The organism is Luteolibacter arcticus, from assembly GCF_025950235.1.
In the GTDB taxonomy this organism is placed as follows: Bacteria; Verrucomicrobiota; Verrucomicrobiia; order Verrucomicrobiales; family Akkermansiaceae; genus Haloferula; species Haloferula arctica.
The window spans coordinates 1-57671 of sequence record NZ_JAPDDT010000015.1 but is presented as its reverse complement, the minus strand read 5'-3'; the positions used below and the strand labels follow the sequence as shown (position 1 = coordinate 57671).

General features: G+C 63.6%; 47 protein-coding genes (1 of these 47 running past the window's edge). 25 read left to right on the top strand and 22 right to left on the bottom strand.

Annotation, left to right across the window (positions count from 1 at the left end; all coding sequences use genetic code 11):
• A protein-coding gene (locus OKA05_RS23660) for an alpha-2-macroglobulin family protein (RefSeq protein ID WP_264489680.1) crosses the window boundary here: on the bottom strand, window positions 1–191 show its 5' end (the start). It extends 5773 nt beyond the left edge of the window; 191 of the gene's 5964 nt are visible here — the first part of the coding sequence; its start codon is at window positions 189–191; its stop codon lies off the left edge, out of view.
• Window positions 192–352: 161 nt separating this feature from the next.
• Between OKA05_RS23660 and OKA05_RS23655 the strand changes: the two genes are divergently transcribed.
• Window positions 353–1177: a DUF2321 domain-containing protein gene (locus OKA05_RS23655; RefSeq protein WP_264489679.1), complete on the top strand. Its 825-nt coding sequence runs from the start codon at window positions 353–355 to the stop codon at window positions 1175–1177.
• Window positions 1178–1186: 9 nt separating this feature from the next.
• On the opposite strand, the gene OKA05_RS23650 is transcribed toward OKA05_RS23655, so the two are convergent.
• The 3 genes from OKA05_RS23650 to OKA05_RS23640 form a co-directional block, all read right to left on the bottom strand.
• Window positions 1187–2521, bottom strand: coding sequence for a dicarboxylate/amino acid:cation symporter (locus OKA05_RS23650; RefSeq protein WP_264489678.1), 1335 nt, complete (start codon window positions 2519–2521; stop codon window positions 1187–1189).
• A gap of 178 nt (window positions 2522–2699) precedes the next feature.
• On the bottom strand, window positions 2700–3152 hold the full coding sequence (locus OKA05_RS23645) for a PIN domain-containing protein (RefSeq protein WP_264489677.1): 453 nt from the start codon (window positions 3150–3152) through the stop codon (window positions 2700–2702).
• Window positions 3149–3403, bottom strand: a complete 255-nt coding sequence (locus OKA05_RS23640) for a type II toxin-antitoxin system Phd/YefM family antitoxin (RefSeq protein WP_264489676.1) — start codon at window positions 3401–3403, stop codon at window positions 3149–3151. The genes OKA05_RS23645 and OKA05_RS23640 overlap by 4 nt, the downstream gene beginning before the upstream one ends.
• On the opposite strand from OKA05_RS23640, the gene dusB reads away from it, so the two are divergent.
• Both dusB and OKA05_RS23630 read left to right on the top strand, forming a co-directional pair.
• The gene (gene dusB / locus OKA05_RS23635; RefSeq protein ID WP_264489675.1) at window positions 3402–4502 is read left to right on the top strand and encodes a tRNA dihydrouridine synthase DusB; all 1101 of its coding nucleotides are present in this window, start codon (window positions 3402–3404) and stop codon (window positions 4500–4502) included. The two genes, OKA05_RS23640 and dusB, sit on opposite strands and share 2 nt — an antisense overlap.
• Before the next feature lie 51 nt (window positions 4503–4553).
• Window positions 4554–5054, top strand: a complete 501-nt coding sequence (locus OKA05_RS23630) for a phage regulatory CII family protein (RefSeq protein ID WP_264489674.1) — start codon at window positions 4554–4556, stop codon at window positions 5052–5054.
• Window positions 5055–5175: 121 nt separating this feature from the next.
• On the opposite strand, the gene queC is transcribed toward OKA05_RS23630, so the two are convergent.
• The 6 genes from queC to OKA05_RS23600 all read right to left on the bottom strand — a co-directional run bounded on the left by queC (window position 5176) and on the right by OKA05_RS23600 (window position 18473).
• Complete coding sequence (gene queC, locus OKA05_RS23625; RefSeq protein WP_264489673.1) at window positions 5176–5859, bottom strand: 7-cyano-7-deazaguanine synthase QueC; 684 nt, start codon at window positions 5857–5859, stop codon at window positions 5176–5178.
• Between the two features lie 28 nt (window positions 5860–5887).
• Window positions 5888–6247: a preQ(1) synthase gene (queF, locus tag OKA05_RS23620; RefSeq protein ID WP_439331384.1), complete on the bottom strand. Its 360-nt coding sequence runs from the start codon at window positions 6245–6247 to the stop codon at window positions 5888–5890.
• A 214-nt stretch (window positions 6248–6461) separates the two neighbouring features.
• Window positions 6462–12425: a beta strand repeat-containing protein gene (locus OKA05_RS23615; protein WP_264489671.1), complete on the bottom strand. Its 5964-nt coding sequence runs from the start codon at window positions 12423–12425 to the stop codon at window positions 6462–6464.
• 276 nt (window positions 12426–12701) lie between these two features.
• The gene (locus tag OKA05_RS23610; protein ID WP_264489670.1) at window positions 12702–14918 is read right to left on the bottom strand and encodes a serine/threonine protein kinase; all 2217 of its coding nucleotides are present in this window, start codon (window positions 14916–14918) and stop codon (window positions 12702–12704) included.
• Window positions 14896–15477, bottom strand: coding sequence for an ECF-type sigma factor (locus OKA05_RS23605; RefSeq protein ID WP_264489669.1), 582 nt, complete (start codon window positions 15475–15477; stop codon window positions 14896–14898). Before OKA05_RS23605 ends, OKA05_RS23610 begins: the two co-directional genes overlap by 23 nt.
• A gap of 65 nt (window positions 15478–15542) precedes the next feature.
• Complete coding sequence (locus OKA05_RS23600) at window positions 15543–18473, bottom strand: BNR-4 repeat-containing protein (RefSeq protein WP_264489668.1); 2931 nt, start codon at window positions 18471–18473, stop codon at window positions 15543–15545.
• A 123-nt stretch (window positions 18474–18596) separates the two neighbouring features.
• Between OKA05_RS23600 and OKA05_RS23595 the strand changes: the two genes are divergently transcribed.
• On the top strand, window positions 18597–19706 hold the full coding sequence (locus tag OKA05_RS23595; RefSeq protein WP_264489667.1) for a DUF6607 family protein: 1110 nt from the start codon (window positions 18597–18599) through the stop codon (window positions 19704–19706).
• Between the two features lie 849 nt (window positions 19707–20555).
• Here the strand turns inward: OKA05_RS23595 and OKA05_RS23590 are convergent.
• A complete protein-coding gene (locus tag OKA05_RS23590; RefSeq protein WP_264489666.1) occupies window positions 20556–20825 on the bottom strand; it encodes a type B 50S ribosomal protein L31 in 270 nt (89 codons plus the stop codon).
• Between the two features lie 373 nt (window positions 20826–21198).
• Between OKA05_RS23590 and OKA05_RS23585 the strand changes: the two genes are divergently transcribed.
• The 3 genes from OKA05_RS23585 to OKA05_RS23575 are packed head-to-tail and all read left to right on the top strand — an operon-like array spanning window position 21199 to window position 23099.
• Entirely contained in the window at window positions 21199–21660 is a 462-nt protein-coding gene (locus OKA05_RS23585; RefSeq protein ID WP_264489665.1) for a bifunctional nuclease family protein, read from the top strand.
• Window positions 21661–21675: 15 nt separating this feature from the next.
• Window positions 21676–21822, top strand: a complete 147-nt coding sequence (locus OKA05_RS23580; protein ID WP_264489664.1) for a hypothetical protein — start codon at window positions 21676–21678, stop codon at window positions 21820–21822.
• 32 nt (window positions 21823–21854) lie between these two features.
• Window positions 21855–23099: a GNAT family N-acetyltransferase gene (locus tag OKA05_RS23575; protein ID WP_264489663.1), complete on the top strand. Its 1245-nt coding sequence runs from the start codon at window positions 21855–21857 to the stop codon at window positions 23097–23099.
• 21 nt (window positions 23100–23120) lie between these two features.
• Here OKA05_RS23575 and OKA05_RS23570 read toward each other — a convergent pair whose 3' ends face one another.
• On the bottom strand, window positions 23121–23843 hold the full coding sequence (locus OKA05_RS23570) for a hypothetical protein (RefSeq protein WP_264489662.1): 723 nt from the start codon (window positions 23841–23843) through the stop codon (window positions 23121–23123).
• A gap of 326 nt (window positions 23844–24169) precedes the next feature.
• Between OKA05_RS23570 and OKA05_RS23565 the strand changes: the two genes are divergently transcribed.
• The 6 genes from OKA05_RS23565 (at window position 24170) to OKA05_RS23540 (ending at window position 31782) form a co-directional block, all read left to right on the top strand.
• Complete coding sequence (locus OKA05_RS23565) at window positions 24170–25381, top strand: M29 family metallopeptidase (protein ID WP_264489661.1); 1212 nt, start codon at window positions 24170–24172, stop codon at window positions 25379–25381.
• 68 nt (window positions 25382–25449) lie between these two features.
• Window positions 25450–26310, top strand: coding sequence for a S1 family peptidase (locus tag OKA05_RS23560; RefSeq protein WP_264489660.1), 861 nt, complete (start codon window positions 25450–25452; stop codon window positions 26308–26310).
• A 244-nt stretch (window positions 26311–26554) separates the two neighbouring features.
• Complete coding sequence (locus tag OKA05_RS23555; RefSeq protein WP_264489659.1) at window positions 26555–27241, top strand: response regulator transcription factor; 687 nt, start codon at window positions 26555–26557, stop codon at window positions 27239–27241.
• Window positions 27238–28953, top strand: a complete 1716-nt coding sequence (locus OKA05_RS23550; protein WP_264489658.1) for a sensor histidine kinase — start codon at window positions 27238–27240, stop codon at window positions 28951–28953. The genes OKA05_RS23555 and OKA05_RS23550 overlap by 4 nt, the downstream gene beginning before the upstream one ends.
• 58 nt (window positions 28954–29011) lie before the next feature.
• Window positions 29012–30739, top strand: a complete 1728-nt coding sequence (locus tag OKA05_RS23545) for an ABC transporter ATP-binding protein/permease (protein WP_264489657.1) — start codon at window positions 29012–29014, stop codon at window positions 30737–30739.
• Window positions 30740–30783: 44 nt separating this feature from the next.
• The gene (locus OKA05_RS23540; protein WP_264489656.1) at window positions 30784–31782 is read left to right on the top strand and encodes a D-2-hydroxyacid dehydrogenase; all 999 of its coding nucleotides are present in this window, start codon (window positions 30784–30786) and stop codon (window positions 31780–31782) included.
• Between the two features lie 7 nt (window positions 31783–31789).
• On the opposite strand, the gene OKA05_RS23535 is transcribed toward OKA05_RS23540, so the two are convergent.
• A complete protein-coding gene (locus tag OKA05_RS23535) occupies window positions 31790–32311 on the bottom strand; it encodes a helix-turn-helix transcriptional regulator (protein WP_264489655.1) in 522 nt (173 codons plus the stop codon).
• A 194-nt stretch (window positions 32312–32505) separates the two neighbouring features.
• Here OKA05_RS23535 and OKA05_RS23530 point away from each other — a divergent pair, with 194 nt between their 5' ends.
• Genes OKA05_RS23530 through OKA05_RS23520 form a run of 3 tightly spaced genes read left to right on the top strand, consistent with a single transcriptional unit; the run spans window position 32506 to window position 35143 of the window.
• On the top strand, window positions 32506–33573 hold the full coding sequence (locus OKA05_RS23530; RefSeq protein ID WP_264489654.1) for an ABC transporter substrate-binding protein: 1068 nt from the start codon (window positions 32506–32508) through the stop codon (window positions 33571–33573).
• Window positions 33570–34325, top strand: a complete 756-nt coding sequence (locus tag OKA05_RS23525; protein WP_264489653.1) for an ABC transporter permease — start codon at window positions 33570–33572, stop codon at window positions 34323–34325. Before OKA05_RS23530 ends, OKA05_RS23525 begins: the two co-directional genes overlap by 4 nt.
• Complete coding sequence (locus OKA05_RS23520; RefSeq protein WP_264489652.1) at window positions 34322–35143, top strand: ABC transporter ATP-binding protein; 822 nt, start codon at window positions 34322–34324, stop codon at window positions 35141–35143. Before OKA05_RS23525 ends, OKA05_RS23520 begins: the two co-directional genes overlap by 4 nt.
• Before the next feature lie 84 nt (window positions 35144–35227).
• Here OKA05_RS23520 and OKA05_RS23515 read toward each other — a convergent pair whose 3' ends face one another.
• Window positions 35228–35689 carry a hypothetical protein gene (locus OKA05_RS23515; RefSeq protein WP_264489651.1) on the bottom strand — a complete coding sequence of 154 codons (462 nt, stop codon included), beginning with the start codon at window positions 35687–35689 and terminating at the stop codon, window positions 35228–35230.
• 219 nt (window positions 35690–35908) lie between these two features.
• On the opposite strand from OKA05_RS23515, the gene OKA05_RS23510 reads away from it, so the two are divergent.
• A complete protein-coding gene (locus tag OKA05_RS23510; RefSeq protein ID WP_264489650.1) occupies window positions 35909–36352 on the top strand; it encodes a pyridoxamine 5'-phosphate oxidase family protein in 444 nt (147 codons plus the stop codon).
• A 695-nt stretch (window positions 36353–37047) separates the two neighbouring features.
• Here the strand turns inward: OKA05_RS23510 and OKA05_RS23505 are convergent.
• A complete protein-coding gene (locus tag OKA05_RS23505) occupies window positions 37048–38772 on the bottom strand; it encodes a hypothetical protein (protein WP_264489649.1) in 1725 nt (574 codons plus the stop codon).
• A 138-nt stretch (window positions 38773–38910) separates the two neighbouring features.
• On the opposite strand from OKA05_RS23505, the gene OKA05_RS23500 reads away from it, so the two are divergent.
• Genes OKA05_RS23500 through OKA05_RS23490 form a run of 3 tightly spaced genes read left to right on the top strand, consistent with a single transcriptional unit; the run spans window position 38911 to window position 42022 of the window.
• Window positions 38911–39726 (top strand): hypothetical protein, encoded by an 816-nt coding sequence (locus OKA05_RS23500; RefSeq protein WP_264489648.1) that lies wholly within the window; start codon window positions 38911–38913, stop codon window positions 39724–39726.
• Entirely contained in the window at window positions 39726–41294 is a 1569-nt protein-coding gene (locus tag OKA05_RS23495) for a sensor histidine kinase (RefSeq protein WP_264489647.1), read from the top strand. Before OKA05_RS23500 ends, OKA05_RS23495 begins: the two co-directional genes overlap by 1 nt.
• The gene (locus OKA05_RS23490) at window positions 41291–42022 is read left to right on the top strand and encodes a response regulator transcription factor (RefSeq protein ID WP_264489646.1); all 732 of its coding nucleotides are present in this window, start codon (window positions 41291–41293) and stop codon (window positions 42020–42022) included. Before OKA05_RS23495 ends, OKA05_RS23490 begins: the two co-directional genes overlap by 4 nt.
• A 192-nt stretch (window positions 42023–42214) precedes the next feature.
• Here OKA05_RS23490 and OKA05_RS23485 read toward each other — a convergent pair whose 3' ends face one another.
• The 5 genes from OKA05_RS23485 to OKA05_RS23465 form a co-directional block, all read right to left on the bottom strand.
• Window positions 42215–44188 carry a hypothetical protein gene (locus OKA05_RS23485; protein ID WP_264489645.1) on the bottom strand — a complete coding sequence of 658 codons (1974 nt, stop codon included), beginning with the start codon at window positions 44186–44188 and terminating at the stop codon, window positions 42215–42217.
• Window positions 44189–44197: 9 nt separating this feature from the next.
• Window positions 44198–44599: a hypothetical protein gene (locus OKA05_RS23480; protein ID WP_264489644.1), complete on the bottom strand. Its 402-nt coding sequence runs from the start codon at window positions 44597–44599 to the stop codon at window positions 44198–44200.
• Window positions 44600–44716: 117 nt separating this feature from the next.
• Window positions 44717–46519 (bottom strand): ABC transporter ATP-binding protein/permease, encoded by a 1803-nt coding sequence (locus tag OKA05_RS23475; RefSeq protein ID WP_264489643.1) that lies wholly within the window; start codon window positions 46517–46519, stop codon window positions 44717–44719.
• 81 nt (window positions 46520–46600) lie between these two features.
• Complete coding sequence (locus tag OKA05_RS23470; protein ID WP_264489642.1) at window positions 46601–47266, bottom strand: hypothetical protein; 666 nt, start codon at window positions 47264–47266, stop codon at window positions 46601–46603.
• Window positions 47267–47320: 54 nt separating this feature from the next.
• On the bottom strand, window positions 47321–47779 hold the full coding sequence (locus tag OKA05_RS23465; protein WP_264489641.1) for an iron-sulfur cluster assembly scaffold protein: 459 nt from the start codon (window positions 47777–47779) through the stop codon (window positions 47321–47323).
• Between the two features lie 236 nt (window positions 47780–48015).
• Between OKA05_RS23465 and OKA05_RS23460 the strand changes: the two genes are divergently transcribed.
• From OKA05_RS23460 to folD, 3 genes are read left to right on the top strand one after another with little or no spacing between them, the layout of a single operon-like run.
• Complete coding sequence (locus OKA05_RS23460; protein ID WP_264489640.1) at window positions 48016–49509, top strand: FGGY family carbohydrate kinase; 1494 nt, start codon at window positions 48016–48018, stop codon at window positions 49507–49509.
• Window positions 49509–50189, top strand: coding sequence for a lysophospholipid acyltransferase family protein (locus OKA05_RS23455; RefSeq protein ID WP_264489639.1), 681 nt, complete (start codon window positions 49509–49511; stop codon window positions 50187–50189). Before OKA05_RS23460 ends, OKA05_RS23455 begins: the two co-directional genes overlap by 1 nt.
• Window positions 50186–51058 (top strand): bifunctional methylenetetrahydrofolate dehydrogenase/methenyltetrahydrofolate cyclohydrolase FolD, encoded by an 873-nt coding sequence (gene folD, locus OKA05_RS23450; protein ID WP_264489638.1) that lies wholly within the window; start codon window positions 50186–50188, stop codon window positions 51056–51058. Before OKA05_RS23455 ends, folD begins: the two co-directional genes overlap by 4 nt.
• Before the next feature lie 57 nt (window positions 51059–51115).
• Here folD and OKA05_RS23445 read toward each other — a convergent pair whose 3' ends face one another.
• Together OKA05_RS23445 and OKA05_RS23440 are read right to left on the bottom strand one after the other, a co-directional pair.
• Complete coding sequence (locus tag OKA05_RS23445; protein ID WP_264489637.1) at window positions 51116–52189, bottom strand: efflux RND transporter periplasmic adaptor subunit; 1074 nt, start codon at window positions 52187–52189, stop codon at window positions 51116–51118.
• Window positions 52186–55383 carry an efflux RND transporter permease subunit gene (locus tag OKA05_RS23440; RefSeq protein ID WP_264489636.1) on the bottom strand — a complete coding sequence of 1066 codons (3198 nt, stop codon included), beginning with the start codon at window positions 55381–55383 and terminating at the stop codon, window positions 52186–52188. The genes OKA05_RS23445 and OKA05_RS23440 overlap by 4 nt, the downstream gene beginning before the upstream one ends.
• A gap of 220 nt (window positions 55384–55603) precedes the next feature.
• Here OKA05_RS23440 and OKA05_RS23435 point away from each other — a divergent pair, with 220 nt between their 5' ends.
• Together OKA05_RS23435 and OKA05_RS23430 are read left to right on the top strand one after the other, a co-directional pair.
• Window positions 55604–56275, top strand: a complete 672-nt coding sequence (locus OKA05_RS23435; protein WP_264489635.1) for a 3-keto-disaccharide hydrolase — start codon at window positions 55604–55606, stop codon at window positions 56273–56275.
• A gap of 57 nt (window positions 56276–56332) precedes the next feature.
• Complete coding sequence (locus tag OKA05_RS23430; protein ID WP_264489634.1) at window positions 56333–57598, top strand: tetratricopeptide repeat protein; 1266 nt, start codon at window positions 56333–56335, stop codon at window positions 57596–57598.
• Window positions 57599–57671: the final 73 nt, after the last annotated feature.

Below are 57671 nucleotides of genomic sequence, written 5' to 3'. Positions count from 1 at the left end.
TCCGCCCACGACCCGTCGGCAAACGCAGCCTTCTCAATCGCCGTCAGCAGCTCGATCACCGTCTTCGGCTGATCCTTCTCGCGAGCCTCCTCGACTTTCTTCCAATCGGCATCGCGTGGTCCGGCCATGGCCATGGTCAGGGTAAGGAAGCAGATTCCCGCAGCCCGGAATAGCGTTCGAATGGATTTCATAATCGTAAGGGGTTCCCTCCACCTTGAAGCGGGCGGCGCTTAATGTGACACCCGAAATCGGAAAATCTTGGGTTTTTCCGGTTTTAGAAAGGTCACGGAACCCGGCGACTTGCATTCATCTGCTGCATCTGCTATGGGCCGACCCTTCCAAAAGGTCCCCCATGACTGCGCTGACAATCACGACTTGCCCGCACTGCGGCGCGGAGGCGGAGGCCTTTCACCATACCCGGTGGGACAGCCTGGAATCGCACAGCGGTGCCGGTCCGGAGTTTTGCCCGGGGTGCGGCAAGCCGCTCGATCCAGAGCGCGCCGCTTGGAAAGACGCCGCAAGCTCGGGCGAACTATTCGAGGAAACCCGGCATTTGCTCGGTGCCATCGCGACGGGCTCGGTCACGGTGGTGATCCTGTGCTTCACCGCCAGCTTTCTCGCCCGTGGCAATGAACTCCATGGGCTGATCGCGCTGGTCCTGCTGGCGGGTTTTGCGATCATCCTCGCCTGGCGCCGCGCGGCGCGACCGGAAAAGGAGACGCCGTTGGTGGCGTTCGAACTCCTGCCCCATACGGGATCCACTTCCGCCCCACCCTTGTGGGACACTACCATCAAGGAAGGAATCCGTGCAAACGTACCCCAGCGACGCGAAAAGCAGCACTCTGCCGACGCCTCCGCTCCCTCCCCGCCTCAGGACAAAACCTTCTCCCCGGATGAGATCGCGCGACGCATCGCCGTCGCTTGGCTGGAGCCTGAAGTGGATCACCCGATTCGCCGCCAAGTCCGCGTGCTTTCCGAACGGACCACCCAATGGCCCGCCATGCGCCCGGCCGAAGCCGACCGACGGCTCGGAACGCCGGCAGCCATCGGCAGCGACGGCACCCGCGCGTATGTGACCGTCCGTCGCGACGGCCGCGGCATACTCAGCCTGCTTCAGCGCAATGGCATCGAGCGCGTGCTGCGACTCGAAGTGAAATGGCGCACGCGGCGCGCCTGACGCGCCGCCTCATTTCACCAAGGTCGCTTCACCTTCGCTGCGAGCCACCAGCACCGCCACACAGGTGTCACCGAAGACATTCACCGCGGTCCGGCTCATGTCGAGGAAACGGTCGACCGCCAGCAGCACACCGACCGCTGCCTCGGCGCCCGCAATGCCGGAGTTCTTCAAGATGAGCAAGATCGCCACCAGACTCGCATGCGGCACGCCGGCGATGCCGACGCTGGTGAGCAGCGCTGCCACGACGACGAAGAACATTTCCCCTGGCCCCATCTGCACCCCCATCACCTGCGCCACGAACATCACCGCCACGCATTCATAGAGCGCCGTGCCGTCGGTATTGATCGAAGTCCCGATCGGCAATGTGAAGGAGGTCACGCGCGGCGAGACACCGCATCGGTCGCGCACGCACTCCATCGTCAGCGGCAGCGTCGCCGACGATGAGGCGGTCGAGAATGCCATGATCAGCGCCTGTTTCACCGCTGCGAAATGGCGGCGCGGACTGACGCGGGCCACCAGCATCAGCACCAGCGGCATGGTCACACACAGGTGCAGGCCGAGCGCGAAAATGACAGTGACCACATATTTCCCGAGATTCGCGAACAGCCCGAAGCCCGTGGAATACACGACTGGCAGGATGAGCGCATACACCCCGATCGGCGCGAAGGCCATGATCCAGTGGACAATGGTGCCGACGGCTTCCGAGGCGGCGATGAAGAACTCACGCAGGCTTTTCCCCTGCTCCTCCGGCAAGCGCGTGACCGCCACGGCGAAAAGCATGCTGAAGATCAGCACGCCCAGCACCGACTCGTTCGAAGCCGCCGCCGCAAAGATGTTCTCGGGCAGCATCGAGCGGAAGATCCCTGAAATGCTGACCCAGATGCCCTTGCCCTCGGGCACGTTGCCGGAGGCGGCCTCGACCTTTTTCATGTCGTCCTCGCTCGTACCGGTGCCCTGTTCAAAGGCCTCGCGGATCGATTGATTCGGTTGCCCGTCGGTCAGGCCCGGCTGAATCGTGCTGACCAGAAACAGCCCGAGCAGAATCGCGAGCAGCCCGGTGGTCATGTAGAAGCCGATCGTCTTCAGCCCGAGGCGGCCGAAGCCCTGCGCATCCTTCAGCCCCGCGATGCCCCCGACCACCGAGGTCACGATCAGCGGGATGATGATCATCTTCAGCGCGCGCAGGAACAGGTCGCCGACCAGCTTGCAGCCCTCGATCGCCGCCGTGACAAAGGTCGCGTCCGACTTCTCACCAAACAGCCCGCGGAAGGCCGCAGCGGTGAGCGTGGCGAGCAGCAGCGCGGCAAGAATCTGCCAGTGGAGGGCGAGGCGGCGTTTTTTCATGCGAAGGATGGCGGACTTCGCGAGCACGCCGGGTACCCGTTAGACAAGGGATTGCCAACGCCCGCCGCAAGCTCCAACGGCCGGCATTCAAGCTGTAAGTAGTCCCGCCTTCAGGCGGACTCGAATGGTCCTTCAAGTCCGCCTAGAGGCAGGACCACTTACAGATATGCCAAGCTTCTCACAGCGGCACAGCCATCCCCTCCGCCTCCGCGAGCTTCTTCTGGTTCGCATCAAACGTCAGAAATTCCGCCGCTCCCAGATGCAGCGCGGTGGCGACATGGAGGATGTCATTCAAGCGATGACCGCCAGCCTCGGTGTGCTTCGCGCTGAGCGACTGCGCAATGCGATGCACATCCGCCCAATCAGCAGAGGTCACCTGAAGGATCCCCGCAGCAAGGTCCGACTGAAGATCGCGCAGCATCCGCGTGCCCTCGGCCGCCGGGTAGCCCTTCTTCCGATCCAGCGAAAACAAGCGCGTCTGAAAACGGACGGACTGCCGGAACTCCAACAGCAGGAGCGAGGAGACGGGCAGCGGGTCTGAGCGAGCCAACATCCAAATGTCCGCTCGGGACGAGTTATCCTGAGTGCGGTAAACCGCGTAAAGGAATGAAGTGTCGGGAAAAGCACTCATCCGCGGTCACCCAGCTCTTCCTCGCGCATCGCTTTCACTTCCTCTTCGCTGAAAACCCGGTCGCCCCAAATGGCACGGCGCCTCGCTTCAAAGTCCGGTATCTTGATCTTCTCCCCCTCGGCTACCTTCAACGGCGTGAGCATCGCGATCGGCTCGCCGCGGCGTTCGATGCGGATTTCCTCCCCCTCCCCCAGCCAGGCTTCGAGCTTGGCGAAGTCGTTCCGGAGGTCCCGCACGGTGGCCGTCTTCATGGGGACAAAATATGTCCACATCGGCGAAACGGCAAGCCTGCCGCTTCCGGCCGTCGTTCTTGGCACTTGGCACTTCTCCCTTGGAACTTACCTTCCCCGCGTGCTCCCTTGGTTCCAAAACGGCGCGTTCCCCCTCTATCTGGCCCCCATGGCCGGGGTGACGGACCTGGTCTTCCGCCAGATCTGCAAGGAACTCGGCGCGGACGTGATGGTCACCGAGTTCGTCTCGGCGGAGGGCATCATGCAGGCCGATGAGCGGACGCGGAAATACACCGAATTCACCGATGAACAGCGGCCGGTGGGCGTGCAGCTTTTCGGCGGCGACGGCGAGCGCATGGGCGAGGCCGCGAAAAAGATCATCGGCTGGAAGCAACCCGACTTCATCGACATCAACTTCGGCTGCCCGGTCAACAAGGTGGTCGCCAAGAACGGCGGCTCCTCGCTTTTGAAGGACTGCCCGACCCTCGCCTCGGTCGCCGCGGGCGTGAAAAAAGGCGTCGGCGGCGAAGTGCCGGTGACCGCCAAGATGCGGATCGGCTGGGATGACAAGACCGTCAACGCGGTGGAAGTCTGCCGCATCCTCGAGGACTGCGGGATGGAGGCCATCGCCGTCCACGGCCGCACCCGCTCGCAGGGCTACTCGGGAGAGGCGAATTGGGAAGTCATCGACGCCTGCGCCCAGGCGGTGAAAATCCCGGTCATCGGCAATGGCGACATTTCCACCGGCGCGGACCTCGCACGGCGCAAGCGCGAAACCGCGGTCTCCGGCGTCATGATTGGCCGCGCCGCGATGCAGAACCCCTGGGTATTCCGCGAGGCGAAACATTTCCTGGAGACCGGCGAAACGCTGCCTCCGGTGCCGCTCGAGGACCGCTGGTCGCTGGTCCTGCGCCACTGCCGGCTCGCGGTGAACAGCGCACGGTACGGCGCGGAAAAGCACGCGATGATGTCCATGCGCGCCCGCCTGATGGCCTACTGCAAGGGCTTTCCGGGGGCCAAGGAGCTGCGCCAGCGGCTGGCACAAGTTCAGTCAGTTGCGGAGGTGGAAGACATCGCAGCCCTGTCACTGGCGACGGCGGCAGATATGGCGGAGGTTTGACGGTTATAATTTCGCATTTGCAGCGCCCGCGCACCTGCTAGGGTCGCGCGCATGGAAAGCCATGAAGTGCTGCGCAACGCGTTCGCCAAAACCAGCCCCAAAGCCGTGGCCTCGGACTTGGGCATCTCGCTCTCGCTCGTCTACAAGTGGGCGGAGAAGCAAAGCGATGACGGCAGCGGCAGCCGCAACCCCCTCGACCGGCTGATGAAAATCATCGAGCTGAGCAGCGACCTGCGGATCGTAGAGTGGCTCTGCCAACAGACCGGCGGCTACTTCGTGCGGAACCCGAAGAGTTCCTGCGAAAAGGGCTTCCAAGTGCTGCCGGCGACCAACGAGATCGTCGGCCAGTTCTCCGTGCTCCTCCAACAGATCTCCACCGCCGCGCTCGACCACTCCATCAGCAAGAAAGAGGCGAAGGAAATCCGCGAGTGCTGGGACAAGCTGAAGAGCTATGCCGAAGGCTTCGTGCGCTGCTGCGAGGAAGGCGACTACGACCAGATGATGGAGATTCCAAAGCCCTCGGAAGGCCCCTCGCGTTACACGGTGAAATGAAATGTAGCGTCGGTCTATGACCGTCGCACTTCAGCGGCACAGGCCGCAACATTGTGCCCACGTGTCGCCCGTCTGTCTCCGATGCGGCCGACCCCCAGCTTCCAGCGGTCACGCACCGCCTCTACCTCGGAGCCTCCGGAATCTCCGGCGTCGCCAGATAGACCGTCGGATCGGGAAGTCCGGCTAACAGGAACGCCTCCCGCCTCTCCACACAGGTCCCGCAGGTCCCGCAATGAATCTCGCCGCCCTTGTAGCAGGACCACGTCTCGGCAAAGTCGATCCCCAGCTCCACGCCACGCCGGGCAATGCCCGTCTTGTCCATCGCGATGAACGGCCGCAGCAGTTGGATGCGTGCATAAGTGCCCGCCTCCATCGCAGCGGCCATGCCCTGCATAAAGGGCTCCCGGCAGTCCGGATAAATCGCATGATCGCCCGAGTGAGCCGCGATCGCCAAAGCATCCGCCTCGACGCTCTCAGCAAAGCCACAAGCAACAGCGAGCATGATGCCATTGCGGAACGGCACCACCGTCCGCTTCATGTTCTCCTCGGCATAGTGGCCGTCAGGAATATCGCCGCCGCTCTTCAGCAGGTCGGAGGCGAAGCACTCGTTCATGAACCCGAGATCGATCGTCCGATGCGGCACACCGGCTCGTTCCGCATGCAGCTTCGCGAAGGGAATCTCACAAGCGTTGTGCTTCGAGCCATAGTCGAACGACAGCGCCGCGACCACATCATGCTCGCGGAGCACTTGGTAAAAGGCAGTGACGGAATCCATCCCGCCACTCAGCAAGACCACAGTCTTCATTGGCACTTGGAACTTCTTACTTGGAACTTCAACTCTCCGGGTGACTCGCCTCGCACGTAAGCTGGATCCCGCCGCGGGCGCCGAACTTGCCGCTCACCGTGATCTCGACTGGCTGCATCGCCTCGACCAGATCATCGAGCACGCGGTTGACGATCTCCTCGTTGAAGGCCGGCAGGTTGCGGAACGAGGCCATGTAGAACTTGAGCGACTTCGTTTCCACGCAGCGCTCGCCGGGAACGTAGCGGATCACGATGTGCGCGGTGTCGGGCTGGCCGGTGACGGGACACAGTGAGGAAAACTCCGGGCAATCGAGCGTGATCCAGAACTTCCGGCCGGGCCGGCAATTCGGAAACGTCTCCAGCGTCGCCTCGTCCGGGCTCGCCGGCAGGCGGTTCTCGGAGTGGCCGAGCAGGGTGAGGTCAGTTGGCTTCACGGGCGGGACCATGGAGCGAAGCCACGCCCGTGTCGATTCCCGGAAAAGAAGGGGCCGCCGTGGGGCCCCATGCTTCCGCGGTAGTCTATCCCGAGGGCAAAAAAAGGCCGGGAACCGTTCCCACGGTTCCCGGCAACCCATTAACCCAAGAGAAGGGTGGTCAGATCGATCATGGCGCTGGATTCGTCACGATCACCTGCAGGAAGCCCTTGCCGGTGGTGCCGTTCGATCCGCCGAGACTGAAGGAGCGGTATTCGTAAGTGATGCCGCCTTGAACCAGCGGATTGGTTGCTCCGGCCGGGATGACCGCAGCCACCGGATTCACCGTCACCGGGTAGGTGGCGAGGTCGGTGGAGCCGCGGACCGTGATGCCGAAGCCCTCGAAGGTGACCGTCGAGGTCGGCGATCCCGCCGGGAAGGCCGGTGTGCCCTGCGGCACCGCGATCGTCATGATCAGCTCCTTCTCGCTGCCAGCGTCGTCACTGTCGGCGATCAGGGAGTAGATCTTCGGATTGTTGCTGCCGTTGAGCGGGTGGCCGCCGAGGATGTATTCGGTGCCGTTCTCGAAGCCGTCGTTGTCCGGGCTCTGGGCGACACCGTCGTTCACACCGGCGGTGAGGCCGAGTGCGGTTCCCCACGAGCCGAAGCCGCTGACTGCCACGCCATTCGTCGCGAACAGGATCCCGGAGCCGGTAATGCGGGCGGTCTTGTTGGTGGCCGAGGAAGTCAGGCTACCCCAGGTGCCAGAGGCTTGCTCGGCCCCGCCGATGAAGAAGCGGTCCACCGTGTCGGTCGCACCATGCGTCAGGTTGAGCACCGCCGTGGTGCCCACGGTGACGGCAGCGGTGTTCGAGAGCGTGGCCTGGGCAATGCTCAGGGTGCCATCGGTGACCGTGGTGGTTCCCGTATAAATGTTGGTCCCGGTCAGCGTCCAGGTGCCGGTGCCTTCCTTGGTCAGGTTGAGGGTGCCGGTGCCGTTGGAAATGGCGTTACTCGCCAAGCCATTGCCCGCCCCGCCGAGGTAGAGGTTACGCGTGTTAGCGGTGGTGGTCAGAATCGGCCCGGACAGCGTCAGCAGGTCGGCATCCGATTGGATATTGGCCCGGTTACCGCCGATATTGAGGTCGATGGCACCGCTGAGCGTGTTGTTGCCGCTGACGTTGAGGATAGCCGCGCTGGCGTTGTTGCGCTGGTTGAGCGTGATCGCGTTCGCAAGCGTGATCCCGTTCGAGAGCTCCAACCGGCTGGTAGGGCCGCCTGGGGCAGCGCCGCCGGAACCGTCGAAGGAGATGGTGCCGGTGCCAAGCGCTCCGCTCGCCGTGGCGCGCAGGACTCCGGCGCCGTTGGCAGCGCCAATCCGGGTGCCCCCGGTGTAGGTGTTGTTCGCCCCGGAGATCGTCCAAGTGCTGCTGTTCGACTTGCCCACCGAGACGGTGGCCGTGCCATTGGCGATCAGGCCGGTGATCTGGTTGTCCACGCTGGTGCCACCCAGTTCGAGGGTCTGGGCGGTGGCGTTCACCACTTTCGAAACGGCACCCACAATGACGCTCGCGGTCGTGGGATTGAGCACCGTCGTCTGCACCGTATCGGCACCGAGCCCGAATTGGGTGAAGGTGAGGCGGCTCGTTCCGGAGGTGACATTGGCACCGCTGGAGACCGTAAGGGTGCCCGCGCCCACTCCCGCAGCGCCGACGGTCATCAGAGTGTGGTTAAGACCAGCGCCCGCCGTCGCACGGTTGACGAGGATCGTCGCGTTGGTCGTCGTGCCAAAAACGAAGCCGTAGGTAGGGCCGCCGCCATCGTGCGCGAGGTCGAGGGTCGAAACGGCGTTGCCCGCCAGCCGGATGGTGTTCGGAGCCGCCGGATTGGCCGGCGTGCCGAGGGCCGCTGGATTTCCCAGGACCAGGGTGCCTGCGTTCACGGAGGCACCAGTGCCCGTGCCCGTATTCGCCACCGGGATGCTCAGGGTGCCGGCGTCCACCGTCGTGGTGCCGGTGTAGGAGAGCGTTCCGGACAGCGTGACGCTGCCGGTTCCTTGCTTGTCGAAGCCGAGCCCACCGGTGCCGCCGTTCGTCAGCGTGCCGTTGAAGGTATTGTTGCCGGCGGTGTTGATGATCAGCCAGCGTTCCACGGCAGCGCCGTTGGAAATCGTGCCCGTGCCGTCGATCCCAGCCGCGGTGAAGTCGCCGCTAGTGGGGTCCGTACCACCCGTCCGGTTGATCTGGAGAGCCCCGGCAGCCACATTCAAGGTTCCGGCAATTACGCTGCCGTTCGCTTGGATGCCCAAGGTGTTCACCGTGAGCGTGCCCGGGCCTTGCTTGATCAGGCCGAGGGCCGTGGAAGTGATTTCCCCCACACCGAGCGTGTTTGCAGCAATCGTGACGGCGCGGTCGGTTTCCACCGTGCCGACGATGGCCACTCCGCCCGTGCCCATGTCGAGGCTATGGGTGCCCGTGAAGTTGATGTCGGCATTCCACAGTTGCGGGAAGTTGCCTGTCATCACGATCGCGTCACCGCTGGTGTTATCAAGCGTGCCGCCGTTGATGGTCAGCAGGCCCGTTCCCAGCGCCGAAGCGTTGTCGAGATTCAGGGTGCCGCCTCCGAGGATCGTTCCGCCCGTATAGGAGTTGGCAGTCGCAAGGGTAAGCGCCCCTGCGCCACTCTTGGTCAAGATAGCTTCACCGCCGATCGAACCGGTCCCGGTGAAGACATACGGGTTGCTGGTGTTGTTCACCACGACCGAGGCAGGCAATAGCACCCCGTTGAGCGTCACTGTGCTCGCAGCCGGACGCTCATTGAAGGTGACGGTATCACCGTTGAAATAGCTGGTCGCTCCGCCCGTCCACCCGCCGGTGTTCACTGCCCACGTGCCGCTGCTGGTATTCCAGGTCAAATTGGCAGTAGTGACAGTCCCCATGATCCGCTGGTTGGCGATGTCGGCGGAGATGTTGGTGCGGAATCCGGAGGAAGACAGGTTCGATAGACCGGTGACTGAACCGGATCCGTAAGAAAACAGGGGATAAGGAACGCCATTTGACGGCGTGCCGGTGAAAACCAGGTTCGTCGGACCTGAGAAAACAACGCCATTGGTGAGAAGTGGCGCGGTGGTCGAAGCCGTAAGCGTGGACCCGCCCTGCATCGTCAGCGTGCCGTTCGTCGTGCCGACCCCGGTGAGGACGGCTCCGCTTTTCACGACGACGTTCGAGTTCACAACGCCGTCGAGATCCAGCGTCCCGGCATCCACGTTGGTGGTGCCGGTGTAGGTGTTGGAGAAGCTGCTGAGCTTCAGCGTGCCCGCTCCCTTCTTGGTGAGGCCGCCGTTACCGACGTCGCCGAGGACCGTGCTGGCTTCGAGCGCCTGCGGGATCGTGACGTTACGCCCGTTGGTGTCGATGGTCGCGCCTAGGTCACGGACATTTGCCCGGACGGTGGCCGAGGTCGTGGTGAGGTTCAGGAGCGTGCCGTCCACCGCCGCCTTGAGCGTGCCGCCATTGAAGTTGAAGAGGCGCGTTCCCGCGGTGTTCGAGGAAACGACCGACGGCACGGTCAGGATGCCGCCGTCGAGGTTGTAGGTGCTGGCAGAGGTGGCGGAGCCGAAAACCGCGAGATCAAGCACGCCCGTGCCCCCCACCGTCGTGCCGGCATCGCTGTAGAAAGTCACCGCGCCGCCCGTCTGATTGACGACCGCAGTTCCCGAGGTCCCCACGTTACCGGTGAAGAATTTGATCGAAGAATTGTTGCCGAGATTGAGCGATCCACCTGTGATATCGAGCTGGGACTTCGCGGTATCGAAGGTGCTCATCACGAACGTTCTAGCGGCCGTAGGGCCGACATTCACCACACCGGTCCCGCTGATCACCATCTTTCCAAGGGTGCCGGCGGCTCCAGCGAATCCCAGAATGATGTCGGTCTGCGGAGTGAGTGTGCCGCCGCTGACGTTCGCCGTGCCGGTCAGCAAGGCGGCGGCGTTGTTGCCGCGTCCCAAGGTCAGCCCGCCACCGAGGTTCGCCGCTCCGCCGGAGAGATTGAAGGTGCCGCTCCCGTTGTCGGCACCATTGACGTCCGAACCACCGACCCGCACTTCGCCGGTCGTGGTCAAGGTGCCGCCCGTCATATTGACGACACCCGTGCCCGTGCGATAGCCGACATACAGCGACAGCGTCGGTCCGCTGAAGGTGGCCGTGGCCGCGCCGTTGATATTGACCGTGCCATTGCCACCGACGGCACCGATCTGGACCCCGAGAGCCGTGCCGGCCGTCGGACCGGTGCCAAAGGCAGCCGAGCTGGAATCGTTGAGCGTCAAAACACCGGTTCCCGCATCGCCGATGCGCTTGGCGCCGACTCCCGCGGATGCGATGAGCTGCGCGGAATTGTTCAGCGTCATCGTCATGTTCGACCCGGTCGATTCGCCCAAACGATAGATGCCGCTGACGGTCAGCGCCGAGGTGTTGTTAAGGGTGACCGCACCCTTGGGAAGATTGGCCGCAGCGACGTTGAAGCCCGCGCTGAAGTTCGCCGCGGTGACCGTGGCGGCGTTGTTGACCGTCAGGTTGGAGGAAACGGCTCCGGTGCCATTGCCGCGACCGAGCGAAAGGTAGCCCGTGGTGGTAAGCGATCCCGCGTCCACCTGCAGGGTGGCGTCATAGCCAGGAGCTCCCGGCGCCGTGCCGAAGGTGCCGCCCACGACCACCTCACCATTGGCGGTGTGGGTGCCGCCGCTGAGCAGCAGCGTTCCTTGGCGGGCAATGAGGGGGAACCCTTGGGCACCGCCCCCCGTGTAGGTGCCGCCGCTGGTCAACTCCAGCGTGCCTGTTCCCAGCTTCACCAAGCCGACGTTGTTCGTCGTGGTGAACGGGGCACTCCACGTCTGCGTGCCGGCCGCGTCCGTGGTGTCGATGCCGATCTGCGATCCCGCCGGAAGGACGACCGCAGCCCCTTGACCGCCGACGCCGGCAATCAATCCGCCGATCGTACCAGCGGTGTTGGTGCCCGCTCCCAAAGTGAATTGACCCGCGCCTCCGACATTGGCGGAAAGCGTGGTGCCGGTGGTCATGGTCACCGCTCCGGTGGCCGGCATGGACGTGGTCCGGACAAATTGAATCGCCGCGCCCCCGTTTGCCAAGGTGGTGCCGGAGGTGTAGCTCTGGGCACCCGTGACTTTGACGTATCCGGTCCGCACGGTGACCGCAGGACCCGTGCTGGTGATGTTGTTGTTGAGGGTAAGCGTGCCGCCGCCGGTAGCGAAGAAAGCGCCCGCCGTGACCGCACCGGTGATCGCAATCGTCCCGTCGTAAGTCGCGCTTCCCGCAGGGACCCACAAGGCCCCTTGGGCGGTAGCGCCGCCACCGGCCAGCGTCAGGGAATTGGCCATCGTGACGCCGCTGCCAAGCTGGAGTTGGTTGCCCGCAACGCCGCCATTGACGGTCACGTTGCCGCTGCCCAGCGCGGTGTTGTTCGAGGCATTCAGGATACCAGTGATGGTGGTGCCGCCGGAGTAGCTGTTCGCACCGGAAAGCGTCAGCACGTTGGCACCCGCTTTGGCGAGGGCGATCGTGCCACTGCCGTTGGCGATCGCACCGCTGATATTGATCACGCCCGTGCCGTTGACCGTCAGCGACTTGGCTCCCGTCTGGGTGGTGGAGATCCCGCCCGCGATGGTCAGGCTATTGGAAGCCGCCGCCTTGCTGTTGGTGATCGTAAAGGCCTCCGCTCCCGCGGCGGTCCCGAGGTTGACGTTGGCATTGACCAACTGGTTCGCCGCCACGGTGGCACTCATCGTGATAGCGCCCGTGCCTTCCAGCGTCAGGTTTTGGCTGCCGGCCGCGCCCGTTCCGATGGTGTAGGCGGCCGCGGCCGCATTGTCGAAAGCGAGGGTGCGAATGCTGACTCCGCCTCCCAGATTGATCACATCATCCGCTCCACCGGCATTGGCGAAGGTGGCAATCTCACCGGTGGCGGTTCCGGGCACCGGCGAAGCGCTCCAGTTCCCTGCGGTCGCCCAGGTGGCATCGGTCGTTCCGTTCCAGGTGGCGCTGACGGCATAGGCACCGGGCGTGGCGGCGAGAGCCATGATCGCTGCCGCTCGGGATACGGACGATGCGAACGAATAAATCGATGAATTATTGGATTTCATTGGGTTACGAACTCTGGATTTGGCGGGGATCAAGTCGTCCCCCGGGCTTGGGGACGTCCTCGGCAAGCACGCCGAGGAAGTGGGATTCAAGGGACAAACGAGAAGCCGCCGAAAACCCCGACACGGCTCCGCAACTTTTTCCGGGGTGCCCCACAGGATCACTGAATCGATTCCTGTCAAAGGACGCGACCTGCGGGATCTACGGATGGTGAACGGCCCGTGCCGCGGACCGCTTCAAACGCCTCCCCTCCCTCCCAGAACAAAACCGGGGTCTCCTCAGTCTTTCGGCGGCGCCACCATCCGCTCCGCTTCCCCCAGCAGAATCCGCGCGTTCCCCCAGTCGAACCAGAGGTCCACCGTCGCTCCAAGCTGGAAGGGGGCGGCCTCCCATTTCCCGACCTGTTGGCGGGCGTCCTTCAATGCAGCCCGCGCATCGTCAATCCGCCCCTGCTTGAAATCGATCATCGCCAGCAAGATGCGATTCGACGTGGTGAGCGAGCCGGTGCTCGCGGGCGAGGCCAAACTCCGCCGGGTCCAGTAGCCCGCCGTGTCGAGATACCCTTGGCGATAGGCAGCCAGTGCGAGCGAGAACTGCCGCCACCCCGCGAGGTATGGATTCTTCTCCATCTCCTCCCCCTTCATTGACGCCTCCAGCACCGCCGCCAAGGGTGTCACGGCTTTCAGCGTGCCGCTGTCCGCCGGCTCCAGGAGGATGGCTTTGACCACCTGTCCGGCGACCGCCGGATTCGCCGACTCCGCAAAGCGGCTTATCGCCAGCTCGCGGAAGCGTTTGTACTGCTCCGGCTGCCCCCATTCCTTGATGGCGGTGGCCGCTGGCATCAGGATCCGCGAGGTTTGGTCGGTATCGGTCAGGTCCACACTGGTGATGACCGGGACCAGCGCACTGAAGCGTTCCGCCGCCGCCTGCCATCGCCCTTGCGTGAGATTCCACTCCGCCACCGCCCTCAGCGTGTCCGCCGCCTCCAGGGACCGCGGGGTCTGATCGGGGACGAGCGCCGCCAGCAATTCGTCGGCTTGTGCCATCTCCTTGTAGCGCACCAGCACGGCCGCCTGAGTCACCAGGTCCGCCGCCTCGGCCTTCTTGCGCAGTCCTTCCTCGTTGGCGCGCGCCTCCTCGGCATTGACGCGGGCCTGCTCGGCCACCAGCCGCAGCCGAGCCTGCTCCTCGCGGGCATCCTTCTCGCGGAGGAACAGCCACGTCGAAACCCCGAAGCCACCGAGCAAGCCGGCCAGCGCCACGCTGCCAGCGGCGAAGGTGATGCGGTTGCGCCGCACCATCTTCATCAGCAGGTAGCCGCGGCTCGGCGGACGCGCGAGCACCGGCTCCTCATTGAGATAGCGATGCACGTCCATCGCCAGACCATTCGCGGTCTCGTAGCGGCGGGTCCGGTCTTTCTCGATCGCCTTCATGACGATCCAGTCCAGGTCACCGGCAAGCTGCCCCGGCAGCCGCTGCGGGTCGGCGGCGCGGTGCTCCGCGATCGTTCCGATCTCGTCCTTCGAAATGCTGCGCAGCCGGTTCGACGGCATCCCGGTCTCCTCCTCGCGCAAGATGCTGCGTATCTCATCGGGGCCGCGGTCCTTGAATTGCTCAGGGCTGAAGGGAGCCCGGCCGGTCAGCAGTTCGCACAGCATCGCGCCCAGGCTGTAAATGTCGCTGCGCGTGTCGATGTCCGTGCCTCCTTCCGCCTGCTCCGGACTCATGTAAGCGGGCGTGCCGACGAGTTGGCCGACCTTCGTGTAGGTCACCTCGCCGTCGAACCCGCCGGCGGTGGCCTTGGCAATGCCGAAGTCGATGACCTTCGGTTCCGCGCGGCCATCATGATCGCGCACCAGCACGTTCGACGGCTTGATGTCGCGGTGGATGACACCCTTCTGGTGAGCATGCTGGATCGCCTCGCAGACGCGCGTGAAAAGATCCAGCCGTTCACGCAGGCCGAGCCGCTTGCGGTCGCAGTAGTCGGTGATCCTTTCGCCATCCACCAGCTCCATCACGAAGAACGGACGCCCCGAGGCGGTGGTGCCCGCATCGAGCACCCGCGCAATGTTGGGGTGATCCATCAGCGCCAGCGCTTCCCGCTCCATCGCGAAGCGCGCGATCACGCTCTCCGTATCCATGCCGAGCCGGATGATCTTGAGCGCCACCTTGCGCTTCACTGGCTCCTGTTGCTCGGCGAGATAAACGACGCCACAGCCACCCGCACCGAGCCGGTCGATCAGCCGATACGGACCGATGCGCGCGCCCAGCCCGCCCTCCCCTTCGCCCGGCGTCTCGAGGACCGGCTCCACCGCCGGCTGGAACTCGAAGAATTCCTCCGCTTCGCCGCGTGCCTCTAACAAAACCTCCAGCCGCTTAAGCCGCGCCTCATCGTCGCGACAGGCGAATTCAAGGAACGCCCGCCTTTCCTCCGCGGTGGAAAAGTTCGATGCCGCAACAAACAGCAGCCGGTTAATCGACGGTGGCTGCTTCATCGCCGGTCTCATCGCGGATCATCTGGAAGAGCAGCGCCTTCGCGTAGGCCCAATGGCGCTCCACGGTCCGCTCGGTCACGCCATCCATCGCCGCGATCTCCTGGTTGGTGAGCCCGCCGAAAAACTTGAGGGTGATCAGCCGCACGCTGTCCGGCTCTTCGGCCTCTAGACGGGTCATCATCTCGTCCACCAGCAGCACGCGCTCGTCGAGCGTCGCATCGGCGAGGTCAAACTGCTGCATCTCGAAGACCTCCGGGTTCACGACGCGCTTGCGGGTGGACTTGGCGCGCGCGCGGTCCACCAGGATCTGGCGCATCGCCTGCGCCGCAGCGCGGAAAAAGTGCGCGCGGTCGTTCCACACCCGGCCTTCCTCGCTGGAAAGCTTGAGCCACGCCTCGTGGACCAGCGCGGTCGGCTGCAGCGTCTGGCCGGGAGCCAGATCCGACATGCGCGCGCGCGCGACATTGCGCAACTCGTCATAGACCAGCGGCAACAGCTCCGCCGACATGGGGAGTGCGTTCCCGCCAGCCGTCTCGAGGATGCGCGTGAGTTCGCTCAAAATAGGGTTTTTCACAGCCTAAAAGCCCGGTTGAAACTTGTCGATGGGAAGATTGACCGCGCCGCTCACTCGGTCTCGACGCGGAAGAACGCCTTGGGAGCGTTATGGAGCGGCAGTGGAAAGGCAAACGTGTGGCTCGTGGTACCGCCCTGCGACTCGATCGCAGCGGCCGCCTCCAGTGGAAAGCCGGCAAGATCGGCCGAACCGGTGATTCGATACATCTGACCCGGCGAGGAGTTCCACGTCAGCGTGGCGGTGTTCCCGCCGAAGCTCGACGAGCGCATCGAGAGGCTGTTCTCCATGATCGCCAGCACCCGCGTGTTGTAGTTGGTGTAGGAGCTGTAGGTGCCGTTGAACCACAGCAGCGCGCGTTCGTAGCCGTGGTTCTCCGGCACGATCGGCCGCAGATTATCGCGCTCCGAATTCGTGGTGAGCTGCTCCCACGTGAAGGTCTGCCCGCCATCGGTGGTGACACCGCGGTAGAGTTCATAGCGCGCATTCGCCCGCAGCGGCACGTTGCTGACGTCGGCGAGGTTGAAGGGATTCGCCGCGTTCGAGGAAATGTAGATGACGTTCGGGTGCGAGGGATCGATCGACATGCCGCCGCCGTAATCCGACTCCGCCGCGTAAATGCCGCGCCCGCCTTGAGCGATGAACTTCCGCTCCCAAGCCGTGCCGTTCCAGCGGGCGAAGTAGTAAAAGATCCGCGAGGTCGCCCACGTCGCATCGGTGCCGGTCTGCACCTGGAACACGCACACCGGATTCCCGCCAGTGCCGTAGTGAACATCCCACGTCCACCCTCGCGCACCGGGGATCCAGTGGTCCGGCCCCTGCCCCAAGCCCCACGCCGCATTGGAATATTGATAGATCACCGACCCGCGTTGCCCGCCCTGATGGTCGAGCGGCAGGTTCGCCATCGTGTCGATCAGCGTCCCGTCGGTTTTGCAGAACGCGCCCGCCTTGTAAAACATGTGGTAGATCGAATTGTCCACGTCCCGCGGGTGGCCGTCGGTATAGATCAGGTCGATGCGGTCGGTGTGGTTCGAGCAATAGCGCGAGTAGGGCCGCACGTTATTGGTGCCGACCTCGATCATCTGCTGCGGCGTCTCCCAGGTGACACCGTTGTTGAGCGACTTGGTGATCGTCGGGTTGAAGTTGACGCAGCGGGAGAAATTGTAGATCGCGTTGCTTTCCCCGGTTAGCAGGTAGGCGTTTGAGTAGGTGTGGTTGTTCGGCATCGCCACCGTGATCTCCGGGCCCCAATCGGCATTGGTGGACGGCAGCGGCACCAGCGAGGTGCGCTGATAGAATTGCGAGCCGCCATGATGCTTCGAGTAGATCACCAGCAGCTTCCCATCTGGCAACACGGTGATCGACGGGTTGTTGTGGTCATCCTGCTGCTGCGAGGCCGCGGTGCTGATGACCATGTGAAAGACCTCATGCGCCGCGGGATCGTAGCGGGTGATGCCATACTGGCCGTTGCCCTTCACGTAGCCGGTGAAGAGCGAACCCTGATGGAAGATCGCGCGCTCATCATTGAACCACGTCCACGCGCCGTCCGGAGCGATGCCGATGCCGTTGCCTGGCAGCGGCGGGATCGACGTGGCCTTGAGCGGATCGGAGCCCGCATCGACCTCCACCTTGTCGCCATGGGAATCCCCGTCGGTATCGACCAAGTAGGGATCGGTGCCCAGCGTTGCCTCCTGGCCATTGGTCAGTCCATCGCCGTCCTCGTCCTGCGCCGGCTCGAGCGCCAGGGCCGGCTTGTAGCCGACGCCATCATACCACGTGCGCGGCACCGCGCTGCCGGCGGCGAAGTCGTCGATGTAAACCTTGATCGAGCCGCCCGCGTCGCTGGTCGCGGTGCCGAGGTTTGCGTGCATCAGCGTGCGATTTCCTTCCGTGACCAGCGGAGCAATCGTGAACGTCGTGGCCGAGGCCAGCGAGCCCACCGTGGCGGTGCCCCCGGCGTTGTCGTTCGCCGCGAAATGCGTGGGCGGCGTGGTGGGGAGGAAGTCGTCGGCCAGGTTTCCCGGCGTGCCATTGATCTGGATGTCGCCGACACTGACGGATGCCTTGAGCCGCCAGTTTCCACCATCGGTCCAGAAGTAGGCGTAAAGGACGTAGGAGGTCGAAGGCGTCAGACCGGTCAACTCGGTCACCAGCAGCGGTGCGTTTTCCGGAGCCTCGAAGTTCGCTTCGAAGACCGTGCCGCTGTTTCCAAGCGCTCGCCGCTCCCAATTGTTGTCCGCGCCGGTCACACCATCGGCAGCCGGTGCGAAGGTCGTGGCGTCCCAGCGCGTCGTATTGCCGGTGGTCGCATCCACATAGCGGACCGCGTTCACCGGCGCGGCGGCTTCGTAGGAGATGCCATCGAACCACGTGCGTTCATTCGCCCCGAGCACCGGCGCGAGGTCATCGATGAAGACCGGGATCTCACCGCTGCCATTCGCAAGGGTCGTGCCCAAGTCCGCGGAATACATCGTGCGGTCATCCTCCACGAAGGTCGTGGGCACCAAGGCATAGCTCAGGGTGCTCGCCGCGACCGCGCCGGTGGCACCGATGCCCGCCGCTTCCGCTTGGTTCGCGAAGAGCGTATTGCCCCCCGGCGACGAATTGAACCCCGCGCGAATGCGCCAGGCCGGACCCGCATCCCAGAAATGCACCCGGACCCGGTAAGTGCCCCCCGCCACCAGCCCCGTGAGTTTCATCCGCAGCTCAGGCGCGTTCTCGCCCCCCTCCCCGCCGGACTCATAGACATTTCCCCCCGAGCCAAACACCGTCCGCTGCTCCCACTGCTGGTCGGCGCCATTGGTGCCATTGAGCGGCGGGGTGTAGGAGGTGCCATTGGCCAAGGTCGTATTCCCCCCCGCGCCGGACGTCGCATCCACATATGTCAGGTCACCACGCGCCGCCGAAAGGCAGGCAAGGGCGGAGGCAAATAAGGCGCGGATGACGGGCATGGAACCGGGTGAAGCCAGAATGACGGGGTGCATGGATTAACGGAATCGCCCTCGGAAACCCGACAGGCTCCGCACACCGGGTTTTCACGAAGCAACCAGCCGCCAAGATCTCGCGTTGAGGAAATCGCCAAGCCGTCTAGGCTCTCCGCGATTCTCATGAAACGCCCCGCCTATCTCCTTTGGCTCGCGGCCTGTGCCGGCCTTCAAACCTTGCCCGCCCAAGAGCCCAAGCCGGAACCCGCCGCCGCCGGCGGCCATGTCTTCGCTTGGCCGTTCATGGACTGGAAGGAAATGAAGCCGCGCGGCGGTACCACCAAAGGCTCGGAAGTGACACTGCTCCAAGGCTCCAAGGACGCATGGAGAAAACTTCAGGAGCCCGGTCTCTCAAAGCTCGAGCAGGACCGCCGCGCGATCCTCGCGATGTCCGGCAGCTACCGCGTCAGCTTCGACTTCACCGAAACCCTCGGCCTGGCGGAGAACTTCAAGCCGACCCGCCCCTATTTCTCGTGGGGCACCGAAAACGTCACCGTGTTGGAAGACCGCAGCGAGTTCATCAGCCTCCAGCACTCGCTGGTGATGTATTTCAAGAACGACAAGGGCGAAACCGAGGGCCCGCACGTGATGAAGCACTGGCGGCAGGACTGGACCTGGCAAGATCCCGAGTTGCAGGTCTATCAGGGCGACCTGACGTGGAAGAAGACGCCGACCGCGAACCCGCAGGGCCGCTGGTCGCAGGCGGTCTTCCAAGTCGATGATTCGCCCCGATACGAGGTGGCTGGCGCATGGACCCACGATGGCGGGCTTTCCACCTGGCGCAGCGACGACTGCCCGCGCCCCCTCCCCCGTCGAGAGTTCACCATCCGCAAGGACTACAACGTCCTCGAGGGCACCCAAGAGATCAGCATCACCCCGAATGGCTGGGTCCACGTGCAGAACAACCGCAAGGTGCAGGTGGACAAGGACGGCACCCGCCACACCCGCGGCAAGGAACTCGGCGTCGACCGCTACGAGGAAATCACGGCCCCCGATCTGGCCACCGGCTTCAATGCCTACTGGGCCAAGACCAACGGCTACTGGAAAAACGTCCGCGACACTTGGACCACGATCCTGAAGGAAAAAGACACCTTCTCGATGAAGGACACCTACGACGGCAAGCAGCTCTTCATGATCCACTTCGACCACGCCGGCAAACTGGAGCAGGGCGAAGACGCCGGGGACAACCTGAAGCACGCGCAGGAAACCATCGCGAACTTCCTCAATCCCTGAGCCCATCCGATTTTGGGACCGGGATGGATAGGATAGATAGGATGGAAATGCTGGAGAGACTGGCGAAAGAGCCCTCGCGCATCCCATTCGTTCTGGTCCTCCGTCTTCGCCGATCTTCTAAATCTGCGTCCATCTGTGTAATCTGCGGTTAAATGCCTTTTGGCTTTTTCCGAAGCAACCTCGAATCAGCGGAAGGATTCAACCGCAGATAACACGGATTGACGCAGATAAAGGCACGGTGCCGAGGACTTTGATCGACCCAGAGTTTCTGGATGGGTGGATAGGTTCGAAATGCCGGAGAGACTGGTCAAAGAGCCCTCGCGCATCCGCTTCGTTCGGCTCCTCCGGCACCACCGATCTTCTCAATCTTCGTCCGTCTGCGTAATCTGCGGTTGAATGCCTTTTGGCCTTTTCCAAGGCACCTAGGGATCAGCGGAAGATTCCACCGCAGATTACACGGATTGACGCAGATAAAGGCACGGTGCCGAAGACTGTTATCACCCAGCGTTTCCGGATGTGAACCCCCTTTCCCATCCCATCCTTTCCACCCGTGCACTCCGTCGCCACCGATCTTCTCAATCTGCGTCCATCTGCGTAATCTGCGGTTAAATGCCTTTTGGCCTTTTCCGAGCCACCTCGGATCAGCGGAAGAATTCAACCGCAGATTACGCAGATTGACGCAGATGGAAGACAGGATGGTGGTGCTGATTGCGAGCGGCCAGCATTCGAGCCATCCCATCCATCCCATCCATCTTAGCCCCATTCTTGAATCCCTGACCGGACGAAAAGAAAAACGCCCGGCCGCGGGTGCGGACGGGCGTTTTGGGAAAGCGAGGCTCGAGAAGCGGCTTAGCCAACCTTCGGCTTGCTGACGCGGCGGACCGCACCGAAGCGCTTCTGGAATTTGTCGATACGGCCTTCGGTGTCCACGAAGGTCGACTTGCCCGTGAAGAACGGATGCGAGTCGGACGTGATGCCAATCGAGATGAGGGAGTGTTCCACGCCGTCGATGACTTCCTTCTTGTCGGAAGACTTGGTCGAGCGGCTGACGAAACGGGCGCCGGTGGTCATATCCACGAAGACGACCGGATTGTACTTGGGATGAAGATCCTTTTTCATGACGGTAAGAGGGCCCGGACACGTTTCCGACGCGGCGGGAGCGCGGAGAATGCACGCCAAATCGCCCGTGTCAAGCGGCCGGTCCCGCATGGGAAGCGGAATTCGGAACAACGAAAAGCCCGAAAAAGTCGAAAGGGAGACGAAGCACCGGCATCGGAAATCTCGCGAGATTTCGTCCCTTTCGTTGTCCTCCTGCCCTTCGGAAGCCGTTCCTCACCCCAGGATTTTCCACTCGTGGCGGGTGTTATTGGCGAAGGCGCGGACGATTTTCCCGTTCGGATCGGGCATTCAGACGGGATCTCCTTCGGCTCGGTTTACGTGAGTCCGGCGCTTTCATCTTGGATTGCTACGGCGATGCGGTGAGAAAGGCGCCGTGCCTGATTTGGTCCGCGTCGAACCCATCGCCCTGCTTCCCACCCCCGCCGGCTGTGCCGTCTTTTTGGGGGACGGGAAGAAATCGATCGTCTTCTACATCGACCTCGCCATCGGGGCCTCCATCAATGCTGCCCTCGCCGGCGAGACCCCGCCGCGACCGCTGACGCACGATCTTTACCTGCTCACGCTGGAGGCCTTCGGCGCCAAGGTCCGCCGCGCGGTGATCGTGGCGATCGACAAGGAAATCTACTACGCCCGCCTGATCCTCGAGGCCGAAAACGAGATCATGGAGCGCAAGATCGTCGAACTCGACGCCCGCCCCAGCGACTGCATCGCCATCGCCGTCCGTGCCGGAGCGCCGATCTTCGTCCTGCGCGAGCTGTGGGACACCCTCGAGGACATGACCAGTGTGCTCCAGGACATGCGCGACAAGGGCATGGACCTCGGCGGGGGGCTTTGACCCCAAGGCGGCGGCGTGATCGATGCCGACCTCGCCAAGGATATCGAAGTCGCGGCGATAAAACCCAACGCCATCGCCAACCCGGAATCGAAGAAGGGCTTCTTCGATCTCCACGAACTGGCCGAATATCATTCGCTTTCCCAGATGCTGGACGGGTGTTGAGTCCGGCAGAGGCATCTGTCAGAAAGTCATCCATGAATCTCATCCGCAAGGCGCTCGCGGTGCGCGACGTGCTGGCCGAGCGCAGGCGGCTGCGAGGCCCGGCGGAACTCCAGTATGCCATCGCCGACCGGATCGGGATGCTGGATGCGGACACTTGGAACTCGCTGACGGAGGGCGCGGGGTTTTTCATGTCGCGCGGCTACCTGCTGGCTCTTGAAGGTGTGCTGCCCGCCAACATCCAGCCGCGCTACGCGCTCATTTCCGACGCCGGACAACGGCCGGTCGCCGCGGTTTGCATGCAGCTCGCCGACATCGGCGTCTGCCATGTGCGGAAACGAAAGGAGCCCGCGCCGGAAGCGTCTTCGTGCGCGGCGCTGGAAAAGCTGTCGGGCAAGGTGAGCCAGCGGGTGCTGACCTGCGGCAACCTGCTGAGCTACGGCCAGCATGGCGTCGCCTTTGCGCCGGATTATGCGGAAGAAACCATCTGGCATGGCGTGGCGGAGGTTCTCTACCGGGTCCGCATGTCAGACAAGCTGCGCGGCACCACCCACTTCGTCCTGATCAAGGACGTCCACGAGCCTTTCCGCAAGGGAGTCTCGTCGCTGGCGAACCTGAGCTACCGCTATGTCGAAACGGAGCCTAACATGGTTCTCACCCTCGATCCCGCGTGGAAATCCCACGACGACTATCTTGCCAGCCTTTCGTCGAAATATCGCGCCGGGATCCGCAACAATGTCCTCAAGCCCATCGAACAGGCGGGCTGCACGATCGGACTCGTTCCGGAATTCGCCGCCCTGCAAGGCCGCATGCACGAACTCTATCGGGCGGTGCAAGACAACGCGGACTTCCGGCCCTTCGAGCTGAGACCGGAGTATTTCCCCGCCTTGCAGCAGGCCGCCGGCGACCGCATGCGCTGCAGCGGGATCAGGCGGGGAGACGAACTGCTGGGCTTCCTGATCACCCTCGCGGACGGAGAAACCGCGTTCGCCTATCACATCGGATTCGACCGCGAGGCCGCGGCCGGGCTGCCGGTCTATCTGCGGTTGCTGCACGCCGGGATCGCCGATGCCATCGCGCTGGGGTGCAGGCGGGTTTCCTTCGGCCGCACGGCGCTGGAGCCCAAGGCCGCGCTCGGCGCGAAGCCGGAACCCTTCGGCGTGATGCTCCGCCACCGGCAACCGGTGCTCAACACACTGATCAAGCAACTATTGCTCTGCGTGGAGCAAGATGAGGCGCCGGAGCGGAATCCCTTCAAGACGGCGGCGAAGGCGGGCTGACCGCAAGCATCTGACCCAAGCTCAATCTTCACCCTCATCCGGGGGATAGGGGTCGAATGGCCAGGAGATCTGGCGGTGCTTGTTGAACATCCGGATAAAGCCATCGAAATCCACAGCTTCGGTGGTCACCGTCGCTTCCTGCATCACCCACCAGCCCACGGTGCCATCGCGCCGGACGAGAATGTGACAGCCATTCCGGGCATGAAAAAGCATCAGCGCGCCCTTCCACTCGTCAAAGCCCTTCGTCGTCCGCAAGTCGATGAAGGAATCAGGCGTGTTCTCGAAGACCGCCCAATCACGAGCTGCGGAAACGAAGTGGCCTGCGGTTTCCGTGTCTTCCCCAAGACCACCAAAATAATAGAGGAAGTCCCGCAGGGCTTCGTTGCCTTCCAAGCCGAAAGGCGCGAGGCGCTTGGAGATTTCCGCGTGATCCATGGGACCTGACAGATACCAATAGTCGCCAATCCCCGGATCCTCTGATCCGGGGCGATAGGCTTCAATCGCGTAACCCGAGTGGGTTTTGGAGATCCCCTGAACCTCGAACTTCAACAGTGTATCCCGGAGCGCCAGGAGTGACGGCCGCTCGATCCTGTTCCACCGGTCCCTCAAACGCTGGCCTGCCTGCTCGCGGCTGAGCCCGACAAAGCCTGCGACCCACGGGTCAAGCTGTGCTTTCACATCGTCGGGCAACTTCTCGGCCGGAAGGGGAAAATCGCTGGTGTTCGAGTAAGCTTGGTCAGACATGGCGGATTGACCGGCGGAGACCGGTTGGGTCTGGGGTGGCGCTTTCTTGCGATTACAGGAAACACAGGCCAAAGCGCCCATCGCGAGCGCGCACGCAAAGTTATTATGGGTCGGGAATCTCACCAAGTTTCCAATGACACTCCGATTCCGTCCTCCCTTTCAACCGCATTCTTCCGAAGCCCCAAAGGCCGACTCCATACCTGGCAAGTCTACTTCGCGGTACGCCGTTTCCGGGGGACGAGAGCCTCTTATTCGCGCCAACCCGCGTCCCGGCTGACAGAAAAGTGGCCTTGCGCGGCCCGGCACCCGTCCTAGTTTTTGGCCCTATGCCTCCGTCAGCTTGCCTCCCCGCCTACTTGTCCGAGGAAATCCTGCTCCATCCGGAGAACCGGGAATTCCCGCCCTTCGATCTGGTCCGCCTGCTCGGCACCGTCTTCAAGCCGACCCAAGGCTGCCGCGTCTGCATCCTGACCGACTTCGACGAGCCCGCCTCGCTGATCGAGGACTTCGCCTTCCTCCAGCAGCCCGGTTTCCCGGTGCAGAAGAAGGCCCACGAAGCTTTTTATGAGGGCCTGAAAAACGGCGCGATGAAGGCCCTCGGGATGAACGGCGGCGAAATGTTCGCCTACAAGACCACCCACGGCTCGAACCTCGACCTGGAAGACGAGGTCTGGGACACCGATGGCAAGCAGCTCTCGCTGAATGCGGACCTGTATCCGAACTACGACCTGATCCTCTGCATCTCCACCTTCTCCGCCACCGCGCCGCTGACGGCCAAGGCCAAGGAGTTCGGTTTCCGCGGCGCGACGCTGCACGGACTAAACGACATCATCCTCGGCTCCGGCCTCGCGGTGGATTACGAGGAAGTCTCGAAGGATGCCGAAAAGCTGCGCCTCGCCCTGACCAAGGCGGACGACATCGAGATCGACTTCGCGCTGGAAGACGGTCGCGTGCTCACCGCTTGGCTCGGCCTCGGCGGCCAGGAAGCACAGAAGTCGCACGGCCTTTGCCAAGGCGAGAAGCCGGACATCGCGAACTTGCCGGCCGGTGAGGTCTATTTCGTCCCGCAGGATGCCCGCGGCCATTTCCCGATGAAGTACGAGGACGGCACCCTCGGCGTGCTGACGGTCGAGAACCGCAACATCATCAAGTCCGAGCTGATCCAAGGCAATCAGGCCACCATCGACGCCCACAACGCCCGCCTGCAGGACGACCCGATGACCGGCACGCTCGGCGAACTCGGCTTCGGCACCCAGGTGCTACCGGTTTCCGGCGCGGACATCCAGGATGAGAAGGTGCTCGGCACCTGCCATCTCGCCACCGGTCGCGACGACCATCTCGGCGGCGACATCGTGCCGGAAATGTTCAAGAAGCACGAGAACTCGACCCACGACGACATCCTCTTCGCGCCGCACAAGACGCCTAACTTCAACATCAAGCAGGTCCGCATGAAGCGCGGCACCCAGCGCGAGGTCCTCATCGAGAACTTCCGCCCGGCGCGCTACCTGATGGACGCGCTGGCTGGCAGCAACGATTGAGCAGGCCTTTTGGCTCGCAAATGCGGAATCGGCGCGGAAAGGTGCGCCGATTCACCGTTTATCGTACCATGCACCGCCTGTTTTCGCTCAAGCCGCTGTTTCTGGTCGCACTGTTGATCCCGGCTCTGTCTCCCGCGGCACCGCCGGTGATTGATGACGCGCAACTGATGCGCTCCTTCCAAACCGGAGTGGGTGCCTTCGCAGGCGCGGACGGAATCCCGGCCGCCACGGAAATCGCCGAGTCCGCCAAGGCCGCACGTCGCTGCGAACCAAGCATCGAACTCACCTCGAAACCGGTCGCGAGCTCCGATTACGAACAGCTCGCGCGGTCGGTCTTCCTCGTCGGCTCGGTGTACAAATGCGACAAGTGCGACAAATGGCATGCCGGTGGTGTCGCCACCGCTTGGTGCCTCAGCGAGGACGGCCTGATGGCCACCAACGCCCACGTCCTGGCGAACGCCAAGGGCGCTGCGATGGGCGTTTGTGATCGCGAGGGCAAATGCTACCCGATCACCACCGTCATGGCGATCGATCCCGCTGCCGATATCGCGCTGTTCCGGGTGAAGGGCGAGGGCTTCCAGCCGATGCCGCTGGGAAAAGCCGCCGGCATCGGCGACAAGGTCCGGGTCATCAGCCACCCGGGACGCCGCTATTTCATGCATACCTCGGGCGAAGTTTCCCGCTACCACGCCCAGCCTGCACGCGGCGACAAAGGTGCCGCCACATGGATGTCGATCACCGCCGACTATGCGAAGGGGTCCTCAGGCGGGCCGGTCTTCAACAACGCCGGCGAGGTGGTCGGCATGGTTTCCAGCACCGAGTCGATCTACTACGACTCCGACGACGGCTCTCCCAAAGGACCGGTCCAGATGGTGGTCAAGAACTGCGTCCCCGTGGAGGCGATCCGCTCCCTTGCAGAAGGGAAGTGAGCACGGGAGGCTGCTGGTAGGGGCTAGGGCGAGGTTACGATCCAAGTGGCACGTTGTCCCGGCTTCAGCCGGACTCGCCAGAGCTTAAAGGCCTCCCACCAAAGAGTCTCGCTAAAGCCCGGACGACCAACCCTTGGTGGCCGGCCTACAGGGCAGCCTCGGATTTTACACGGCCTTGACGGAACGGCGGCGGTCTCGCGTTTAGACTGCCGCCGTTTCCCTTTTCCGTGTAATCCATGTGCCTATGCCCGACACCACCATCCTCGTGATCGAAGACGACACCGCGATCCGCCGCGGCGTGGTCGATGCGCTGGAGTACGGCGGCTATCGTACGTTGGAAGCCGGCGACGGCAATGGCGGGCTCGACCTCGCACTCCGGGCCAACTACCGGCTGCTCCTGCTCGATCTGGTGCTGCCCGGACGCGACGGCTTCTCGATCCTCTCCGAGCTGAAAAAGAGGCGTCCCGGCCAGGCGGTGATCATCCTTTCCGCCCGCGGCGAGGAGAACGACCGCGTGCGTGGCCTCGGTCTCGGCGCGGACGACTACGTGATGAAGCCCTTCAGCGTGCGCGAGCTGCTGGCTCGTGTCGAAGCCGTGCTGCGCCGCACCTGCGAGCGCCCGGCCCCGGCGGAGGAACGGGAGCTGCCCGGCGCCAAGGTCGATCTCACCTCCGGCAAGATCGCCTTCCACGATGGCGATGACGCCGAGCTTTCCGAGCGCGAGGCAGGGTTGCTCCGCTATTTGTTAGATGCCGCCGGCCGGGTCGTGTCGCGGGATGAAATCCTCCGCCACGTGTGGGGCCTCGACCCCGCGCGCACGGAAACGCGCACGCTGGACATGCACATCATGCACCTGCGGACCAAGCTGCGCGACCGCGACCAGCAATTGCTGGTGACCGTCCGAGGAAAGGGGTGGAGATTCCACGCATGAACCTGAAGCGGAAGAACGGCTGGCTGGTTCACGGGCTGGTGGCGGTGTGCGCCATCGCCCTGCTCGGTGCCATGGCGGCGATCACCCGTGCCACCTTCTCGGCGGAGCGCGAACGGGCGCTCGCCGAATCGCGTGCGGTCCAGCAGGAGAACATCCGCCTCGCCCTGTGGCGGATGGATGCCGCCGCCACCGCATGGATCGCCGATGAAGCGCAGCGGCCGGTGATTTCCCCGCCGTCCAAGGAAGCACCAAAGGCCGAGGTGCGCCTGCGCTTCGAGGCCCGGGAGGACGGCACCTTGGTCCGCGACCGGCCGGAGGAAGAGACGCCGCTGGCCAACCTGCTCAAGGTCGAGCCCGTGAATGGCCCGCTGTTTCCCGCCGTCTGCGCGCTGATGCCGGAGATGCCCTCCGCCTGGTCCTCTCCCCAGCCCTCCGCGGAGAAACCCCAGGAAGCCGCCCAGCAGCAGCGAGCAGACCCGGAGTACCAGGTACTCGCCAACGGCAAGGAACTCGGCAACCGCGGGCGGGTCGTAAAGAGCGCCCTCGACGTCAGCAAGAACCAGTACGAGGACAAGGTCTTCCTTCAAAACAACACCCTTCCCTCCACATGGAACATCGCCCCAGACTGGAACCTCGCGCGCAGCGGCCTGCCGCGGCCCGCATGGATCGGCGGCGAACTTTTCCTCCTGCGTCATTTGCAGTGGCAGCGCCCCGACGGCTCGCTGCTCCGCTCAATCCAGGGCTCGTGGCTCGATGCCACGAAACTGGAGGCGATGCTCCTCACTGAAATCGCCGATCTTTTCCCGACGGCCCGGCTCATCCGCATCACGGGCCCGGACGATGGCGCGGGCATGTCCCTCGCGAGCTTCCCGCTGAAATTCCACGCGGGCACCCCCCCCTCCCCCCCCCCTCCGGGCCTTCCCCGCCCCGCCTGGCTCCCCCTCGCGGCGGGCTGGACGGCCGCCGTCCTCGCCATTGCCGCCGCCTGGCTGCTCGTCGGCGGTCTGCTGCGGCTGAGCGAAAAGCGCGCCTCCTTCGTTTCCGCCGTCACCCACGAGCTGCGTACCCCGCTCACCACCTTCCAGCTCTATTCGGAAATGTTGGAAAGCGGGGCGGTGAAGGAGGAAAAGCGCGGCGACTACTTCCGCACCCTCCGCCGCGAGGCCGAGCGGCTCTCCCACCTCGTGGAAAACGTGCTCGCCTTCTCGCGCATCGAGCGGGGCAGCGCCCGTGCCACCACCTGCGAAATCGCCGCCGCCGATTTGGTGACGCCGATGGTCCAGCGCCTTGCAGAGCGATTGTTAGAAGCGGGCCTAACCCTGCAAACCGACCTCTCCGCACCGGCCTGGCACTCCATCGTGAAAGCCGACGTCGCTGCCGTGGAGCACGTGCTTTTCAACCTGATCGACAATGCCGCGAAGTATGCCGCCGGCTCGGTGCCACCGGAGGTGCATCTGGAAGCAGCGGCCGCCGGCCGTTTCCTCGAACTCCGGGTGCGCGACCACGGGCAGGGCATCTCCCCCAAGGAACGCCGCCGGGTCTTCCGCGCCTTCCACAAGTCGGCCGCCGCCGCTGCGGAAAGCCGCCCCGGCGTGGGCCTCGGACTCTCCTTGTCGCGTCGCCTCGCTCGCGCCGGTGGAGGAGACCTCCAGCTCGCACCGACGGGAAAGGGCGCCTGCTTCGTGCTAGCGCTGCCGCGCGCGGCCAAGTGAGGTTGAACGCTTTTCGCTCGCGAAAAACACCATTCCGGGCGAATGGATGGGACTGTCCATGGATCAACCTCCCAAGTTCACCCGCCACGTCTGGAAGCAACTTTGGCGGCTGATCCGCCCCTACTTCTTCGGAAAAACCCGGGGCAAGGCGTGGACACAGCTCGGCACGCTGATCACGCTCTCCGTCGCGGTGACGTGGGTCTCGATCTTCTCGCTGCGGGTCATGCGGGACGTGATGACCGCGCTCGAAAAGCAGGACACGGAGGGCTTCGAGCGAGCGCTGTGGATCTACATCGGCACCTTCGCCGCGAGCATTCCGCTGGCTGCGTTCTATCGATACGTGGAAGAGCGGCTCGCCCTGAACTGGCGGGACTTCCTCGCCCGCACCTTCATGATCCGGTACTTCTCGAACCGGGCCTACTACCGCTTGCAGGGCCATGAGGAGATCGACAACCCGGACCAGCGCATCTCGGAAGACGCCCGGAATTTCACCACCACCTCGCTGTCGTTCTCGCTGCTGGTGATCAACTCGATTATTCAGATCCTCGGATTCGCCCGTGAGTTGTGGATGATCTCCGGGACGCTGGTGGCCGTGCTGGTGGGCTACGCCCTCTTCGGCACACTGGTCGCCTTTCTCATTGGCCGGCGGCTGATCGGCCTGAACTACCTCCAGTACGAGCGCGAGGCGAACCTCCGCTACGGCTTGGTGCGGGTCCGGGACAACGCCGAATCGATCGCATTCTACCGCGGCGAGCGCAAGGAGCTGCGCGACCTGCGGCGGCGGCTCGGCGGCGTGGTGGGCAACATGGTGGTGCTGATCAAGTGGAACCGGAATCTGGCCTTCTTCACCACCGGCTACAACTCGCTCGCCTTGATCCTGCCGCTGGCGATTGTCGCGCCACTCTTCCTGCGGGGGGAGGTTGAGTTCGGCACCATCCCCCAAGCGATGGGTGCCTTTGGTGCCTTCCTCGCGGCGGTGTCGCTCTTCATCACCCAGTTCGAAAGGCTGAGCGCCTTCGCCGCCGGCGTCACCCGCTTGGGATCGCTGTGGGAATTCCTCGACGAGCGGGACGTAGAAGACGACCTCGAAGCCGAGACCGACGAGCAAATCGAGATAAGCGAGGAGAAGCGCACGATTGCGCTGGAGAATCTCACGGTGGCCACGCCGGGCGGCGAACGCATCTTGCTGCGCGATCTCACCTTCCGCCTTCCGCCGGGAAAGAGCCTGCTGATCATGGGAGAGAGCGGCTCGGGCAAGAGTTCCCTGCTGCGTACCATCGCCGGCCTCTGGAACTCTGGCGAGGGCAAGATCGGCCGCCCGCCGTATCGGAACATGATGTTCCTGCCCCAGCGACCCTACATGGTCCCCGGAAGCCTGCGCACCCAGCTCGACTACCCGGAAGCCCGGCGCGACACCGACCCCGCCACCTTGCAGGAGGTGCTCGAAACGGTGAACCTGCCCGAACTGGCCAAGCGGGTGGACGGCGATTTCGACCGCGAGGCCGATTGGGCGAACATGCTCTCCTTGGGCGAGCAGCAGCGGCTGTCATTCGCCCGCCTGCTCATGAAGAAGCCCGCGATCGCCTTCCTGGACGAATCGTCGAGCGCGCTCGACGAGCCCAATGAAGAACACCTCTACCTCTACCTCCGCGAGCACCGCTACACCTACGTCAGCGTCGGTCACCGCTCGACGCTCCTGAAATATCACGACTGGGTGATGAAGATCGGCAAGGATGGCGAGTGGGAGATCATCAAAACCGCCGACCTGGAGCCCATTCCCTCGTGATTCCTTGTTTCGTGGCCGGGATCGCTCGCGTATAGCTCCGGATCATGAAAGCCGCCCTCGCCCTCGCTTGCCTGCTAGGCACCGCGTCCGCCCAGTCCGTGCTGCTGCCGGAGTCGATGAAGGACGAGGTCGCCGGTCTCACCAAGGAGCACCCCACGCTCAAGTTCGACTTCTACGGCAGCTCGCGCGACGCGAAGGAAAAGATCGCCGCCGCGGAAGGCTACATCGGTTCGCCGGACGAGGGGCTGCTCGAAGCCGGCACGAAGCTCCGCTGGATCCACATTTCCGGCGCGGGCATCGAGCGCTTCGCCGCCTTGCAAAAGATCAAGGACGGCTCGGTCACGCTGACGAATTTCAAGATCCAGCAGGGCCCCGAGATCGCCGACCACGCGTTCGCGCTGCTGCTCTCCCTGACGCGCAACCTGGCCGCCTTCCAGCGGGCACAGGATCAAGGCGCCTGGGGCAGAAACGATGCCCGGCTTCCGATGATCGAGCTGCGCGGCCGCACGCTGATGGTCATCGGCTACGGCGGGATCGGCACCCAGGTCGCGGAGCGCGCCAAGGCCTTCGGCATGAAAGTCATTGCGATCGACCCCAAGGACCTGCCGATTTCCCAGACCCTCGACCGTAGCGGCAAGCCGGACGAACTCGACGAACTGCTGCCCGACGCCGATGTCGTGGTGAGCTGCGTCCCGCATACCCCCCAGACGGAGAAAATGCTCGGGGCCACCCAATTCGCCGCGATGAAAAAAGGGGCCTATCTGATCAACGTCTCGCGCGGCAAGATCGTGGACACCGACGCCCTGGTGAAGGCCCTTCAGGAAAAGAAGCTCGCCGGAGCCGGCCTCGACGTCACCGACCCCGAACCGCTGCCGCAGGATCACCCGCTGTGGAAGATGCCGAATGTCGTCATCACGCCCCACGTGGCCTGGGCGTCGGACCAGCGGCCCGACCGGCAGGACGAATTGGTTCTAACCAACCTGTCCCGGTTCGCCCGCGGCCTGGCGCTCAAGAACCGGGTCGACCCGGCGAAGGGCTACTGAGCCGGGCTCAATCGAGAAAGGCGTTCCCTTCCTGCCATCGCTTTCCGGAGCGCTTGGAACCTCGTCCCGCGCGGGCCCGTGGCGCAGGATCGGCGCGCGCAGGCATCCATTGCCCGGACTCGTAGGAAAGCTCCGGCGGCACCTCTCCCATGGTCGCCCTGACAAACGTGAGCCCGGGTGGCGGCAGGCTGCCCGCCGTTTCCGGAACGGAGACGATCCGTGGCCGGCTTTTCCAAATGCTCGGAAGCGTCCCCTTTTCCTCAAGGAAGGCCTTGGTGAAGTGGCTCACACTTCCATAGCCCACCGCCCGGGCGACATCGCCGACCTTCCGCTCTCCATTGGACAGAAGCTTCGCTGCGTGGGTGATGCGGATTTCCCGCTGCTTCAGGCGGAGGGTCTTCCCGGAGCGCTCGCGATAGAGTCGACAGAGCAAAAAAGGGGTGATCCCGATCTCCCCTGCCAAGGCGGGAAGGTCGATCGGGTCGCGATAGTGTTTCTTCAGCCACCGGTCGACGGTGGAGGCCAGCAAGGAATGTTGATCTTTCGAAAGACGTGGCATCTCCAAAGGAAGTCGGGGAACGCGGCGATTTTAGCCCGCAGGCCCGGAAACAAGCAATCTCCGCGCCCGTCGAAAGTGCAATTCACCGCTACCTCTGGCGCTACAAAGGAATTGCCAAGCCCGGAGCCGCCGGGTTCCTCTTTTTGCGGCAAGACACTCTCCTGATGACGCTCCGCCGCACATTCGCTTTCGCCGCAATCCTCTGGGTGACGGCCGTTTCCGTCGGCCATGTATACCTGAACATGAAGCCATCCGAGTGGTTTCAAAAGGAGGAGGAAAAGAAGATGAAAATCGGCTTCCTGCCGGTCACCTGCCACCTGACCTGCCCGGTCACCGATTTCATCAATCGCAATCTCGAGGGTGAGGGCCTGTACGAGCCGATGAAATTCAGCGGCTGGCCGGAGCTCAAGGAGGCCTTCATCTCCGGCCACACCAAAGCCACCTTCATCCTCGCGCCGATGGCGATCGCGCTGCGCGAGCAGGGTGTGCCCATCAAGATCGTCTACCTCGGCCACCGCGACGGCACCGCGCTGATGGTTCAGAAGGACTCGGACATCCGCAGCATCGCCGACCTCCGCGGCAAGACCGTCGCCGTGCCGAACCGCTACTCGAACCAGCGGTTGCTGATTTTCCGCGCGCTAAACAACGCCGGAATGAGCATCAACGACATCAAACTGATCGAGATGCCACCGCCGGACATGCCGGCCGGCCTCTACTCGAAATCGGTGGATGCGGTGACCAGCGGCGAACCCTTCATGGGCCAGTGCGAACTCGATGGTTACGGCCGCGTGCTCTATCTGACCAAGGACATCTGGCCGAATTTCATCTCCTGCGTGCTGGCGGTGCACGAGGATGAGATCCGCGACCATCCCGACCGCGTGCAGAAGCTCGTCAGCGGCATCGCCAACAGCGGCATGTGGATCGACAAAGGCCCCGAGAACCGCTCGGCGACCGCGCAGTTCGTTTCCAAGCGCTACTACAATCAGCATCCGCGCCTGCTGGAATTCGTGCTCAGCAAGCCGCCCGATCGCGTGACCTACAGCAACCTTGCCCTGCAACGCGCGAACTTCGAGGAGATCGAGAAGCTCGGTGTTCAATCCGGTATCCTCAAAGGTACCGCCCATTTTGAAGACTACACCGACACTCGCTTCAGCGAGGCGGTCGAGTCGCAGAAGAAGGCGTATGATTATTCACCGGCGCAGGCGCTAAAAGATCTCGAAGCAGGCAAATGAAGAAAGAACTGACCCTCCCGCTTGGCGTTGCCGCGTTCTTCCTCCTCGCCTGGCACTTCGCCGTGAAACTTACCGGCAGCGACATATTTCCCACACCGTGGCAGGTCGTCCTCGGCCTCATCGAACTGGTGCAAAAAGGCGTTCTGCTCAAATACACGATGGCGTCGCTGTTCCGGGTCACGTGGGGTTTGGGACTGGCGACTTTGTTAGGGGTGCCTTTCGGCTTGCTGTTGGGCTGGTACGCCCCCGCTTCCGCTGCATTCAATCCGGTGGTTCAAATCTTCAGGCCGATCTCCCCAATCGCTTGGATTCCCGTGGCGATCCTGTGGTTCGGAGTCACCGATGTCGCATCGGTCTTCCTGATTTTCCTGGCGGCCGTGTTCCCGATCATCACCTCCACCGCGGCGGCAGTGGCCAACATGCAGCCCGTCTACGTCCGCGCGGCGCGCAACTTTGGCCTGAAGGACAGTCAACTCTTCCGCCAGGTGATCCTTCCCGCATGCCTGCCGCAAATCCTGACCGGCCTGCGCATCTCACTGGGCATCGGATGGCTGGTGGTGGTCGCCGCCGAAATGATCGCGGTCGATTCCGGCCTCGGCTACCTGATCATCGATTCGCGCAATGCGGGAAAACGCTATGACCTCGTCGTCGCCGGCATGGTGATGATCGGCTTGATCGGTCTCACACTCGATTTCGCGGTGCGCCAGCTCGAGAAATTCGACGAAGTCCGCTGGGGCTATGCCAACAAATGAACGCCTCCGTAACATTGAATAGCGAACTCCCCACCTCGAAGGTTGACGTGACCAACGACCACGCCATCGAAGTCCGCGACCTTTGGATGACCTTCCCCGGCAAGCGCAAGGGTGAGCAGGTCCACGTGCTCGAGAACGTCAATCTCAGCGTGAAGCGCGGAGAGTTTGTCTGCATCGTCGGCCCGTCCGGCTGCGGCAAATCGACGCTGCTCAATATCATCGGCGGATTTCTCAAGCAGAGTTCCGGCACGGCCGTGGTGGAAGGCAAGCCCGTCACCGGCCCGGATCCCAAGCGCATCTTCGTCTTCCAGGAAAACGGCGTGTTCCCGTGGCTCACCGTCGAGGACAACGTCGGCTTCGGACTTTCCGACAAGAGCGAGAAGGAGCGAAGCGAGATCGTCCGCCACTACATCGACATGGTCAGCCTGACCGGCTTCGAGAAGAGCTATCCGCGCGAGCTTTCCGGCGGCATGCGCCAGCGCGTCGAGATCGCCCGCGCGCTCGCCTCGGCGCCCGACATCATCTACATGGACGAGCCCTTCGGCGCGCTCGACTTCATCACCCGCCTTAAGATGCGGGCCGACCTGGTGCGGATCTGGCAAGAAGAAAAGAAGACGATCCTGTTCGTCACCCACGACATCGAGGAAGCAGTGCAGCTCGCCGATACCGTGCTGGTGATGAGCCGCCGCCCGGCGACGGTACAGCTCAGCCTCCCGATCGACATCCCCCGCCCGCGCGACCTCGATTCCCACGGCTACCTCGCCGCCCGCGACCGGATCTTCCGCGAGATGGGGATGAGCTTGAAGGTGGGTGGGTAGCGGAACGGCTGCGCCGTTCCGTTAGGTGCGGTCGGAGCAACGGTGCTACGCCCGCTCATCGTTCCGCCCCTTGCGCGGGAAAGGTTACTGTCCCGCCTTCTTCTTCAGAAACCCCAGGACCTTCGAGAAATCGACCTTCGGCTTCGCGTCCGGCGCAGCCACGGTGAAGACGATGCGCGAGGTCTTCCCCTCGGCAACCACGTTGGCGAGGTAGGTGCCCGGAGCGAGCTTCTTCTTGTCCATGGTGGCGTCGAGCTTCACCTCCTTGACGTTGTTCGCGAAGATGATCGCCGCGGCCTGGGCTTCTTCGACCGTGCCGTCCTCCTTGCAGGGGAAAGCATTCACGATGAGCATCGGCACCTCTTTCTCCAGCGCGAGCACGGCATCGGCGGTGACGGGCTTGCCAACTTCGGCGAAGAGTTCGTTGCCGGCCTTCATCTCCGCCTTGGTGCCGCCGAGCGTGATATCGAAGGGATAGAAGGTCGGGCGTTCTTCCGCGACCAGCGGCGCGACGAGGCAAAACAGAAAGGCGAGCGAGGGTTTCATCGATAACAGGATCGGGAGAGGATTTTTCACCGCCAAGACGCAAAGGACGCCAAGGCAATGGAGTTGAAGTGAACCATCTACTTTGCGAACTTGGCGTCTTGGCGGTTCCTATTTCCGCAGCAAGCGCACCGACTCACGGAACACTCGTCATTCCAGCAAAGCCGGGAGACGTCGGCAAGTTCCGCTTCTCAAGGCCGCCGCCGTGTGGATCTTGGAATCATGGCAAAGCCGCAACCCGAACCCGTCGATCCCGCGCAGCTTCCCGAACTGGCGATGGCCACGATGAAGTCGGCCAAGTTCCCGATGCTCGCCACCGACGACGACGGCCAGCCGCGGCTACGGCCAGTCTCGCCGGTGAAAGTCGAGCGCTTCACCGTGTGGGTCGCGAATCTCCGCAGCTACCACAAGACCGGCGAGATCGCGGCCAACTCGCGGGGAGAACTCTGCTACCTCGACGAGCACCATCATCAGGTTCGCATCACCGGCACCGCGGTAGTGGAAACGGCCACCTCCCTGTTAGACGCGATCTGGGAGAAGAATCCGTTGCTGCGGATGTATCTCGGCACGCCCCAGAATCCCGAGCTGGTGGTCTATCGCATCGAGCCAAACCGCGTCCGCTTCATGAAGGAGTGGGCGCTGGAGTACCATGAGGTTCCCCTTTAGAGCATATTCCGAAATTTCGTAGCCACTGATTCGCGACCAATGGTTCCGGCTTTTCGGGCAACTCGGAAGTTTGAAGTGAACCGCAAAATCACGCGAAAAAGCGCGAAATCTAAAGGCATTGAAAGATCTCTATTCTAACAGATTTCGCGTATTTTCGCGTTATTTCGCGGCTCAATTTCTTTGCCCGAACCCGGCTTGGGCGGCTTCGTTTCAAAGCAAAGCGCTCTAGCGCCGGAACCATGCTTTCTATCGCCCCGGGAGATGGCTCAACCACCCCGCCGCGCCGGCGGGATCGGAATGTGCCCACGCAGCAACCACACCTGAAACAACAGCCGGATCCCTAATTCTGGCCACTTGCACTTTCAATCGGGCCCAAGACAACAAGTATCCCAATCGCTCGGGCCGCGGCATGGAACGCAGGTATCGGTTGATCTCCCGTCGTTCGGAACGGCTCACGGTCCCATCGGCATAGGCCGCCAAAATCCTCGCCTTCCATTCCGGGACCGAAGGCTCCGGGACGGTCCCTCCGGTCGTGCCACCCCCTGTGTCTGATGGAGGTGCCGTCGGTGGACCGCCATCACCTCGGCCGGCGATCACCGTGAGTGTAAGACCCACAAATGCCGCTAACACCATGCCAAGCGCTTTCACAACCGCAGTAACTGCCGGGCCGCGATTTGAACGTCAAGTGATACCCATCACCGGAACAACGTCTCCACCCCCATCGCCGACTTGCGCAGGAACTTCGGCACCGCCTTGCTTTTCCCCGGGCGGAACAGCCGGAAGATCAGGCCGAGCAAGTTCAGCGTGAAGACGTGGTCGATCAGCCGGTAGCCGCGCTGGCGGCGGAGCAGGAGCGAGGAGAGCCAGCCTAGCGTCTGCCGCTTCACCTTGAACGGCTCGAAGTTGACTTTAATCCGGTAGCGCTGCCGCCGCTCGCTCGGCCAGGTCTTCTTGTAGGCCTTCTTCGATGCCCGGATGCGCTCGGCCAGTTCCGGCTCGAAGGGCAGGAAGTAGTAGCGCCGCGCCAGCCGCACGAGGTGGCAGAAGTCCCGCCAATGCTCGATATCCGCCACCGGCAAGTCCGCCGCACGCGCCAGCTCGATCATCCGCGGAAACAACGCGTAGGCCGCCTCGCCCTCGCGCAAGGCGCGCTCGGGGTCGGTCACGAAATGCCGCAGCACTTTTCTAACAGCATGATTGATGAACAGGCAGTCCCAGTAAACGTGCAGCAGCGGCGGGATGCGGACGCGGCGAAAGAACAGCTTTTGCGAAGCGAACTCGCCGATGTAATGTAGCTCCTTCACCACCGTCTCCGAGTGACGTAGCAGTTCGAGCACCGCCGGAGCCTTCTCAACGCCGACGACATGCGCGACCGCATCCTCCACGGATTCGCGATGGCGGAAGATCCGCAGCGCAACGCAGGTATTCAGCCGCAGCCAGAAATCACGGTCGTCAGTTTCCAGGAACGCGAGCCGGCGGAAGCGGTGCCAACCGCCGGTCTGGCACCACACCGAGATGCCGGCGAGATTCGCATCGCCCTGCAACTCGCGGGCGTACTGCTCGCAGTCCCAGCCGATGAAGCTCGGGAACTCCCCCGCCCCTTCGTATTCGCGGCGGGCCTGAAGCTCCACGATCTTGCGGTGCGGCGTGCGGAAGAAGGCGCGGTTCAGCGGCAGGTAGCGGAAGAAATCGCTCTCGCCATACTTCATCGAGAGGATGAAGGCCGGTGAGTCGACGCCCTTGAGCGCGTCCGCCAAGGTCCGGCGGTGCCAGATCAGGTCGCCGATACGATGGGCACCCACCGTCCACGTGCGCAGGATCAAGGTGCGGCCATGCTTCTCGAAGACCGGCAGCAGGTCGTGCAGCAGGCGATTCGTTTCCTTCGCATTGCGAACGTGAAGCCGGGTGCGAAGGGGATCCTTCACATCCACGCCATCGCTCTCGCCGATGCGCAGCACGATGCCGGCGATCTGGGGAAAGTCGCGCAGCAGCCCATCCACCAATTCCTGATAGAAGCGCTCCAGCTTTTCCCGGTCATCGCCGATGGAAGCCTCGACGCCGGGCGAGACCGGCAGCACATCCGAGGTCAGATAAAGCTCCAAGCCCGCGTCGCGGATGATCCCGAAAAGCACCGCGAACTCCTCCCGCAGCACGGCAATACGTCCGGAGGTCTCTTCGTCATGGAGAGCGTGCGCGGCAAGGTGCGCGAGATCATCCAGCGTGACCGCCGTGAAACCCGCGGCAGCGACTTCGCGGGTGAAGGTGCGCAAGTCCTCGCGGATGCCGTTCCATTGCGCCTCACGCTCGGGGCCGGTGGTGACCAGGCGGGTGAAGGGGATCTTCGACCAATTGATGCGGCGACCTTCGCAGCCGCGGAAAAACGGTCCGATCGCGTCGATGAGAAAGATCCCCGGCGGCATGAGTTGTGTCACGCTGGCGTCACATGGAGGGGCCGCAAAGGCCGTGAATATGACAGGATCGTCGCAATTGGAGGTCCGTGGTGTTTTTGACATCCATTTGACCTGCGAACGCCGCCGACCTGCGATGCTGGCGGAGTTATGAAGAAATCCACCTGCTCCCTGCTCGCCGGACTGCTGACCCTTTCCTGCCTCCACGCCCAAGGAAATCCAGCAACACCACCCGCCGCCGATCCTTTCAAACGGAATCCGGCCGAAGAAGCCGCAGCTCGGGAAGCCTTTATGCCGAGGGTCGTTTCGATCTGCGTCGAAACATTCTCGCTGGAGCTCGCCGACGCTGCGGCGTTGTATCACCAGAAGCTCCCTGACTCGAAGGTCTATGCGGAAATCACCGCACGGGTTGCCAAGGGTCAGGCCAGGCAGGAGAGCTTCTCCGTCATCCGGGCGCGGTCGGGGGAAAGGGCGATGGTGGAGAACATCTCGGAATACATTTATCCGACCGAATTCGACCACGGCAACGCCGCCAATACGACACCGGCTCCCCCGGTGCCAAACGATGGGACCAAGCCCGCGCTTCCCACGCCTCCTGCCGCGCCCGCTACGCCGACTGCCACCGCACCGGTGCTACCCACCTCATTCGAGACACGGAATGTGGGCTTCACCCTGGAAATCGAGCCCACTATTGGCGAAAATGACGATGTCATCGACGTGCGGATCGTTCCCGACCGCGTCACTCTGGCAGAGCGGGTGAAATGGGGCCAAGGCGTCTCGGAGGCGGAGATGCCCGTCTTCGAAACCCAGCGGATGACCTTGGCCACCACCCTCCTCTCCGGCCAGCCCCAGCTCCTCGGAACCCCGAGCCGGCCGCCCGTGTCGAAGGTCGATGCTGACTCGGCGAACCGCGTCTGGTTCTCTTTCGTGACGGGTGATATCGTTAAAGTCGTCAAAGAGAAGTGATGCGTGGCCTCTGGATCACCTTCGGACCGATGCTCGCCGCCGCCGCCCTGGTGCTCTGGGGTGGCGAGCGATTGGCGAAGCGCACCGTGGAGGACCGGATTCCCGTCGACCGCGCGCGACTGTTCGACTTTGCGGCCATGCTTCGCGGGGAGTTGGACCGGCTGGACAGGCTCTATGCGGATCATCTGGAAGAGATCGCTTCCGGGTCCGGGTGGCTGGACCATGAGGCGATGGCGAAACGCTGTGAGAACCTCGTCGGGCTCCGCACCTGCAGTGTCTTCGTCGCCGCCCACAAGGAGTCGGAGATCAGTGGCAAAAAGCCCGCAGTCGGCAGCAGCAGCCGGATTCCGGAAGTGATTGCAGAAGGCGAAGGCGGCCGGATCGTCTCCCGCAATACCGTCGTGCTGCCCAAGGAAGTGCTGGAGGGTGGAGACGTTCCCAAGGGCTGGCTGCCGGGACCTCAGCGCGGACACCGCGTGCACTGGATTCGCACGTCAGACGCCCGAGTGGTCGCCTTCGTCATCGATGAAGAAGAGCTGGATCAGCAGCTCCAGAAGCACTTTGCCGGGTGGCTTGAAGCGCCCCTCGCCCCACTGCGCGAGGCGGGAGAGCAGGCGGCCATCGAAGGGCCCGGAGGAAAGATGTTGCTGACACCACAAGGTGAGCGCACAGGTCCCGCAGCCATGGTGCTGCCCCACCGGATCGGCCTGGGCGAATGGCAGGTGCTTGCTTGGGACCGGCTCAAGACCGGCACCACGCACGATACCGCCACGCTGATTCTCGCCGGTGCCATCGCGTGCTCGCTCCTGCTCGCCGGCATCTTCCTCCAGATCCAGCAGGGCCGGGCACTGCGACTGGCGGAGGAACGGGTGTCGTTCGTCAATCGCGTGTCCCACGAACTCGGCACGCCGCTCACGAACATCCTGCTCAATCTCGATCTCGCCGGGCGTTCGCTCGAGGCGCGGCCGATGGAGGCGCAGAAAAGGCTGTTGCTGATCCACGAGGAAGTCCGCCGTCTCGGACGACTGGTCGCGAACGTGCTCACATTTTCCCGCAGCGAGCGCAAGACGCTCGAACTCACTCCGGTCGCCTGCGTTCCGGATCAAGTGGTGGAAGACATGCTCGCGCAATTCCAGCCGTCGCTCGACCGGCGAAAGGTTTGCGTCGAGTGGCAGCGCGGCGCTTCTAACAGCACCCGGCTCGATCCCGACGCACTCGCCCAGATCACCGGCAACCTCATCTCCAACGTCGAGAAATACGCCGCATCCGGTGGCTGGCTCGGACTAACAACCTCGATGGAGAACGACCGCCTGAAATTGCGGGTGAGCGATCACGGCCCCGGTATCCCGATGCGTTTCCGCGAGAAGATCTTCGACGCCTTCGAGCGCGTCCACGGCGGCGTGAGCGAAGGCTCCAGCGGCACCGGTCTGGGACTCGCGATTGCCCGCGAACTCGCACGACGGATGGGCGGCGAGCTGGTGCTGCTCTCGTCGGAACGCGGGGCCACCTTCGAGCTCGATCTGCCAGCACCTTCGCACCTCGCCATCGTTCACTCCGAAGTCGCATGACCATCCTCCTTGCTGAAGACGACCCGCTGACGCTCGAAGCGCTTGCCGCCTGCATCGAGGACGAGGGCTTCCGCACGCTATCCGCAGCGGATGGCAAGCAGGCCCTGGAGCTGTGGGCACTGCATCGCCCGCAACTGCTGTGCCTGGACATCATGATGCCCGGCGTGGATGGCTTCGAAGTCTGCCGCCGTGTGCGCGCCACCGATTCCACCGTGCCGATCCTGTTCCTCTCGGCGAAGAACGAGGAAGCCGACGTGGTCGTGGGGCTGGGCCTCGGCGCGGATGATTTCATTCGCAAGCCCTTCACCCGCGCCGAGGTGATCGCCCGCATCCGCGCGGCCCTGCGACGGGTGGCTCCGGAAAACGGCCGCGTCTTCACGATGAAGGATCTCACGGTCCGGCCCGAGGCACTGGGCGCGGAACGAAACGGCAGGATGATCGAGCTGACCCGCCGCGAGGTATCGATGTTAGAACTGCTTCACCGCCATGCGGGCAAGCCGGTCAGTCGCGACGCCTTTCTCGATGCGTGCTGGGGGCTCGATTACTTCCCGGACTCCCGGACACTCGACCAGCACGTGCTGATGCTGCGCAAGAAGGTCGAGGCCGATCCCTCCAAGCCGGAGATCATCGAGACCGTGCGCGGCACGGGATATCGGTTCGCGCCAGCGAAGTTGCGGAACGACTTCGTCGTTCCGGCTGGGGGCGGTTCGCCAGATGAATCGGAGTAGGGATCACCAGAGAAGCCCCGCCCGGCCGGAAGGGCGCAGCCCTTCCGCTACATTCCGGAATCTTTCGTAGCGGAACCGACTTCGTCGTTCCGGCTGGGGGCGGTCCGCACCGGTGATCGCGGGTGGCGATCGGTGGCGGAGTGCGAGAAGCCGGAAGGGCGCAGCCCTTCCGCTACGAGGAAAAAGAGATCCTCACTCTTCCTTATCCAACTTCGCCCCGGCCTTCGATCTGCCGTCGGGCAGGATCTCCCCGAGCATGCGCTGGATGCCGGCTTCGGCCATCTCGCTGCGCGGATGAATCGAGCGTGCCTTGAGGTACCACGAAAGCGCGGCTCCGACCTGCTTGTCGCGGCGTTCCTCGAACTCGCGTGCGCGGTTCAAGGCCTGCGTGAAGGATCCGACTTCTTCGCCATTGGACACGAGCTTCTCGATCTCGACCCCGAGCTTCGGATCGTCCGGGAATTCCTTGCGCAGGGCGGCGAGCTGCTCCCACGCCGCCACTTCCTGGCCCATCTTGCTGAACTCCGCGGCCTTGCCGAGTGCCCCCTCGATGCGGGTCAGGTTGGTGATGATCTGCTTGAAGGCATCCTCGCGTGCAGCATCGCCAGCGATGGCCGGAGCGAGCTCATACTGGCGGCGGTAGATCTCGCGGTAGTTCTGCTCGTTGAGCAGACGGTCGAAGTCATTCTTGGCGATCGCCATGCCGCCACCGGCTTCGACCAGCTTGTCGAATTCGGCGAGCTTGGGGTTCTGCGGCCAGACCTCCATCGCGTTCTTGATCTCTTGGGCGGCCTTGTCGTTGTCGCCCTTGGAGGCGGCGAGCTTGGCAGAATCGATGTGCATGCTGCTGACCCGCGTGTAGGTCGCGATCGCGGCCTCCGGCTTGGTGGCGTCAAAGTCGCCGGCCATTGCCTTGAGCTTCTTGGTCAGGTCGCCGGCGGTCGTGTAGTCCTTGGAATCGAGCGCGGCGATGAGCTTGTAGGACTCGCGCACGAACTCGAGCACCTGGCGCTTCTGCTCGCGCGGCAGGACCCGGATCGAGGGCATGTATTCGCCCACCGCGTAGGCTTCGCTCAGGCGCTTCGCGGCACTTTGATACTCCTTCTTTTCAACAAGGAACGTGAAGGCCTCCACTCCCTGGTCCACGTCGCGGATGGCCTCGCTGGCGAGCGAGTCGAGCGCCGCCACGGTCGGGCTGGCACCGAGGCTTTCGGTGAAGAGCTTGTTGACCTCCGACTTCTTGTCGATGTGCAGGCGGTTGTCGCCGTCCTTGAAAACCTGGTGGTAGAAGCGCGCCGACATCACCACGTGTTCGAAGCGACGCTGCACGAAGAACTGCAGCATCAGTGCCTGGTACTGGACCTTGGCCTGGGTGATTTGGATCTCGTTCTTGGCCGTGTTGGCCTTCTTGAGCGCCTCGATCTCGGCGATGCGCTTCACCGAGTCCAGGTATTCGAGCGAAACGATGCCGCGACCCGGGTTCTCCGCCGGTCCCTTGGCCTTGCCGGGGGCCTTGTTGCCTCCGCCACCAGCGCCGCCTCCTCCTCCGCCGCCGCCAGCACTCTTGGTTTCGTTGAGCGCGGGGTCGGTCTCGGTGGCGGCCTTCCAGTCGGACTTCTCGATCAGGCGCTGCTTCTCCTCCTCGATCGCGTTGGTGAGCGCGCGGGTGGAGGCGATGTCCTTTTTCGCCAGCACCGCGGCGTAGATCGCCTGGGTGAGCGAGTCGCAGAGCTTGGCATCGCCGGGGAACGACGAGGCCCGCGGCAGCAGTTTCACCGCTCCAGAAAAGTCCGGCCCGCCCGCATGATGCGGTGACACGAGTTCCAGGATCGCATCAATGGTCTCGCGGTAAGCGCGGGCATCGTCGGAATGGTCTTCCGGCTCGTTCAGATAGCGCTCGAAGCGGGCAGCCAGGGCACGGTTGTCCGTGGCGGCCCAGTTGTGGCCGTTCCACGCGACGGTTTCCGAGGACGGGTCGAAAAATGGCAGCTCGCTCCCGAACGGGGAACCCGCGGGCTTCTTCTGCTCCGGCTGGCGCTGGATCACCGTGTCGTCCGACTGCTGTTGCGGCGGATTGGTCACGCGGTCGCGGGCATCCGGGTGCAGCACCTGACCCGGCGCGATGGCGGTGGTGGCGAGCAGGGCAAAGGGAATGAAGGATTTCATGGCGGCAAGTCAGAGGGGGTTGATGCCGGTGGCAACGGCAATGCCGGCTTCCCGGATGCGGACCTTGATGCGGTAGCGCTGGGCGCGCTCGATGTTGAACTTGGTCAGGTTGGCAGGGATCTCGACGCCGAGGAATTGATCCCCGGAAGGCGAATTCACCTTGAAGCTCACCACCTGGTTCGGGTTGTTGCCGTTGATGAATTTCTCATCCACGGTGCCCTCGACGACATACTCGTTGTCGCGCAGGGAGACGCCATCCATCACGTCGGACATGTTGATGGACGCCATGTTGGAGAAGGCGTCCTTTTGCTTTCCGAGGAAGGCCTTGCCGCCAAAGAAGGCGACAGCCACGAAAGCGGCGATCCCGATCAGAAGGCCGGGGTTGATTCCAGAACTGGCGCGTCGAGCCATGAGAAAATTAAGGGTTTCGTCGAAGTATCAGACACTAAACGTTCCCTGTGCAGGCAACTTTCCACGATTTTCCGGGTGTTTCACGACTTTTCCCGGCTTTTCGGTGGGTATTTTCCCTCAGTCCCACTGGTGCCGCCGGGTCCCGATCCATGCCGCGATCAATCCGGCGGCCACGTGGAAGCCCAGCGTGTAGATGCATGCCTCCCGCGCGGAGATCGAGGTGCTGACGACCGCCTTGACCGCTTCCAAGACCTTGGGCTCCAGCGCGCCGACGCTGCCGGACCACGCCCAGTAGGCGGAAATGAACGGCCGGGTGAAGACCTCGATCCCCTCCGGCAGGGCGAGCACCGCCCCTGAGAGGGGGAGCTGGAAGCCAACCAGATAGATCGACAAAAGCGACGCCTGCTCGGCCGTGCGCATCAGCGCGGAAATGCCCAGGCAGACCGCGGTCATCCCCCCGTTCACCAGCAGCAGGAAGATGATGTGGCTCTCGAACCCCCCTACGCCTCCACGGAACGGCGCGAAAAGGTTCACGAAAACAGCCATCCACAGTGACTGGGCAAGGACCAGGCAAGCGAGGAACGCAAGCTTGCTCGCCAGATAGGCGGTCGGCCTCAGGCCTCCGAATTTCTCTTTTTCGAAAATCGGCCGCTCGCCGGCAATCTCACGCGCCGAGTTGTTCGAGGCCATCAGCGACAGCAGGATGACTTGGAACATGATGATCCCTGACACCGCCGAGCCAACCCGGACCTGATCCTGCTTCACCGTCTGCTGCTCATTGATGTCGACTTGAATGTTCGTCTGGCGGGTGTCGGAGAGGTTCGCGATCTGGCCATTGGCGTCCTCGGAGAAGAGGGTCACCAGCACCGGGAAACACAGCAGGATGGCGAGCTGGAGGAACACCTGCCCGCGGTCACGGAAGAAGATCCGCCAGCGCCGCGAAAGCAGCGTGGTGAATTGCGCGAAGAATCCCGGCGTGCGGACTTTCTCCGGCTGGGGCTTGTCCTTCTCGGTCTCCTTCTCCTTCTCCTTGTCGTTGTCCTTTTCCAGCTCCTCGGTCGGCACCGGCTCCGGCGCGGCGGGCAGATGCAGGCCGCCGGAATCGACCAGCTTGGTCCGATTCCGCTCCAGCTTCGAGTAGTAGGGTCCGCGGTGCTTCATCCACGAGCTCTGCCAACGCTCGGACGTCTGGGTGGCAAGCTTGGGATAAACCTCCTCGGTGTCGTGCACTGAAAAGTAGTGGTTCAACTGGTCCGCCGGCCCGTGGTAGGCCACCCGGCCCTCGTGCAGCACGAGGATGGAATCGTAGAGTTCCAGGTGCGCCAGCGAGTGCGTCACCGACAGCACGATGCGCCCCTCGCGGCGGGAAAGGTCGTGCAAGAGCCGCACGATTTCGCGCTCCGAGCGCGGGTCAAGGCCGCTGGTCACCTCGTCGCAAAGCAGCAGCTTGGGGTCGGAAACCAGCTCCATCGCGAGGCCGAGCCGGCGCTTCTGGCCCCCGGAAAGCACCTTCACCCGGCGGTCGGCGATAGCGGTCAGCCCGGCTTCCTCCAGCACCCGGTCGATCCGCTGGTCAAGCTCCTCCATGTCCCGCGTCTTCACCCGCAAGCGGGTCGCCGCCTCGACCGACTCATCGACAGTGAGCGGATCGTAGGCGATCGAGAACTGGGGCACGTAGCCGATCTCGGAGGGGTCGAGGTCGCCCTCTTCGGAAAGATTCCGCCCCTCCCAGAACAGCGCCCCGGCAGACTCCGGGTTCAGGCCAGCGATGGTCTTCAGCAAGGTTGTCTTGCCGCAGCCCGAGGGGCCGACGATCGCCATGAAGTGCCCGCGAGGGATCTGAATGGTGACTTTGTCGACGAGGTTCACGTCCTCGCCGTCCTTCTTGATGGTAAAACAAACGTCCTTGAGTTCGAGCACAGGGCAGCAGTCGGGTGAATCGGATGGCTACGGAAGAAAGCCACCGTTTTATCCAAGGGCGAGAAAGAAAGGCAGCCCCTCTTAGATCCAGCCCATCGCCTCCTGCCGTTCACGGTAGACGATTCCGAGGGTCCGGCCGTTCAGCATGGTCGCAATGATCCCAACCCCGGCCAGCAGCACCGTTCCCACCACGGGCGAACCCACCAGAAGCCCACCCAGAAACCGCTCCGCCATCACGATTAGAACCACCAAAAACACGGCCAGCCAGTAGAGCCCGCCGGCCCGGAAAATCGACGGCAAGACGATATGGGGACTCATCGCGCCGAGATACCCGAGGACCACCACGGCGAGCATCGCCATCGGAAAATAGGCCACGCTGAAGGCCAGCAGACAGAGAGCGATGACCGGCTGAACGGCATCATCGGGCACTGCCCAGAAGTAGATGAGCACCGGGGAAAAACACGCAATCACCACGATGACCGACTTCAGGAAGGGCCAGACCAGATCGTCCCACATGCTCGACACGTTCGGAAACATCGGCGCCTCATCGCTACCGGTGGCGGTCGTTTCGATGATCTCGAAATACGTCGCCGTCAGGTAGGCGGCAAGGATGAGCGAGGCGATGCCACCGAACAGAGGCGCGAACTTCACCAACTCGGCCGCCACCGCCAGCAGCGTGCCGAAGAAGATCATGTACTTCCCGGAACCGCGGAACGGGTAGGTGAAAATATCCTGGATGATGCCCACGCCACGATGCCTAGGCGAGGAGGGGTCCGGGTGTCAGTTGGAAATCCCGGGATCTTACTCCAACGGCACGATCCGGATCTTCCCAGCTGGCTGCTTCATGGCTTCCGAGATGGTCGCCCCCACCAATTTCGGCGCTTCGGCCGGCGTCTGGTCGAGCGCGTTCTTTAGCGCGCCCTCCACGAGTTGGCCGCAATGGATCTTCATCGGCGGCAGTGGTCCCAGGTCGCCGGTCAGCTCGTTGGCGGAAAGCTCGCGTGCCTCCTCGGCGGTCTTGCCCTTGAGAAGTTCGGTCGCCATCGAGGCCACGGCGATCGCGGTCTGGCAGCCGAAGGACTGGAACGACGCCCGGTCGATCACCTTCTTGCCGTCTTTTTCGGTGAATTTCAGCCACATCCGCAGCATGTCGCCGCAGTCGGGCGAGCCGACCGTGCCGACGGCATCCGCGTCGGCGAGTTCGCCCTGGTTCTTCGGTGACGAAAGTGCCTCGCGGACTTTTTCTTCGAAATCGCTCACGCCGGGACGATGGGGCAGGTGAGCGGGGATTCAAGCGCGGGGAAAAATGAACCGCCAAGACGCCAAGTTCACCATGAAAGTGGAGATCGGGAGGGGTTTCTTTATCCTCTTCAAAAACTTGGCGCTCTTGGCGTCTTGGCGGTTCATCCTTCAGCCCAAGCTTGCCAAGCTCCTCCCTACCGGAAAGCCTAACGCATCCCCCACCGAATCCCCTTCCCTCGCCCGAGCAACGAGGCATGCACTTCCTAGGAATTGAAATCGGCCACGCCGCCACTCGCGTGGTGGCACTGGATCTTGAAGCCGCGACCGTCGCGGCCGAAGCAGTGGCCGCCCACACATGGGTCGAGGGGCTGCCGGACGGCTATCGCGAGCAGGATCCCGCGTCGTGGATCTCCGCCGCCGACCAGGCGATGCGCCAGGTGCTCGAAACCCTCGGCACCACCCGCGGCGGAGTCGCAGGCATCGGCATCACCGCGCCGACCGGTGGAATGGTGGTGCTGGATGAAAACAATCGCATCGTCCGCCCGGCCAAGCTCGGCATCGACCGGTCCGCCCAGCGTCAGGCAGACGAAATCGCAAAAGCTTTCGGCGGTGCACCGGGACTCATCGAGCTGTGCGGCAATCCGGTCGAGGCCGGTTCGCTCGCTGCCCAGTGCCTGTGGCTGAAGCAGCACGAGCCCTATCATTTCCAACGCGCCGCGCGGCTGATGACGCCGCAGGATTTCATCGGCTACTGGCTGACCGGCGAGGCCGGCATCGAGGCGGGCTCGGCAGCGACCACCGGTCTCTTCAATGTCCCGCAGCGGAAATGGAGCGGCGAGCTGATGGAATTTATCGACAGCCGCGTCTTCGACATGCTGCCGCCGGGGATTTCCCCGATGCAGCCACGCGGGCAACTGCGCCCCGCGCTGTGCCGGTCGTGGGGTCTGCCGGATGGCGTTATCGTCGCACCGGGCTCGGGGGCCGCGGCCCTCGCCGCGCTCGCGGTCGGTGCCGCCGGCAATGGCGCCGTGGTCGCGGATCTCTCGGCGGATGGCTCGCTGTCCGCCGTGTCCGACCGCCCCAATGTCGATTTCCAAGGCGAAGCCGCCATCCTCTGCGATGCCTCCGGCCGCTGGCTCACCCGCATGGGCATGGCCAATGCCGTGTCCGCGCTGGAACTGGTCCGCCGCCACTACGGCTGGTCGGCCGCCGATTTCGAGAAAGCGCTCGCTGGCACCGAAGCCGGGGCGAACGGCCTGCTGTTCCTGCCGTATTTGCGCGGCGAGATCACGCCACGCCTCCCGGATGCGACCGGTGTTCTCCACGGCGTGACGCTCGACAATTTCACGCCGGGCAACCTCGCCCGGGCTTCCGCGGAAGGTCTCGCGCTGGGATTCGGCTACGGGTTCAGCCGCCTCCGCGACCTCGGCTTCGAGCCCGCGGGCGTGCGAGTCAGCCGCGATGCCGGGCCGGCCTTCCACCAACTCCTCGCCGATGTCTTCGGCGTGCCCGTCGCCTCGGTCGCCGTGACCGGCGGATCGTTGCTCGGCGCGGCGATGCAAGCGGCGGTGGTATATTTCCGGCTCAATGGCGAGTCGCTCGGCTTCGACGAGATCGCCGGCTACATCGTCACCATGGACGACTCCACCCGCCGCGATCCGGACCCGCAGCGGCACGAATTCTATCAGGACCTGCTGGCCCGCCAGCAGTACCTCGTCGAAACCCTCCATGCGGGAGGTTTCCTCTAATGGCCGGCAATCGCTCCGAGGTCCGCGAAAGCGGCAAATCCACCGCGCTCGGCACCGTCGCTGGCCGCCTTATGCAGGCATGGTGCGCGACCCTTCGATTCGAGATCATCGACCGCTGTGCTCTCACCCAACCCGGCGGCATACCCGGCCCGGTCATCTATTGCCTGTGGCACAACCGCATCTTCACGATGCCCGCCGCCTGGAAGAAGGCTTGTGGCAAGCACCGCCAGGCCGTGGTTCTCACCAGTGCCAGCCACGACGGCGCAGCCCTCGCGAGGGCGGTCGGAGTCTTCGGCATCGGCTCGGTGCGCGGATCGTCGTCCCGCCGCGGGGTGGCCGCGCTGGTCGCCATGCGCAAGGCGCTGCGGGAAAACACCGACGTGTGCATCACCCCGGATGGCCCGCGTGGACCGAAACACGTGATCCAGCCCGGCATCATCAAGCTGGCCGAAGCCAGCGGAGCGCCGATTGTCCCGATCCATGTCGAGTATTCGTCCTGCCGCGAATTGAAAACCTGGGACCGTTTCGCGATCCCCGCCCCCGGCAGCAAGGTGCGCGTCATTTTCGACGAGGCGCTTGCCGTGCCCGGGGGGCTTTCCGAAGATGACTTCGAAACGTGGCGCCGCCGTCTCGAGGAGATCATGCTCCGCGGCGCCGCACCAACTTTCGACCTACGATGAGTTCCGTAATTGATGGCAAAGCCGTGGCCGCCGCCGTGCTCGAAGAGTGCCGCAGCGAAGTCGCCGAACTGAAGGCCCGCGGCATCACGCCCGGACTCTCCGTCGTGCTGGTGGGCGACGACCCTGCCTCGCACGTCTATGTCGGCTCGAAGGTCCGCACCTGCGGCGACCTCGGCATCTACTCGCGGAAGATCGTTTTGCCCGCCGAGACCACGCAGGAAGAACTCCTCGCCGTGGTCCACGAGCTGAACGCCGACCCGGCCATCCACGGCATCCTCGTGCAAAGCCCGCCGCCCAAACACATCGACGAAGAAGCCATCATCCGCGCGCTCGACCCGCGCAAGGATGTCGATGGCTTCCATCCCGAGAACGTCGCCAAGCTCGTGCTCGAGGATAAAACCGGCTTTGTCCCCTGCACTCCCGCCGGCAGCATGCGCCTGCTCGCCGCCGCCGGGATCAAGACCGCCGGAGCGGAAGCCGTGGTCATCGGCCGCAGCATGATCGTCGGCAAGCCGATGGCCCTGCTGCTCATGGCGAAGGGCTCGGACGCCACCGTCACCGTCGCGCATTCCCGCAGCAAGGATCTGCCCGCCATCTGCCGCCGCGCCGACATTGTCGTCGCCGCCGTAGGCCGCCCGGAAATGGTCAAGGCCGACTGGGTGAAAGAAGGTGCCGTGGTCATCGACGTCGGCATCAACCGCATCGACGACGCGACCAAGAAGAGTGGCTACCGCCTCGTCGGTGACGTCGCTTACGACGAAGTCGCGCCGAAGTGCACCGCAATCACCCCGGTCCCCGGCGGCGTCGGCCCCATGACGATTGCGATGCTGATGAAGAACACGCTGCAGGCGGCCCGGCAACTCGGTTAGGAACATTAGGGGTGTCGACGTTCCGTCGACGCGGTGTGGACGGGACGTCCACACCCCTTATTTTCCTGCCACCACCAGCGGGCTCGCAGTGACGGCGTCCCCGGGCCGCAGCATCGCATTCGGGCTGACGATGACCTGGCTGTCCGCTTTCAAGGCGGCAGACGTGACTTCCATCTGCGGGCCGAGATTGCGACCGGTCAGCACGTCGATCATCTTCATCTTGCCGTCTTCCACCACGGCCACCAGCGACTTGCCGTCGCGCAGGACGAGCGTGTTGTTCGGTAGCAGAAACGTGCCCGGCGCGGGCTTCAGCTTGAAGGCCACCGTGCCGGTGAGACCCGCGGGCAGGGTGAAGTCCGGATTCTCTAACAACAGCTCGACGCGCATGGTGCCGGTGGCGGTGTCGAAGAGATTGCTGGAGCGGCTGACTTTCGCAGGAAAGGCGCGGCCGGGGAGTTCGGCGAATTTCACCGTCGCTTCGGCGTCGGAGGAAAGCCGCATCGCCACATCAGGCGTCGCGGCCACGGCAAAGCGGAGCTGGTTCAGCCGCACGATGTGGAACATCCACTCGCTGGTAGTGGCGGAGTCGCCGCGCACGAAGTCACCGCGGTCGATGCGCCTCGCGGAGATGGTCGCTTGGAAGGGAGCCTTCACCACGGCGAACTTCTGCAGCTCTTCCAACCGACCCACCTCGGCCTTGGCGGCGCGCACCCCGGCCTCCAACTCGGCGGCGGAAGCCTGCCGCTGCTCGGCCTCTTCCTTCGATACGGCCTGCGAATTCAGCAGGCCAGCCGTGCGGTTGGAAGTGCTCCGGGCGATCTCGGCGCGAGCCACCGCTTGATCGACCGAGGCCTTCGCGGCTTCCAGCTCACGGTCGATGTCGGGAATGTCGATCACCGCGAGCGTGTCGCCGGCCTTGACGCGATCGCCGATATCGACGGGACGCTCTCTCACCGTGCCGGTGGCGCGGGAGAAGATGCGCGCCTGCTCAACCGGCTCGGTGCGGCCGGGCAGGTCGAAGGTGCGGGCCTCGGTCGCCGGAGCCGGAAGCACGGTACGCACCGTAATTGCCTCCTGCGCGAAAGCTGTGGCGTAGACGACGAAGAGAAGTGGAAGCGTGCGGGCGATCATGACGGCTCGGGAATGGCGGTGGATTCGAGAGCTTCCTCGCCCTCGTCTTTCTTCGGATGAAATCTGGCGCGCACGAAGGCGAACGCAACCGGCACGATGAACAGCGAGGCCATGGTGCCGAAGAGCAAGCCGCCGATCACCGCGCGGCCCAGCGGGGCATTTTGTTCACCGCCTTCGGCGTGGCCGAGCGCCATCGGGATCACGCCAAGGATCATCGCGAGCGCGGTCATCATCACCGGTCGCAGTCGGGTGGTGGCGGCTTCGATGGCGGCATCCATCGCGGTCTCGCCCTCGTCGAAGCGGTCGCGGGCGAAGCTGCTCACCAGCACGCTATTCGCGGTGGAGACGCCGACCACCATGATGATGCCCATCAGCGCGGGCACGCTGAGCGGCGTGCCGGTGACCCACAGACCGAAGAGCGCGCCCGACACCGCCACCGGCAGGCCGCTGATCGCCACGAAGGGCAGCGTCCACGACTGGAAGTTCACGACCATCACGAGAAACACCAGCACGGCCGCGAGTCCGAGGCCGCCGATGAGTTCGGAATAGGCGGACTTCATCAAGGCCGCCTGGCCGGTCAGCTCGATCTTGTTGCCGGGCTTCTGTTGCTTGCGGAACCCGGCAAGCATGCCTTCCAGCTCCGTGGTCAAGCTGCCGAGGTCACGGCCCGAGGCATTCGCAACGACCGTGAAGGTCGGCTGCAGGGTGGTGCGTGAGACGCTCGCCGGAGCGCGCTTTTCCACCACGGTCGCGAAGGCACGCAGCGGAACCGGCAGGCCAGCACCGGCGGAGGGGCGGATTGGCAGGTTGAGGAGTTGCTCCACGCTAACGAGGTTCGACGGCGGCGCGATCACCTGCACGTCGTAAGCCGCACCGGTCGAGGGGTCCGACCAGTAGTTCGGCGCGACCGAGCCACCGCTGCCGAGCGCGGCGAGCATGGCATTCGCCGCATCCTGCTGCGTGATGCCGAAGGTCGCGGCCCGCGCACGATCGACGCGGATCGCATATCCGGGCTGATCGAGCACCTCGCGCAAGGTCACGTCCACCGCGCCACGAACCTTCGCGAAGTCCTCGCGCAGTTGCTTCGCAAGCGCCAGGTTTCCGGGAACATCGCGGCCCATGAAACGGACTTCAAAGGTGGTCGGTGCGCCGGACGCAAGCGTCTGGCTGGTCGCATCCGCGGGCCGGAAGAACGCCTGTACGCCGGGGAACTTCGTCTTCAGCATCTCGCGGATCTTCTCTTCATAGCCGACGCTCGGCCCGTGATCGCCCTGGAGTTGCACGAGGATTTCACCGTCGGAGGAGCTGATGGAAGTCGTCTCGACCCACGCCTGGTTCACCGAGGAGGGTGCACCGATATTCTCCACCACGAATTGCAACTCATCCGCGGGGATCACCGCCCGGATCTCGCGCTGGATATCCGCCATCTCGCGCGCGGTGTCTTCCACCCGGATGCCGCTGGGAATCCTAACAAACAGGCGGATCAGGCCCGCATCCGTCTTCGGGAAGAACTCGCGACCCGAGTGGAGCGCGGAGAAAACGCCGATCGCCGCGGCAATCAGCACCGGGATCAGGATCACGACTTTCCAGCGCATCAGGAACCGCAGGATGCCACCTTGAAACTCTGCCAGCTTGTCCACCCCGCGTTCGATACCGTGATGAATCAGCCCCAAGCCGCGCGGTGGCTTGCCCTCGCGCTTCTTCTCCGCAGCGGCCTCCGCCGGCAGGATAATCGAGGCGAGGGTCGGCACCAGCGTCCGGGCTAACAGATAGCTCGCGATCATCGCGAACACCACCGCCAGCGCGAGCGGACGGAACACATAAGACGCCGTGCCGCTGAGCAGGAAGATCGGCAGGAAGACGATGCAGATCGAGATCGTGGAGACGAACTCCGGGAAGGCCACCTCGCGGGCACCGTCGATGATCGCCTGCTTCACGCTCTTCCCGAGTGCGATCTGGCGCTTGATGTTCTCGATCTCGACCAGCGCGTTATCCACCAGGATACCGATGGCCAGCGAAAGACCGCCGAGGGTCATCAGATTGAAGGTCGCGCCAACGAGACTCAGGCCGATGATCGAGCACAGCAGCGCCAGCGGAATCGAAGTCAGCACGATCAAAGTGGACCGCCAGGACCCGAGGAACAGCAGCACCACTGCGGCGACGAGACCGCCGACGAGAAAGATCTCATGCTCCACACCCTTCACCGCCGCACGAACGAAGACCGACTGGTCGAAGATCGGCTCGATGGCCATTCCCGGAGGTGCTGACGCGCGGATCTCCGGCATGCGTTCCATGATCCCGTCGATGATGTCCACGGTGGACGCATTGCCGAGCTTGAGGATGGAAATCATCACCGCGTTCTGGCCATTGAGCCGCGCGATGTTAGAGCTGACCGCCTCGCCGTCCCGGACGTTTGCCAAGTCGCGAAGCAAGATGGTGCGTCCCTCCACCGAGCGGATCGGCAGGTCGAGGAAGCCCTGGATATTCTCCGGGCTGGCATTCAGTTCCACCGGCAGCTCACGTCCACCCTCGCGCAATGATCCTGACGGCAGCGTAAGATTCTGCCGACCCACCGCGGCATTCACCTCGGCCGCCGAGATGTCGAAGGCATTCAGCGCTTCGGGATTGAGATCGACCATCACCTGCCGCGCCGCGCCGCCATAGGGCAGCGAGATCCGCATCCCGGGCACGGTTTGCAGGGCCGCGCGCAGCGTCAGCCGCGCGTAGTCGAAGAGCTGGCCGCCGGTCATCGAGTCCGACGAAATCACCATCTGCACGATCGGCACGCTGGAGGGACTGGTGCGGACGATCAGCGGCGGCGTGGTGCCCGGCGGCATCCGGCGGATGATCGTCTGTGACACCGAGGTCGTCTGCGCCAGCGCCGTATTGATATCGACGTAGGGCTGGAACTTCAGCTTCACTAGGCCGATTCCATTCGAAGTCTCGGAGCGCGCTTCGAGCAGGTCATCGACGTTGTTGAGCGTGGCAATCTCCGAGAAAGACGAGATCTTCGAGGCCATTTCGGCCGCGCTCAGGCCGCCGTAGCTCCAGACAATGGTGATCTCCGGGCTATCGACGCGCGGCAGGATGTCGGTGGACATGCGGCGCGCCGACAACACTCCGAAGAGCAGGATCAGGATGCCTAGGACGCCGATGGTATACTTATAACGGAGTGCAAAAAGAACGATCCACATGACCGGTGAGAGCCTCGGCGGCAGGGGCTGGAATTGACGTTGACCAAGATGCCGCAGGAATGGGCGATATTCCCGATTTCCCCCATCGGAGGATATCCTTGCAGCAGCGCGATCCGCGCCACCTTCGTTCGATGATCGTCAAACGTCTTGTGTTTTTTCGGTTTGAAACACCTTTTCCCGGGAAATGAAGCTACGATGTATTCCGTAGAAGGCTCTACCCATGAAATCCATCGCACTGCTTTCCCTCCTCTTCGTCGCACCCGCTCTCGCGGAACCGGTCGCTCTTTTCAATGGCAAGGACCTCGCCGGCTGGACCGCCGATGTGCCGGAAGCCGACAAGAAGCCCGATATCTCGCCGAGCTTCATCATACGCGATGGCAATCTCGTCTCGCTCGGCAAGCCGCTCGGCCATCTGGTCACCGAAAAGGAATTCGGGGACTACAAGCTCACGGTGGAGTACCGCTTCCCCGGCAAGGGCGGCAACTGCGGCGTGCTCATCCACGCCTCGAAGCCGCGCGCGCTCTATGGCATGTTCCCGCAGTCGATCGAAGTGCAGATGCAGTCGGGCAATGCGGGTGACTTCTGGTGCATCGAGGAAAACATCGAGGTGCCGGACATGGAAAAGCGCCGTCCGCACAAGGAAGGTCAGAAATTTGGCGGCGGAGCGAACGACGCGCGCAACATCAAGAACCTGACCGACGATTCCGAAAAGCCGCTCGGCGAATGGAACACCATGGTCATCACCTGCAAGGGCGACGCCGTGACGGTGACCGTGAATGGCACCGAGGTGAATTCGGGCACCAAGTCCACCGCCACGAAAGGCAAGATCGCCCTCCAAGCCGAGGGCACCGAGGTCGAGTTCCGCAAGGTGGAGCTGGAACCGCTCAAGTGATTCACGAAAATCTCGCCCAATCGCGATCGGGAAGCTAGGAGATGCTTCATGCGTCCCTTGGCCTCCCTTCTTTTCGTCCCGCTCATCCTCGGCACCTCCTCCTGCCGGAAGGAATCTCCATCCGCGCCGGCGAATCCGCCCGCGGCAACGACGGAAGCCGACAAACCCCCGAGTCCCGAAGCTGCGGAGGAAGACAAGGAACCTTCCGCCACTAATTCGTCGCCCAGCGCTCGCGACCAAATCGCCGCCGCGGCAAAGGACGGAGACCGCGAAAAACTTCGCGGCAACTGGTCCACTGGATCCTTGGTCGATGAGCTGGAGCGGCGCGGCTTTCTCGGTGAACTGGATGCCGCCGCGAAGGCCCGTGCGAAGGCAGCGATCGATGAGCACTTCGACCTGCTGGCGTCCTATCTTGAAAAGCGCATCGGTGAAACCCACCGACCGTACATGACGACCGTGGTTCCCCCGGAGATTCATTTGCACGTGGAGCGCACCCGGCAGAACGATGGCTCGCGCGACACCGTCATCCGCTACTGGTTCCGCGAGCACGATGGCCGCATGCAATTGGTGGACTGCGAGGACGTGATGCTCGGTTATCGGGCGTCCACGCTGATCCTCGGTCTCGTGGCCCCCGCCGACCGCCCATGGCGACAGCCCTTGCTGGACCTGATGGCCAAGATCAGCCAAGCGGACACCCAAAGCACGTTCGAGTTGTCGGTCACGGTCGCCGACGAGGTCGAAGCCCTGCTCGCCGCCAATCCGCCGGACGACCTTAAAGCCTTTGCCCTCAAGCTGAAGGCCGAGCGGCTGATCGCGCAGGGCAAGCCGGCCGACGCGCTCAAGGTGATCAAGGATTTCGCTTCACTCGAGCCGAAATCCCCGTGGGCTGACTTCCTGCGCGGTCTCGCCCTGATGAATCTCCACCGTAGCTTCGAGGCGATCACCGCTTTCAATCGCTACGGCACGACGGCCGGTTGGGATGCCACCGCGCATGATTACATCGCGTGGTGTCACTTCTCCGAAGGAGACGAGAAATCGGCGCTGGCCCACGCGAAGCAAGGCCTTGAGCTGAACAAGAACGCCATTGGCTGCCTCGTCACGGCTGTCTGTGCAAGCAAGCCCGCGGACGTCGCCGGACTCGCTGGATACTTCAAGGCCAGCTTCGACGCCGAGAACACCTACGAATACGTGATGGATCAGGTCATCCGCATGCGGGACCCGTCTGTTGCAAAGGCGCTCTTCGGGTTGCTCGAGAAGGAACTTCCGAAGAGCAAGCTGATCGCCACCTATCGGAAGAAGCTGGGCGAAAGCCAGGAACAGTAGCTGGGGCATCTTGCCAATAGTGTTCGGCATCCTCCCTGCTTGCCGGAACGGCGGCGTAGTGTGACGAAAAGGT

What these genes read in the sequence shown, in the direction of transcription:
- OKA05_RS23655 (WP_264489679.1), top strand. Translation starts at nt 353, where the DNA reads ATGACTGCGCTGACAATCACGACTTGCCCGCACTGCGGCGCGGAGGCG.
- OKA05_RS23650 (WP_264489678.1), bottom strand. Translation starts at nt 2,521, where the DNA reads ATGAAAAAACGCCGCCTCGCCCTCCACTGGCAGATTCTTGCCGCGCTG.
- OKA05_RS23645 (WP_264489677.1), bottom strand. Translation starts at nt 3,152, where the DNA reads ATGAGTGCTTTTCCCGACACTTCATTCCTTTACGCGGTTTACCGCACT.
- dusB (WP_264489675.1), top strand. Translation starts at nt 3,402, where the DNA reads ATGGGGACAAAATATGTCCACATCGGCGAAACGGCAAGCCTGCCGCTT.
- OKA05_RS23640 (WP_264489676.1), bottom strand. Translation starts at nt 3,403, where the DNA reads ATGAAGACGGCCACCGTGCGGGACCTCCGGAACGACTTCGCCAAGCTC.
- OKA05_RS23630 (WP_264489674.1), top strand. Translation starts at nt 4,554, where the DNA reads ATGGAAAGCCATGAAGTGCTGCGCAACGCGTTCGCCAAAACCAGCCCC.
- queC (WP_264489673.1), bottom strand. Translation starts at nt 5,859, where the DNA reads ATGAAGACTGTGGTCTTGCTGAGTGGCGGGATGGATTCCGTCACTGCC.
- OKA05_RS23615 (WP_264489671.1), bottom strand. Translation starts at nt 12,425, where the DNA reads ATGAAATCCAATAATTCATCGATTTATTCGTTCGCATCGTCCGTATCC.
- OKA05_RS23610 (WP_264489670.1), bottom strand. Translation starts at nt 14,918, where the DNA reads ATGAAGCAGCCACCGTCGATTAACCGGCTGCTGTTTGTTGCGGCATCG.
- OKA05_RS23600 (WP_264489668.1), bottom strand. Translation starts at nt 18,473, where the DNA reads ATGCACCCCGTCATTCTGGCTTCACCCGGTTCCATGCCCGTCATCCGC.
- OKA05_RS23595 (WP_264489667.1), top strand. Translation starts at nt 18,597, where the DNA reads ATGAAACGCCCCGCCTATCTCCTTTGGCTCGCGGCCTGTGCCGGCCTT.
- OKA05_RS23590 (WP_264489666.1), bottom strand. Translation starts at nt 20,825, where the DNA reads ATGAAAAAGGATCTTCATCCCAAGTACAATCCGGTCGTCTTCGTGGAT.
- OKA05_RS23575 (WP_264489663.1), top strand. Translation starts at nt 21,855, where the DNA reads ATGAATCTCATCCGCAAGGCGCTCGCGGTGCGCGACGTGCTGGCCGAG.
- OKA05_RS23570 (WP_264489662.1), bottom strand. Translation starts at nt 23,843, where the DNA reads ATGTCTGACCAAGCTTACTCGAACACCAGCGATTTTCCCCTTCCGGCC.
- OKA05_RS23565 (WP_264489661.1), top strand. Translation starts at nt 24,170, where the DNA reads ATGCCTCCGTCAGCTTGCCTCCCCGCCTACTTGTCCGAGGAAATCCTG.
- OKA05_RS23560 (WP_264489660.1), top strand. Translation starts at nt 25,450, where the DNA reads ATGCACCGCCTGTTTTCGCTCAAGCCGCTGTTTCTGGTCGCACTGTTG.
- OKA05_RS23555 (WP_264489659.1), top strand. Translation starts at nt 26,555, where the DNA reads ATGCCCGACACCACCATCCTCGTGATCGAAGACGACACCGCGATCCGC.
- OKA05_RS23550 (WP_264489658.1), top strand. Translation starts at nt 27,238, where the DNA reads ATGAACCTGAAGCGGAAGAACGGCTGGCTGGTTCACGGGCTGGTGGCG.
- OKA05_RS23545 (WP_264489657.1), top strand. Translation starts at nt 29,012, where the DNA reads ATGGATCAACCTCCCAAGTTCACCCGCCACGTCTGGAAGCAACTTTGG.
- OKA05_RS23540 (WP_264489656.1), top strand. Translation starts at nt 30,784, where the DNA reads ATGAAAGCCGCCCTCGCCCTCGCTTGCCTGCTAGGCACCGCGTCCGCC.
- OKA05_RS23530 (WP_264489654.1), top strand. Translation starts at nt 32,506, where the DNA reads ATGACGCTCCGCCGCACATTCGCTTTCGCCGCAATCCTCTGGGTGACG.
- OKA05_RS23525 (WP_264489653.1), top strand. Translation starts at nt 33,570, where the DNA reads ATGAAGAAAGAACTGACCCTCCCGCTTGGCGTTGCCGCGTTCTTCCTC.
- OKA05_RS23520 (WP_264489652.1), top strand. Translation starts at nt 34,322, where the DNA reads ATGAACGCCTCCGTAACATTGAATAGCGAACTCCCCACCTCGAAGGTT.
- OKA05_RS23515 (WP_264489651.1), bottom strand. Translation starts at nt 35,689, where the DNA reads ATGAAACCCTCGCTCGCCTTTCTGTTTTGCCTCGTCGCGCCGCTGGTC.
- OKA05_RS23510 (WP_264489650.1), top strand. Translation starts at nt 35,909, where the DNA reads ATGGCAAAGCCGCAACCCGAACCCGTCGATCCCGCGCAGCTTCCCGAA.
- OKA05_RS23505 (WP_264489649.1), bottom strand. Translation starts at nt 38,772, where the DNA reads ATGCCGCCGGGGATCTTTCTCATCGACGCGATCGGACCGTTTTTCCGC.
- OKA05_RS23500 (WP_264489648.1), top strand. Translation starts at nt 38,911, where the DNA reads ATGAAGAAATCCACCTGCTCCCTGCTCGCCGGACTGCTGACCCTTTCC.
- OKA05_RS23495 (WP_264489647.1), top strand. Translation starts at nt 39,726, where the DNA reads ATGCGTGGCCTCTGGATCACCTTCGGACCGATGCTCGCCGCCGCCGCC.
- OKA05_RS23490 (WP_264489646.1), top strand. Translation starts at nt 41,291, where the DNA reads ATGACCATCCTCCTTGCTGAAGACGACCCGCTGACGCTCGAAGCGCTT.
- OKA05_RS23485 (WP_264489645.1), bottom strand. Translation starts at nt 44,188, where the DNA reads ATGAAATCCTTCATTCCCTTTGCCCTGCTCGCCACCACCGCCATCGCG.
- OKA05_RS23480 (WP_264489644.1), bottom strand. Translation starts at nt 44,599, where the DNA reads ATGGCTCGACGCGCCAGTTCTGGAATCAACCCCGGCCTTCTGATCGGG.
- OKA05_RS23460 (WP_264489640.1), top strand. Translation starts at nt 48,016, where the DNA reads ATGCACTTCCTAGGAATTGAAATCGGCCACGCCGCCACTCGCGTGGTG.
- OKA05_RS23455 (WP_264489639.1), top strand. Translation starts at nt 49,509, where the DNA reads ATGGCCGGCAATCGCTCCGAGGTCCGCGAAAGCGGCAAATCCACCGCG.
- folD (WP_264489638.1), top strand. Translation starts at nt 50,186, where the DNA reads ATGAGTTCCGTAATTGATGGCAAAGCCGTGGCCGCCGCCGTGCTCGAA.
- OKA05_RS23445 (WP_264489637.1), bottom strand. Translation starts at nt 52,189, where the DNA reads ATGATCGCCCGCACGCTTCCACTTCTCTTCGTCGTCTACGCCACAGCT.
- OKA05_RS23440 (WP_264489636.1), bottom strand. Translation starts at nt 55,383, where the DNA reads ATGTGGATCGTTCTTTTTGCACTCCGTTATAAGTATACCATCGGCGTC.
- OKA05_RS23435 (WP_264489635.1), top strand. Translation starts at nt 55,604, where the DNA reads ATGAAATCCATCGCACTGCTTTCCCTCCTCTTCGTCGCACCCGCTCTC.